Source organism: Nonomuraea sp. SYSU D8015, from assembly GCF_008065375.1.
Lineage (GTDB): Bacteria > Actinomycetota > Actinomycetes > Streptosporangiales > Streptosporangiaceae > Nonomuraea.
This window is the reverse complement of the sequence record NZ_VJYI01000004.1, coordinates 282392-339888: the sequence shown is the minus strand read 5'-3', so window position 1 is coordinate 339888 and position 57497 is coordinate 282392. Positions and strand designations below refer to the sequence as shown.

At 69.5% G+C, this 57497-nt stretch carries 51 protein-coding genes and 1 pseudogene (2 of these 52 running past the window's edge); 27 read left to right on the top strand and 25 right to left on the bottom strand.

Features of this window, described 5'->3' with window-relative positions:
• Together ID574_RS20870 and ID574_RS61650 are read left to right on the top strand one after the other, a co-directional pair.
• Positions 1-1167, top strand: the 3' portion of a protein-coding gene (locus ID574_RS20870; protein WP_188190600.1) for a glycosyltransferase. It extends 1062 nt beyond the left edge of the window; 1167 of the gene's 2229 nt are visible here — the last part of the coding sequence; its start codon lies off the left edge, out of view; the stop codon is at positions 1165-1167.
• An 8-nt stretch (positions 1168-1175) separates the two neighbouring features.
• The gene (locus tag ID574_RS61650) at positions 1176-2867 is read left to right on the top strand and encodes a glycosyltransferase family 2 protein (RefSeq protein ID WP_188190599.1); all 1692 of its coding nucleotides are present in this window, start codon (positions 1176-1178) and stop codon (positions 2865-2867) included.
• Here the strand turns inward: ID574_RS61650 and ID574_RS20860 are convergent.
• From ID574_RS20860 to ID574_RS20845, 4 genes are all read right to left on the bottom strand, one after another.
• Positions 2864-4153 carry a homoserine dehydrogenase gene (locus tag ID574_RS20860; protein ID WP_262496030.1) on the bottom strand — a complete coding sequence of 430 codons (1290 nt, stop codon included), beginning with the start codon at positions 4151-4153 and terminating at the stop codon, positions 2864-2866. The two genes, ID574_RS61650 and ID574_RS20860, sit on opposite strands and share 4 nt — an antisense overlap.
• A complete protein-coding gene (gene lysA / locus ID574_RS20855) occupies positions 4150-5532 on the bottom strand; it encodes a diaminopimelate decarboxylase (protein WP_188190598.1) in 1383 nt (460 codons plus the stop codon). Before lysA ends, ID574_RS20860 begins: the two co-directional genes overlap by 4 nt.
• A 125-nt stretch (positions 5533-5657) precedes the next feature.
• Positions 5658-6281: an anticodon-binding protein gene (locus ID574_RS20850; protein WP_188190597.1), complete on the bottom strand. Its 624-nt coding sequence runs from the start codon at positions 6279-6281 to the stop codon at positions 5658-5660.
• A 32-nt stretch (positions 6282-6313) separates the two neighbouring features.
• Positions 6314-8161 carry a hypothetical protein gene (locus tag ID574_RS20845; protein ID WP_223166913.1) on the bottom strand — a complete coding sequence of 616 codons (1848 nt, stop codon included), beginning with the start codon at positions 8159-8161 and terminating at the stop codon, positions 6314-6316.
• Between the two features lie 82 nt (positions 8162-8243).
• Between ID574_RS20845 and ID574_RS20840 the strand changes: the two genes are divergently transcribed.
• Together ID574_RS20840 and treS are read left to right on the top strand one after the other, a co-directional pair.
• A complete protein-coding gene (locus ID574_RS20840) occupies positions 8244-9866 on the top strand; it encodes an asparagine synthetase B family protein (protein ID WP_223166912.1) in 1623 nt (540 codons plus the stop codon).
• 261 nt (positions 9867-10127) lie between these two features.
• Entirely contained in the window at positions 10128-11849 is a 1722-nt protein-coding gene (gene treS, locus ID574_RS20835) for a maltose alpha-D-glucosyltransferase (RefSeq protein ID WP_188190595.1), read from the top strand.
• Here treS and ID574_RS20830 read toward each other — a convergent pair.
• The 3 genes from ID574_RS20830 to ID574_RS20820 all read right to left on the bottom strand — a co-directional run bounded on the left by ID574_RS20830 (position 11836) and on the right by ID574_RS20820 (position 15867).
• A complete protein-coding gene (locus ID574_RS20830; protein ID WP_188190594.1) occupies positions 11836-14103 on the bottom strand; it encodes an ABC transporter permease in 2268 nt (755 codons plus the stop codon). The two genes, treS and ID574_RS20830, sit on opposite strands and share 14 nt — an antisense overlap.
• Positions 14104-14635: 532 nt before the next feature.
• The gene (locus ID574_RS20825; protein ID WP_188190593.1) at positions 14636-15364 is read right to left on the bottom strand and encodes an ABC transporter ATP-binding protein; all 729 of its coding nucleotides are present in this window, start codon (positions 15362-15364) and stop codon (positions 14636-14638) included.
• Complete coding sequence (locus ID574_RS20820; protein ID WP_188190592.1) at positions 15361-15867, bottom strand: PadR family transcriptional regulator; 507 nt, start codon at positions 15865-15867, stop codon at positions 15361-15363. Before ID574_RS20820 ends, ID574_RS20825 begins: the two co-directional genes overlap by 4 nt.
• Before the next feature lie 129 nt (positions 15868-15996).
• On the opposite strand from ID574_RS20820, the gene ID574_RS20815 reads away from it, so the two are divergent.
• From ID574_RS20815 to ID574_RS20795, 5 genes are all read left to right on the top strand, one after another.
• Positions 15997-17247, top strand: coding sequence for an ABC transporter substrate-binding protein (locus tag ID574_RS20815; RefSeq protein WP_223166911.1), 1251 nt, complete (start codon positions 15997-15999; stop codon positions 17245-17247).
• Positions 17248-17254: 7 nt separating this feature from the next.
• The gene (locus tag ID574_RS20810; RefSeq protein ID WP_188190591.1) at positions 17255-18577 is read left to right on the top strand and encodes an ABC transporter substrate-binding protein; all 1323 of its coding nucleotides are present in this window, start codon (positions 17255-17257) and stop codon (positions 18575-18577) included.
• A 117-nt stretch (positions 18578-18694) separates the two neighbouring features.
• Entirely contained in the window at positions 18695-19978 is a 1284-nt protein-coding gene (locus ID574_RS20805) for a carbohydrate ABC transporter permease (RefSeq protein WP_223166910.1), read from the top strand.
• The gene (locus ID574_RS20800; RefSeq protein WP_188190589.1) at positions 19975-20874 is read left to right on the top strand and encodes a carbohydrate ABC transporter permease; all 900 of its coding nucleotides are present in this window, start codon (positions 19975-19977) and stop codon (positions 20872-20874) included. The genes ID574_RS20805 and ID574_RS20800 overlap by 4 nt, the downstream gene beginning before the upstream one ends.
• 116 nt (positions 20875-20990) lie before the next feature.
• The gene (locus ID574_RS20795) at positions 20991-21668 is read left to right on the top strand and encodes a uracil-DNA glycosylase (RefSeq protein WP_188190588.1); all 678 of its coding nucleotides are present in this window, start codon (positions 20991-20993) and stop codon (positions 21666-21668) included.
• 21 nt (positions 21669-21689) lie between these two features.
• On the opposite strand, the gene ID574_RS20790 is transcribed toward ID574_RS20795, so the two are convergent.
• The 9 genes from ID574_RS20790 to ID574_RS20750 all read right to left on the bottom strand — a co-directional run bounded on the left by ID574_RS20790 (position 21690) and on the right by ID574_RS20750 (position 27668).
• Positions 21690-23285, bottom strand: a complete 1596-nt coding sequence (locus tag ID574_RS20790; RefSeq protein WP_188190587.1) for an FAD-dependent monooxygenase — start codon at positions 23283-23285, stop codon at positions 21690-21692.
• Between the two features lie 146 nt (positions 23286-23431).
• Entirely contained in the window at positions 23432-23722 is a 291-nt protein-coding gene (locus ID574_RS20785) for an MTH1187 family thiamine-binding protein (RefSeq protein ID WP_188190586.1), read from the bottom strand.
• Positions 23723-23896: 174 nt separating this feature from the next.
• On the bottom strand, positions 23897-24217 hold the full coding sequence (locus ID574_RS20780; protein WP_188190585.1) for a hypothetical protein: 321 nt from the start codon (positions 24215-24217) through the stop codon (positions 23897-23899).
• A 55-nt stretch (positions 24218-24272) separates the two neighbouring features.
• Positions 24273-24866 carry a hypothetical protein gene (locus ID574_RS20775; RefSeq protein WP_188190584.1) on the bottom strand — a complete coding sequence of 198 codons (594 nt, stop codon included), beginning with the start codon at positions 24864-24866 and terminating at the stop codon, positions 24273-24275.
• A gap of 46 nt (positions 24867-24912) precedes the next feature.
• Complete coding sequence (locus ID574_RS20770; protein WP_223166909.1) at positions 24913-25488, bottom strand: hypothetical protein; 576 nt, start codon at positions 25486-25488, stop codon at positions 24913-24915.
• A gap of 60 nt (positions 25489-25548) precedes the next feature.
• Positions 25549-25968 carry a large conductance mechanosensitive channel protein MscL gene (mscL, locus tag ID574_RS20765; protein WP_188190583.1) on the bottom strand — a complete coding sequence of 140 codons (420 nt, stop codon included), beginning with the start codon at positions 25966-25968 and terminating at the stop codon, positions 25549-25551.
• 78 nt (positions 25969-26046) lie between these two features.
• Positions 26047-26262, bottom strand: a complete 216-nt coding sequence (locus ID574_RS20760; protein WP_188190582.1) for a DUF397 domain-containing protein — start codon at positions 26260-26262, stop codon at positions 26047-26049.
• 171 nt (positions 26263-26433) lie between these two features.
• Entirely contained in the window at positions 26434-26634 is a 201-nt protein-coding gene (locus tag ID574_RS20755) for a DUF397 domain-containing protein (protein ID WP_188190581.1), read from the bottom strand.
• Positions 26635-26816: 182 nt separating this feature from the next.
• On the bottom strand, positions 26817-27668 hold the full coding sequence (locus ID574_RS20750; protein ID WP_188190580.1) for a helix-turn-helix domain-containing protein: 852 nt from the start codon (positions 27666-27668) through the stop codon (positions 26817-26819).
• Between the two features lie 327 nt (positions 27669-27995).
• Here ID574_RS20750 and ID574_RS20745 point away from each other — a divergent pair, with 327 nt between their 5' ends.
• The 6 genes from ID574_RS20745 to pip all read left to right on the top strand — a co-directional run bounded on the left by ID574_RS20745 (position 27996) and on the right by pip (position 37006).
• Complete coding sequence (locus ID574_RS20745; protein WP_188190579.1) at positions 27996-28361, top strand: hypothetical protein; 366 nt, start codon at positions 27996-27998, stop codon at positions 28359-28361.
• A gap of 333 nt (positions 28362-28694) precedes the next feature.
• On the top strand, positions 28695-30788 hold the full coding sequence (gene glgX / locus ID574_RS20740) for a glycogen debranching protein GlgX (RefSeq protein ID WP_188190578.1): 2094 nt from the start codon (positions 28695-28697) through the stop codon (positions 30786-30788).
• Positions 30781-32916, top strand: coding sequence for a malto-oligosyltrehalose synthase (gene treY, locus ID574_RS20735; protein ID WP_188190577.1), 2136 nt, complete (start codon positions 30781-30783; stop codon positions 32914-32916). Before glgX ends, treY begins: the two co-directional genes overlap by 8 nt.
• Positions 32906-34621, top strand: a complete 1716-nt coding sequence (gene treZ, locus ID574_RS20730; protein WP_188190576.1) for a malto-oligosyltrehalose trehalohydrolase — start codon at positions 32906-32908, stop codon at positions 34619-34621. Before treY ends, treZ begins: the two co-directional genes overlap by 11 nt.
• Before the next feature lie 212 nt (positions 34622-34833).
• Entirely contained in the window at positions 34834-35811 is a 978-nt protein-coding gene (locus tag ID574_RS20725; protein WP_188190575.1) for a hypothetical protein, read from the top strand.
• Between the two features lie 229 nt (positions 35812-36040).
• Positions 36041-37006 (top strand): prolyl aminopeptidase, encoded by a 966-nt coding sequence (gene pip / locus ID574_RS20720; RefSeq protein WP_188190574.1) that lies wholly within the window; start codon positions 36041-36043, stop codon positions 37004-37006.
• Positions 37007-37079: 73 nt separating this feature from the next.
• Here pip and ID574_RS20715 read toward each other — a convergent pair whose 3' ends face one another.
• Positions 37080-37823, bottom strand: a complete 744-nt coding sequence (locus ID574_RS20715; RefSeq protein ID WP_223166908.1) for a phosphatase PAP2 family protein — start codon at positions 37821-37823, stop codon at positions 37080-37082.
• 219 nt (positions 37824-38042) lie between these two features.
• Between ID574_RS20715 and ID574_RS20710 the strand changes: the two genes are divergently transcribed.
• Entirely contained in the window at positions 38043-38837 is a 795-nt protein-coding gene (locus ID574_RS20710; RefSeq protein ID WP_223166907.1) for a universal stress protein, read from the top strand.
• 128 nt (positions 38838-38965) lie between these two features.
• On the opposite strand, the gene ID574_RS20705 is transcribed toward ID574_RS20710, so the two are convergent.
• Positions 38966-40087 carry a glycosyltransferase gene (locus ID574_RS20705; RefSeq protein ID WP_188190573.1) on the bottom strand — a complete coding sequence of 374 codons (1122 nt, stop codon included), beginning with the start codon at positions 40085-40087 and terminating at the stop codon, positions 38966-38968.
• On the bottom strand, positions 40084-41058 hold the full coding sequence (locus ID574_RS20700) for a glucosyl-3-phosphoglycerate synthase (protein ID WP_188190572.1): 975 nt from the start codon (positions 41056-41058) through the stop codon (positions 40084-40086). The genes ID574_RS20705 and ID574_RS20700 overlap by 4 nt, the downstream gene beginning before the upstream one ends.
• Positions 41059-41076: 18 nt before the next feature.
• Between ID574_RS20700 and ID574_RS20695 the strand changes: the two genes are divergently transcribed.
• Both ID574_RS20695 and ID574_RS20690 read left to right on the top strand, forming a co-directional pair.
• Positions 41077-42108, top strand: a complete 1032-nt coding sequence (locus tag ID574_RS20695) for a Gfo/Idh/MocA family protein (protein WP_188190571.1) — start codon at positions 41077-41079, stop codon at positions 42106-42108.
• A complete protein-coding gene (locus ID574_RS20690; RefSeq protein ID WP_188190570.1) occupies positions 42101-43204 on the top strand; it encodes a zinc-dependent alcohol dehydrogenase in 1104 nt (367 codons plus the stop codon). Before ID574_RS20695 ends, ID574_RS20690 begins: the two co-directional genes overlap by 8 nt.
• A 9-nt stretch (positions 43205-43213) precedes the next feature.
• On the opposite strand, the pseudogene ID574_RS62845 reads toward ID574_RS20690, so the two are convergent.
• From ID574_RS62845 to ID574_RS20675, 3 genes and pseudogenes are all read right to left on the bottom strand, one after another.
• Positions 43214-44392 (bottom strand): annotated as a pseudogene (locus ID574_RS62845) (MGH1-like glycoside hydrolase domain-containing protein); the annotation flags it as partial.
• On the bottom strand, positions 44389-45174 hold the full coding sequence (locus ID574_RS20680; RefSeq protein WP_188190569.1) for a sugar phosphate isomerase/epimerase family protein: 786 nt from the start codon (positions 45172-45174) through the stop codon (positions 44389-44391). The pseudogene ID574_RS62845 and the gene ID574_RS20680, both read right to left, overlap by 4 nt.
• A gap of 5 nt (positions 45175-45179) precedes the next feature.
• Positions 45180-46208, bottom strand: coding sequence for a zinc-dependent alcohol dehydrogenase (locus ID574_RS20675; protein ID WP_188190568.1), 1029 nt, complete (start codon positions 46206-46208; stop codon positions 45180-45182).
• A 113-nt stretch (positions 46209-46321) separates the two neighbouring features.
• On the opposite strand from ID574_RS20675, the gene ID574_RS20670 reads away from it, so the two are divergent.
• From ID574_RS20670 to ID574_RS20650, 5 genes are all read left to right on the top strand, one after another.
• Positions 46322-47209, top strand: coding sequence for a sugar phosphate isomerase/epimerase family protein (locus ID574_RS20670; RefSeq protein ID WP_188190567.1), 888 nt, complete (start codon positions 46322-46324; stop codon positions 47207-47209).
• Positions 47210-47241: 32 nt separating this feature from the next.
• Entirely contained in the window at positions 47242-48615 is a 1374-nt protein-coding gene (locus ID574_RS20665) for an ABC transporter substrate-binding protein (RefSeq protein ID WP_188190566.1), read from the top strand.
• A 364-nt stretch (positions 48616-48979) separates the two neighbouring features.
• On the top strand, positions 48980-49894 hold the full coding sequence (locus tag ID574_RS20660; protein WP_188190565.1) for a carbohydrate ABC transporter permease: 915 nt from the start codon (positions 48980-48982) through the stop codon (positions 49892-49894).
• Positions 49881-50726 (top strand): carbohydrate ABC transporter permease, encoded by an 846-nt coding sequence (locus ID574_RS20655; RefSeq protein WP_223166906.1) that lies wholly within the window; start codon positions 49881-49883, stop codon positions 50724-50726. Before ID574_RS20660 ends, ID574_RS20655 begins: the two co-directional genes overlap by 14 nt.
• A gap of 3 nt (positions 50727-50729) precedes the next feature.
• On the top strand, positions 50730-51890 hold the full coding sequence (locus ID574_RS20650; protein ID WP_188190564.1) for an ROK family transcriptional regulator: 1161 nt from the start codon (positions 50730-50732) through the stop codon (positions 51888-51890).
• 20 nt (positions 51891-51910) lie between these two features.
• Here the strand turns inward: ID574_RS20650 and ID574_RS20645 are convergent, their stop codons facing one another.
• A complete protein-coding gene (locus ID574_RS20645) occupies positions 51911-52660 on the bottom strand; it encodes a helical backbone metal receptor (RefSeq protein WP_188190563.1) in 750 nt (249 codons plus the stop codon).
• 437 nt (positions 52661-53097) lie between these two features.
• Here ID574_RS20645 and ID574_RS20640 point away from each other — a divergent pair, with 437 nt between their 5' ends.
• The 3 genes from ID574_RS20640 to ID574_RS20630 are packed head-to-tail and all read left to right on the top strand — an operon-like array spanning position 53098 to position 55241.
• Positions 53098-53469, top strand: a complete 372-nt coding sequence (locus ID574_RS20640) for a group I truncated hemoglobin (RefSeq protein WP_188190562.1) — start codon at positions 53098-53100, stop codon at positions 53467-53469.
• Complete coding sequence (locus ID574_RS20635; RefSeq protein WP_188190561.1) at positions 53470-54591, top strand: globin domain-containing protein; 1122 nt, start codon at positions 53470-53472, stop codon at positions 54589-54591. It begins immediately after the preceding gene.
• Positions 54588-55241 carry a DivIVA domain-containing protein gene (locus tag ID574_RS20630; protein WP_188190560.1) on the top strand — a complete coding sequence of 218 codons (654 nt, stop codon included), beginning with the start codon at positions 54588-54590 and terminating at the stop codon, positions 55239-55241. The genes ID574_RS20635 and ID574_RS20630 overlap by 4 nt, the downstream gene beginning before the upstream one ends.
• Before the next feature lie 43 nt (positions 55242-55284).
• Here ID574_RS20630 and tpx read toward each other — a convergent pair whose 3' ends face one another.
• The gene (gene tpx / locus ID574_RS20625) at positions 55285-55785 is read right to left on the bottom strand and encodes a thiol peroxidase (RefSeq protein WP_188190559.1); all 501 of its coding nucleotides are present in this window, start codon (positions 55783-55785) and stop codon (positions 55285-55287) included.
• A gap of 148 nt (positions 55786-55933) precedes the next feature.
• On the opposite strand from tpx, the gene ID574_RS20620 reads away from it, so the two are divergent.
• The gene (locus ID574_RS20620) at positions 55934-56239 is read left to right on the top strand and encodes a hypothetical protein (protein ID WP_188190558.1); all 306 of its coding nucleotides are present in this window, start codon (positions 55934-55936) and stop codon (positions 56237-56239) included.
• A gap of 3 nt (positions 56240-56242) precedes the next feature.
• Here the strand turns inward: ID574_RS20620 and icmF are convergent, their stop codons facing one another.
• Positions 56243-57497, bottom strand: the 3' end of a protein-coding gene (icmF, locus tag ID574_RS20615) for a fused isobutyryl-CoA mutase/GTPase IcmF (RefSeq protein WP_188190557.1). 1931 nt of this gene lie beyond the right edge of the window; the window shows 1255 of its 3186 coding nt (coding positions 1932-3186); the start codon falls outside the window, past its right edge — the gene reads right to left on this strand; its stop codon occupies positions 56243-56245.

Genomic DNA, 57497 nt, shown 5'->3' with positions numbered 1-57497 from the left:
CCCCCGGTGGACGAGCGGCTGGTCAACCCCATGGGTTTCGTGACCACCCCGTCCCGCGGCATGGCGTCGCTGGCCGAGCGGGACGGCCGCTGGTCGGTGGTGCTGGACGGGAAGGTCGTGACGACGTTCGCGGAATCGGGCGGGGTCACCGACGCCGACGTGGCCAGGCTGCGCCAGATCCGCGGCGTCGAGGTGGACTGGCGGCACGCGCACAGCGGCCCGCTCGCCGCGGTGCGGGTCCTGACCGGGCTCGCCGCCGCCGGGGTCCCGCTGGCGGCCGAGGCGGTGCCGCGCTGGGCGGGCGCCCTCGGCGAGGAGGTCATCGAGCTCATCGAAGGCTGCCCGGACCTCTCCGACGAGCTCCGACGCGAGGAGCACAGCATCCGTCTGCGGCGCGCCGCCCTGCGTACGCACGGGGTAGCTGCCAGGTGGGAGCAGCTCGGCGCGCCCGCCCCCGCGCCCCCGCTCACGTCGGTCCTGCTGGCCACCCGCCGCACCGACATGGTCTCCTTCGCGCTCGACCAGATCGCCCGCCAGCGCGACGTCCAGCTCGAGGTGATCCTCGCCCTCCACGGCGTGCCGCAGGGCCACCCGGACGTGGCTCCCGCGATCGCGGCGTTCGAGGGCCCGCTGACCGTCTACGAGGCCGACCACCAGGCCGTGTTCGGCGAGGTGCTGAACGAGGCCGCGGCCAGGGCGTCGGGCTCGTTCCTGCTGAAGATGGACGACGACGACTGGTACGGCCCCGATTTCCTGTCGGACCTGCTGCTGGCGCATTCGTACTCGGGGGCCCAGGTGGTCGGCACGGTGCCGGAGTTCGTCTACCTGTCCTCCATCGACGTGACCGTGCATCGCAAGCAGATCACCGAGCAGATCACCAGCTTCGTGGCCGGCGGGACGATCCTGGTGGAGCGGTCGGCGTTCCAGGCGATCGGCGGGTTCCGTCCGTTGCGGCGCTCTGTGGACACCCAGTTCCAGGAGGCCCTGCAGGCGGCGGGCGGCCAGATCTACCGCACGCACGGCCTGGGCTACATCCTGCGCAGAGGCCCGGCGGCCAACCACACGTGGCAGGAGCCGATCGGCACGTTCCTGCAGCGGAACCGGCGCCAGTGGCGCGGCTTCCGCCCGAACGCCCTCATGGAGCTGGACGGGAGCCCCGTCCGATGAACCCGCCCATGATCCCCCGGATCCCTCACAACGACTTCGGCGTGCTCACCCCACCCGCCTTGGGCGCGTGGGAGCCCACGCTGACCGTCACGGTCGTCATCCCGGCCCACGACCGCCAGGAGACGCTCGACCTGACCCTGGCCGCCCTCTCGGCCCAGAGCTACCCGGAGCACCTCCTCGACGTGATCGTGGTGGACGACGGCAGCAGCACCCCGCTCCACCTGCCTGAACTCGCACCGGCCAGGACCAAGCTGATCTCCAGTCCGCCGGGCGGCTGGGGTCGGGCGTGGGCGGTGCAGGCGGGCCTGGACGCCGCGACCGGCGAGGTCGTCTTCGTCCTGGACGCCGACATGGTGCCGCACCGGCGCCACGTCGAGGCCCAGCTGCGCTGGCACCACCTGGCCCCGTACGTGGTGGCGCTGGGCTGGATCGACTTCACCCCGGCCGACGCGCTGCCCTCGCCCGAGCATGTACGCGAGGCCGTGGCCTCCGGCACGGAGCACATGCTCTTCCCGCTGTCCCCGCATCGGCACGACTGGGCCGAGAAGATCATCCTCGACCACGACGGCCTGCGCGGCGCGCCCAGCTCGCTGGCGACCCGCATCCACGTGGGGGCCACGGTGTCGTACCCGGCCGCGCTGCTGCGCTCGATCGGCGGCATGGACACCTCGCTGGTGCTGGCCGAGGACACGGAGCTGGGCTACCGGCTCACTCAGGCGGGCGTGGTGTTCGTCCCCGACCCCGAATCCCGCGCGTGGCACATCGGCCTGCCCACGGCGATGCGCGACTTCGCGGCGCTGAAGCGCTACAACGACCCGTACGTCGCCGACCGCGTCCCCTACCGCCGCTACCTGCGCACGGACCCGGGCCGTCAGTGGCTGGTGCCGTACGTGGACGCGGTGGTGGCGCCGGGCTCGTACGAGGACGTCCGGGCGACGGTGGACGGCCTGCTGGCGAGTTCCATACCGGACGTCCGGGTCACCGTCCCCGGCCCGTGGGACGCGCTGCCGTCCGGCCGCCGCTCCCCGCTCGCCGACCCTGATCTCGACCTGCGGCTCATCCATGCCACGTTCGAGCACGACGCGCGGGTCCGGCTGGCGGTGGACGAGGCGGTCCCCGGCTCTCCGGCGCCGTTCCGCCTCCAGGTGCCCCCCGGCTGGGTTCCGTCGAAGGACACGCTGGAGAACCTGCTGGCCCACATGGAGGAGCACGACGCCGGCACGCTCTGCGTCGCCCTGGAGGAGACCGGGGAGGGCGTGACGACGGCCCGCCTGGACCGCACGGCCGCCCTGGCCAGGGCCGCCCTGGTCGCCACCCCCGAGGACGACCGGGACGACCTCATCGACACGCTGTTCGGCCTGGGATGGGTGGACGGCGAGAGCTTCGGCTTCAAACGCCGCCCGGCCGTCTACCCGCCACGCAAACGGCCGGCGTCGGAGCTCGCCAGGCTCGTGGCCAAGCACGAGAAGGAGATCGCCCTCTACCGCAAGCGCACAGCCGCCCTGCGTGCCGAGATCTCCCAGCTGAAGCGGGAGGCGGGGAAGAACGGCAGGGACGCGGCCCGCTGGCGCGAGAAGGCGGAGGCCTGGCGCCGCGAGGCGGTGCGCCTGGCCCGCGAGCAGAACCGGACGGTGCTGAAACGCGCCGTCCGCCGGGTCCGCAACCTCGCCTTCCCCGACGGCCGGCACACGTCGGGCTAGTCGTCGCCCTCGACGCGCATCACGCCGGCGACCGCGCGGACGATGTCGAGCTCCCGCAGCCCCTCCATCGTCGCCGACAGCGCGGCGTCGGTGGCGCGGTGGGTGACGATGACGAGCTGGGCGTCGTCGCCGTGTCCCTCCTGGCGCACGGTCTGGATCGACACGTCGTGCTTGGCGAACAGCTCCGCCACGCGGGCCAGCACGCCCGGCTTGTCGGCCACGTCGAGCGCCACGTGGCAGCGCGTGACGGTCTCGCCCATGGGGTGCACGGCCAGGTCGGCGTAGGTCGACTCGTCGGGGCCGCGCGTGCCGGCCAGGCGGTTGCGGGCGACGGCCACCAGGTCGCCGAGCACGGCCGAGGCCGTGGGCGCCCCGCCGGCTCCCTTGCCGTAGAACATCAGCTGGCCCGCCGACTCCGCCTCCACGAAGACCGCGTTGTACGCCTCCCGCACCCCCGCCAGCGGATGGCTCCGCGGGATCATGGCCGGGTGCACCCGCACCCCGACCGAGCGGCCGTCCTCGGAGCGGGCGCAGATGGCCAGCAGCTTGATGACGTAGCCCATGGCCTTGGCGGAGGCCACGTCGGTGGCGGTGATCTCGGTGATGCCCTCCCGGTGCACGTCGGCGGCGGTGACGCGGCTGTGGAAGGCGAGACCGGCGAGGATGGCGGCCTTGGCGGCGGCGTCGAAGCCCTCGACGTCGGCCGTCGGGTCGGCCTCGGCGTAACCGAGGGTCTGGGCCTCCTCCAGGGCGTCGGTGAAGGACGCGCCCGTGGTGTCCATCTTGTCGAGGATGTAGTTGGTGGTGCCGTTGACGATGCCCAGCACCCGTTTGACGTGGTCGCCGGCCAGCGACTCGCGCAGCGGCCGCAGCAGCGGGATGGCGCCGGCGACGCTGGCCTCGAAGTAGAGGTCGCCGTTGCCGGCCCTGGCGGCCTCGTAGAGAGCGGCGCCGTCCTCGGCCAGCAGCGCCTTGTTGGCGGTGACCACGGCCTTGCCCCTGGACAGGGCGGAGACGATCAGTGTGCGGGCGGGCTCGATGCCGCCGATGACCTCGACGACGATGTCGACGTCGTCGCGGGCGACCAGCGACTCGGCGTCGGTGGTGAACAGCTCCGGGTCCACGTCGATGTCGCGCTTGCGGCCGAGCCGGCGTACGGCGACCCCGGCCAGCTCCAGCGGGGCCCCGATGCGCGCGGTCAGGTCGGCGGCCTGCTCGTGCATGAGCCTGATGACCTGCGTGCCGACGACGCCGCAGCCCAGCAGCGCCACTTTCAGCGGTTTCACAGCTGCCCCCTCAACAGGTCGTCCTCGGTCTCGCCCCGCACGATCACCCGCGCGGCCCCGCCCGAGACGGCCACCACGGCGGGCTTGGGGAGGTAGTTGTAGTTGCTGGCCAGCGAGCGGCAGTAGGCGCCGGTCGCGGCCACGGCGATCAGGTCGCCCGGCGCCAGGTCGGCCGGGAGGTAGCAGTCGCGCACGATGATGTCGCCGCTCTCGCAGTGCTTGCCGACCAGGCGGCTGAGCATGGGCTCGGCGGTGCTCTCGCGGCTGGCCAGCACGGCGGTGTATTCGGCGCCGTAGAGCGCCGTGCGGACGTTGTCGCTCATGCCGCCGTCGACGCTGACGTAGGTCCGCAGCCCCTCGACGTCCTTGACCGTGCCGACCTCGTAAAGGGTGATGCCGCCCGGCCCGACGATGGTCCGGCCCGGCTCGACGGTGAGCCGCGGCACGGGCAGGCCGGCGTCCACACACACCTTGGTGACGATCTCGCGCAGCCCGTCGGCCAGCTCCTTGATGTCGGGCGCCTCGTCGTCCTCGACGTAGGCGATGCCGTAGCCGCCGCCGAGGTCGAGCTCCGGCAAAACCACGCCGTGCTCGTCCTTGATCTGCACGAGCAGCGAGGTGAGGCGGCGCGCGGCCACCTCGAACCCGGCCGTGTCGACGATCTGCGACCCGATGTGCGAGTGCAGGCCGACGAGCTCGAGCTGCGGGAGGGCGAGGATGCGGCGCACGGCCTCGGCGGCCGCCCCGGCGCCGAGCGACAGGCCGAACTTCTGGTCGTCGTGCGCCGTGGCGATGAACTCGTGCGTGTGCGCCTCGACCCCGGTGGTCACCCGGATCATCACCTTGGGCCGCTTGCCCTGCTGCTCGGCGAGGTAGCCGAGCCTGGCGATCTCTTCGAAGGAGTCGACCACGATGTGCCCGACCCCGGCCTCCACGGCCCGGGACAGCTCGGCGGCGGACTTGTTGTTGCCGTGCATCGTGATGCGCTCGGGCGGGAAGCCGACGCTGAGCGCGACCGCCAGCTCGCCGCCGCTGGCCACGTCGAGCCCGAGGCCCTCGTCCTTCAGCCAGCGGACGATCTCCTTGCACAGGAACGCCTTGCCTGCGTAATGCACGTCGGAGCCGGCGAACGCGGTGGCGTAGTCGCGCATGCGCGAGCGCACGTCGTCCTCGTCGAGGACGTAGAGCGGCGTGCCGTGGTCGCGGGCCAGATCGCGAACGTCCACACCGCCGACCGTGAGCGCGCCATCGGTCCGGGTCGACGTTCGGGGCCAGATCGCGGGGTTGATCCGGTTGAGGTCGGCGGGCGCCTGCGGTGGGCGCTCGTGGGGCAGCATCTCGGCGTGCCGGTCCCCGGCGGGATGGACGAATCGACTCACCCGATCGAGGCTATCGGAACCGCAGGTCCGCCATGACCCACTGCCCACGTATCGAGACACGATCAAGGGCAAGAAAGGGATATTTTTACGGTTTTTGGCCGTTTAGCCGGATATTTTGCAATTCATCACAGCCGTTCGGGTCCGATCAACACTCCGCCGACCGCCTCCGCCAGCCGCACCCGCGCGGTGTGCACGGGCCGTACCGGCTCGTCACCGCGGGGCACGGCGGGCGCGCGCTCGTGGGCGTCGTGATAGGCGAGCGCGAGCCGCAGCAGGTACGTCTCCCACCCCGGGTGCCTGCTGGTCACCCGTCCGGGCAGCTCGGCCAGCACCCGCAGCACCCGCCGGTCATAGGGGCCGTCGAGCAGCTCGGGCCGGAATCCGGCCTCCGGCACGCCCAGCTCCCGAGCCCACCGCTGGACGGCACGGGCCCGCGCATGCCCATATCTAACGACGAACCCAGGGTTCTCCCATGTACGGGGAAAATCCGGCCATCTCGGCTCCGGTATCGCCACGGGCTCGAAGGACTCCAGGAACTCCCCGGGGACCCGCACGCCGATCCGCAAGAACCCGTTCTCCTGGACCTCGACGTCGGCGACCCCCGGCACGGCCCGCACCCGCTCGGCGAGACCGGCCGCGGGCACCCGCTGCCGCAGGGGCGCCGCGGAGACGTACACCGCCTCCCGCTCCCACGTCCCCTCGGGCGCCGGCGGCTCCCCCAGCGCCTCGGCCAGCTCATGGAGCGTCACACCGACGACCCTATGCCAGGGAACTCCCGGGCTCAGATGAGCGCGTGGGGTTCGGCGGAGCCGTATTCGACCAGGTGGGCGGCGCCCAGCAGCCAGCGGTCCTCGTCGCGCACCCGCACGTACCCGAACCTGTCCGCCGAGAACACCTTGATCCCGTCCGTGCGGCACTGCCGCATCATGACCTCGTCCCAGCCCTCGGTGAGATCGGCGAAGCCCAGCTCGCGCAGGGCGTTCCTGCGGGCCAGGAGGGTCGCGCCGGCGATCTCCGGGAGGTAGGAGTACTCGGCCTCCGGCTGCTTGAGCAGCGTGGCCTGGGGCTTGCGCAGGTGGGCGTAGAAGGCGGCCTTGCCGACGATGTCGGCCGTGCTGAACAGGAAGGCCCGCCGCAGGTCGGACAGGTAGTGCGGGCCGTACACGTCACGCGGGTCCATGACCGCCACCAGGTCCGCCTCGCACAGGTCGAGCCCGGCGTTGAGCATCGCGCCCTCGGTCATCGCGGGATGCGGGCGGCGGTAGACGACCTCCTTGTCGGGCAGCACGTCGCGGGCGCGCAGCTCGGCCTCGGGCGGGCCGATGACGATCACCTGTGCCACGCCCGACTGCTTGGCGACCTGGGCGAGCCCGTGCTCCATGAGGTACGGGTCCATGATCGGCAGCAGCACGGAGGTGTTGAGCGTGGCGCGGGCGCTGGGCAGGCCGATCGTCTCCAGCATCTCGTCGATCCGCTCGGTCATCGTGCCCATCTGGTACGCCCGCCGCAGCGCCACGTGCGCCCGCCGCTCGTCCGGCTCCGTGCCGATGGGGGTGCCGCAGGCGGCGATCTCGGCCAGCCGCCACTGCGGGGTGCCCGGCGGGCAGTCGGCCGCGGCCGGCCAGCGGTAGGAGGTCAGCACGTCGGGGTAAGACAGGTGGCCGGGCAGGAGCTGGTCGAGCGTGAGCACCCGGTCGATGCGCCCGCCGGCGAGCGGCAGCGGGTTGTGGATCCTGGGCTGCACCCCGAACTGCAGCCGCGGCCACGGCACCGCCAGGTCGGTCGTGAACCGGTGCTCGAACAGCTGGGCCGTGGCGGCGTAATCGGCCACGTCGCCCTGCGTGTGCCAGAACACGGTGCGGATGCCGCGCTCGGCGCACCACGCCAGCAGCGCCCTGATGCCCTCGCCGGGCTCGCCGGTGATCTCCTCGGCCCAGGCCCCCTGGGTGACCGACTCGACGACGAGCAGGTGTGGCACCTCGAGCGGGAGCACCCGCGCGAAGTCGCGCGGCGTGAAACCAGTCGTCTGCCGCCACTCGTAGCGCAGCAGCGCCTCGGCGTGCGGGTCGGCGATCACGGCGGCCGTCAGGTGCGGCCGGGTGTTGGGGCCGGTCGGCACCCGGAACGGCTTGAGCTTGAACGAGGCGCCGCCGAGCGTCCTGGTCGAGGTCGTGGCCTGGAACGCGGCCCCCGGCCGCTCGTCCTTGGCGGCCTTGACCGGGGCCACGGGCTTGCGCTTGGGCGCGGTGGGCCGTTTGACCGGCTTGGCCGCGCCCCTCAGGCCCTTGGCAAGCCGCACCGGGTTGCTCTTGCCGCTCTTGATGGCGTCACCGAGGCGGTTCCAGCGGGCGACCTTGATGGAGGACAGCTTCCAGTTGGCCACCTCGGCCTGGAAGCGCTGCTCGGCGAGCTCCTTGCGCAGCTTGTCGGCGGCGGCCTGCTCGGCCGCGAGTCGTTCCTCGGTCTCGCTCAGCCGCCCGGCCAGGGCCTTGGCCTCCTCGACGCTCCGCTCGGCCTCGGCCAGCCGAGCCTGGGCGGCGTCCAGCAGCCTGGCCAGCTCGGCCGCGCGCTCTGCCTGCGCAATGGCATCCCGCAGGGCTCTTCGCGTGCTCTCAAGCTCCGTAGACAACTGCTCCTCCGCTCCCTCAGCCCGGCAAAGGATACTCTTTTGCCGAAGCGTCTCGAAGGGATGAGATCCGGTGCAGTTCAACGTGAGACCCTACGTATGCGGCGCTCTCGGCCGGATCGACACAGCCATACTCGGCAAGCTGACCGCCGCGGGCCCGCGTGTGCGGCCTGCGCTCCAGACGGCCGAAGCCGCGCTGTTCAGCTCCACGCCCCTGCCCCCTTACCACCGGGCCGGGGAGTCGTACGCGTTCGCCTGGGGCGAGCGCAGGCCCAAAGCCGCCGACGACTGGATCACGGTCGCGGAGACGTACGAGACCCCGGGCCTCATCGGCGACTCGAGCAAAGTCACGCTCCACACGGGCGCGCTGGGGCTGGTGGACGTCTACTACGTGCGCCAGGGCGACGCGGTCTACTTCTCCTCGCTGATCCAGCCGCTGCTCAGCCTGGTCCCGATCACGATCGACTGGTCGGCGTGGGCCTCGATCATCCAGGTGACGTTCCCGCTGGGCGAGGCGACGCCGTACACCGAGGTCAAGCGGCTGACCGGGGCGAGCGCGCTGGTGTGGCAGCACGGGCGGCTGGCCACCGAGCGGCGGCTGCCGCGCTGGCTGCGCACCGAGCCCTACGAGGCGTGGGTCAGCCCGCAGGAGATCGTGGAGCTGCTGCACACGGTCTACGAGGAGTACGACGGCCGCAAGCTGCTGGTGCCGGTCAGCGGCGGCTACGACTCGCGGCTGCTGGCGAGCGTGGCCAAGGCCCGCGGCGCGGACGTCGAGTCGTGGACGACCAGCCCCGACGACGGCACCGACACCGACATCGCCTTCGCCAGGGCGATCACCAAGGAGCTGGGCATCCCGCACCGGGTGATCACCCAGGACGCCGCCGGCTACCCGGCGGACGCCGCCGAGGTGGCCCGCAGGCTCGAGTACCTGACCCCGCACCACGCCTGGTACGCCCCCTTCGCCAAGGAGGTGCACGGCGCGGGCCGGATCCTCGTCGACGGGCTGGCCGGCGGGCCGCTGCTGAAGAACTTCATGGTCAGCGGGGCCGCGCTGGAGGCCAGGACCCAGGCGGAGCGGTCGGCGGCCGTGCTTGGCTCCCTGTCGCTGGGCGCGCCCTCGCAGCCGTTCCTGTCCGAGGCCGCCGCGCAGTGGATGGAGGAGAGCGTGCGGGAGCAGTTCGCCGCCGCCACCTCCATGCTCCACGGCCACCGGGCCGAGCTGCCGCTGTCGGTGCTGCACACGAGGACCGTGCGCGGCATCGCGCGCTCGGCGGTCAACCTGGTGGGGCCCGAGGCGTCGTTCGCGGCGCCGTTCATCCACCCGGAGTTCTTCGACGCCGCGCTGTCGGTCGGCGTGGCCAGAAAGGACAAGGGCCGCTTCTACCGCGAGGTGCTGTACGCCGCCAATCCCAGGGTGGCCGCCCTGCCGTCCACGAACGTCGTCAAGCAGCCGCTCCAGCGGGTGCCGCTGCGCTCGACCGCCGCGCCGGCCCGAAATTATGCGCACAGCATGCTGGAGACGGTTGTGAACCGTGTGCCCGGATTGCTCTCGGAGGAACTGCACGAGGTGATCGCCGGCGGGCCCGACGCGCTGACCAGGTTCAACGGCTGGAATGACCGCTTCTGGGTGCGCGGATTGGTACTCTTCGGACTCTGGTTGAGCGACTTCGAGAACGACGTCGCGGACCTTGCGACACCTTTTTGATGAACTCTCGGTAACAGTGCGATTACATACGGATCTCGTGGGTATTAAACCTTGCACAGCAGAAGCGGGTTCCGGAAAGCCGACGGGCTGGTAGTGTTCGGCCCGTAAGCGCCGCACAAACGGGCACCGGATCACAAATCCGATCCCGTTGTAGGGCAGTGGAGTTCGCAGGGATGACGACTCCACGCGGCGCGGTCACCAGCAGAACGCCGGGGCAACCGGTGACTTCGTCCTGCCCACATCTCTTCCTGTGAGCGACATATGATCAACGCATCCCCATCGCCGGAGCCGATCTCCGAGGCGTTCGTCTCGGAAGACCCAGCCTGGTACAAGCGGGCGGTGTTCTACGAGGTTCTCGTCCGGGGGTTCAAGGACTCCAACGGCGACGGCACCGGCGACCTGCGCGGCCTCATCGAGAAGCTCGGCTATCTCGAGTGGCTCGGCGTGGACTGCCTGTGGTTGCTGCCGCTGTACGAGTCGCCGCTGCGCGACGGCGGCTACGATATTTCGGACTACATGAAGATCCTTCCGGATTTTGGGGATCTGGGGGATTTCGTCCGGCTGATCGAGTCCGCCCACGAGCGCGGCATCCGGGTCATCACCGACCTCGTGATGAACCACACCAGTGACAAGCATCCCTGGTTCCAGGCCTCCCGCCACGACCCGGAAGGGCCGTACGGCGACTTCTACGTGTGGTCGGACGACCCCGGCGGCTACCCCGACGCGCCGATCATCTTCATCGGCGCCGAGGAGTCCAACTGGACCTACGACCCCGTGCGCAAGCAGTACTACTGGCACCGCTTCTTCCACCACCAGCCGGACCTCAACTACGACAACCCGGCGGTCCAGGAGGCCATGCTGGAGGTGCTGCGGTTCTGGCTCGACCTGGGCATCGACGGGTTCCGGCTCGACGCGGTCCCCTACCTGTTCGAGCGGGAGGGCACCGCGTGCTCCGGCCTTCCGGAGACGCACGCCTACCTGAAGAAGATCCGCGCCGAGGTCGACCGTCTCTACCCCGACCGGGTGCTGCTCGCCGAGGCCAACGGCTGGCCGGAGGACGTCGTCGAATACTTCGGCGACCCCACGACGGGCGGTGACGAATGCCACATGGCCTTCCACTTCCCGCTCATGCCGCGCATCTACATGGCGGTGAAGAAGGAGACCCGCGAGCCGATCTCCGAGATCATGTCGCGTACGCCGAAGCTGCCGGAGAACGCCCAGTGGGGCATCTTCCTGCGGAACCACGACGAGCTCACGCTCGAGACGGTGACCGAGGAAGAGCGCGACTACATGCACAAGGAGTACGCCAAGGACCCGCGCATGCGCGCCTACCTGGGCATCCGCCGACGTCTGGCCCCGCTGCTCGACAACGACAGAGACCGGATCGAGCTGTTCACCGCGCTGCTGCTGTCGCTGCCCGGCTCGCCGATCATCTACTACGGCGACGAGATCGGCATGGGCGACAACATCTGGCTGGAAGACCGCGACGCGGTGCGCACGCCGATGCAGTGGAGCCCCGACCGCAACGCAGGCTTCTCCACGGCCGACCCCGGGCGGCTCTACCTGCCGGCCGTCATGGACCCCATCTACGGCTACCAGGCGGTCAACGTGGAGGCCCAGCAGCGCCACGAGGGCTCGCTGCTCCACTTCACCCGCAAGATGCTGGAGATCCGGCGCAGGCACCCGGTGTTCGGCATCGGGGCGTACACCGAAATGTGGTCCTCCAACCCGGCCGTGCTCACGTTCGTGCGCGAGGACGGCGACGACGTGATGCTCTGCGTGAACAACCTGTCGAAGTTCCCGCAGCCGGTCGAGCTGGACCTGCGCAGGTTCGAAGGACTGATCCCGGTCGAGGCGCGCGGCGGCGTGAAATTCCCGCCGGTCGGCGAGCTGCCGTACCTGCTGACGCTGCCCGCCCACGGCTTCTACTGGTTCGCGCTCAAGCACCCCGAGGCCGTCGCGGAGGACGTCAGCGGGACGTGACCGGCACCTGGGCACGGGCCGCCCGGCGCGCGGGGATGAGCGCGACCGCGAGGGCCGTGCCCACGGCCGCCACCACGGCGAGCGCCAGCGTCAGGGCCGAGGGCGGGCGGCCGATGCCCGCCCCGACGCCGCTCGTGTGGCCCTGCAGGTCGATCAGCCCCGTCACCACGGACATGCCCGCCGCGGCGCCCGCGCCGACGCCGAGCACGACCAGCAGGCCCGTGCCCGTCACGAGCGTGGCCATGACCTGGCGCGGCGTCAGCCCCATGGCCTTCAGCACGGCCAGGTCGAAGGCGTGGTCGCGCAGGCCGAGCGCGCTCGCGGTGAGCAGGTTGGCCAGACCGATCAGCGTCAGCACGGCGATCAGCGCCACGATCACCACCCTGATGACCGCCAGCCGGTCGGCCGGGTTGACCGCGGCCTGCACGTCCAGGCCCTCGGCCGAGTCGGCCAGCAGCCGGCCGCGCACCTCTGCCTGGTCGGCGCCCGGCTTCAGGGCGAGCGCATAGAACTCCGGCGGCACCGCGTCCTTGGCCGCCAGGCTGTCGAGCCCCACTGACAGCACCTCGCCGTCCAGGTCGGGCTCGACGGTGCGGCCGACGACGCGGACGATCAGCGGCGTGCCGCCCACGGTCAGCCGCACCCGGTCACCGATCTTGATTCCGAGCAGGTCGAGCAGGCCCTGCCCGGCCACGGCCTCGCCGGTCCTGTCGTACATCCGGCCCTCGACCACGGGGAACGGGTACGGCTGCGTCGAGGTGCCGATGGCCCGCACCCGGACCGAGCGGGCCATGCCCGGCGCCAGCGCGTTGACGTCGGTGCCCGGGTAGACCGCGGCGACGCGCTCGTCCTGCTCGGCGATGCGCTTGGCCTCGGCCGACTCCAGCTTGCCCGGCCTGACGTACAGGGAGGCGTACTGGCCCACCTGCTCGGGGTGGTCGGCGAAGTCGTCCAGCGTGGCCCACACGCCCAGCCCGATGGTGATCATCATCATCGGCACGGCCAGCCCGAACGCCGTCAGGAACGCCGGCACGCGCCTGGTGAACGCGTCCCTGGTGCCGAGGACGAGGGCGGGCGGGAGGCGTACGAGGAGGGCGAGCCTGGCCAGCCTGGACAGGCGGCCGCGCGGCGGCGAGGACGGCACGTCGGGGATCGGCGGGGTGCGCCCGCCGCGCCAGGACGGCAGCCCCACGGCGGCCAGCACCACCAGCGCCGTGCCGCCCACGATGGCCAGCACCGGCGCCGGCGCCACGGACGTCGCGCCGAGCATGAGGGCCATGACGCCCCAGCCTGCGACCGCGCCGATCGCGACGCCGAGCAGGCCGAGCGCGCCGTGCTCGACCAGGAGCAGCAGCGCGACCTGACCCTTGGTGAAGCCCATGGACTTGAGCGTGGCCAGGTCACGCAGCTGGCCGAGCACCCGGCCGCCGGCCGCGTTGGCCAGCGCGAGCGCGGCCGCCACCAGCCCCACCACCCCGAACAGCGCCAGCAGCGTGCCGAGCAGCCGGTTGTCGAGCTCCATGGCGGCCCTGACCTCGCGCCAGGTGTAGACCCGCTGCAGCGCGTCCTCCAGCATGACGACCACGCGCTGCGAGACGACCTGCGTGGCGTCGGGGTCGGAGAGGCGCAGCCCGGTCACCCATTCGCTGCGGCCCAGCATGGGCTCGATCCGGTCCAGCATGGCCGGCAGGACGTAGGCCAGGCCGGGCGTCCACTGCGGGTAGAAGCCCTGCTCGGCGGAGTCGGCGATGCCGCGTACGTACAGGGTGTGCCGCTCGCCGCTGAGGGCGATGACCGTCAAGGGCGCGCCGACCCCGAGCCGCAGCGCGGTCGCGAACGACCGCTCCACGACCACCCCGTCGGGCTGGGCGGCGTCGAGCCACCTGCCCTCGGTCACCAGAGGGTGCGCCACCTGCGGCGGCGTGGCCGGCATCGCGCGCAGCGCCGCGGGCTCCTTCCCGCCGTCCTGGGCCACGGTCACGGGCGCCGACCGGTACGGGCCCGCGATCTGCGTCACGCCGTCGATGCCGCCCACAGCCGCCCGCGGGCTCTCGTCGGTGTAGAACCAGACGTGGGCCCCGTCGGTCTGGGCGAACAGGCTCCGCCACGGGTTCGTGCCGTCCTCCAGCAGGGTCGCGGCGGTGATCAGCGCGGCGACGATCCCTGCCACGGCCAGCACGGTCAGCGCCGCCTGGCCCTTCCTGGCCCGCAGGTCGGCCTTGATCCAGCGGCTGCCCGCCAGCGCGGCGCTCACGACTCTCCCACCGCCCTTCCCCGCTTCGCGACGCCCCCGGTCCCCGCATGATCAGCGTCGGCCCGGCACCCTCCACCACACGCCTCATCGGAACGCGGCGGGATCGCCGCAGGCGCAGACGGCGGCCGCCTACGACTGCGGCGCGCCGCCGGGCGGCGGGGAGGGGTGGCGCTCGCCGGAGGCCCATGTCCGCATGCGCCGTGCCACTGCCCCGCGCGAGCGACGCGGCGCGTCCGCGACGCCGCCCGGCCGGGCGGAGCGGCACTCGTCAGATCGACCCGCGCACCGTGCCACCGCCCCACGCGACCGGTGACCCCGACGTCGCCGGAAGCGCGACGTGGAGGCGCCGACCGCACAACCCGGCGCCCGCCCAGCACGCGACGTGAGCGGGCACGGTCGTCGGGTCGGTGGCGTGGCGCTCTTACGAACCGCTCGGTCGCGCACCCGCGCTCACCTGGCGATCCTGCCGCCGTCCCAGGCCCGGGTGCCGGCGTCAGAGGACGGGTGCGAAGGCGGTGGGGCGGGACGGCGGTCATCGGAGATCGATCACCTCGCCGGCCGTGCCGGTGCGGCGGCGCGCGATGCGGCCGTCGTCGACGATCTCCCCGTCGAACAGCGACACCAGCCGGTCGGCCAGGCTCGCCACCCGGGCGTCGTGGGTGACCATGACGATGGTCTGGCCTTCTTTGTGCACCTCGCCGAGCAGGCGCAGCACGTCACGGGTGTTGCGGCTGTCGAGGTTGCCCGTCGGCTCGTCGGCCAGCAGCAGGCTGGGCTGGTTGGCCAGCGCCCTGGCCAGCGCCACCCGCTGCTGCTCGCCGCCGGACAGCTGGGCGGGCGCGGCGTCGGCGCGGTCGGTGAGGTTGAGCGCGGCCAGCAGGCTCTCCCTGCGCTCGCGGGCCACCTTGGGCGAGGCCCCGGCCAGCAGCGCCGGCAACTCGACGTTGTCGCCGACCGTCATGTTGGCGACCAGGTTGAAGAACTGGAAGACGAACCCGATCTTCTTGCGCCGCAGCACCGCCCAGGCGCTCTCCGAGAGCGTGTCGACCCGCTTGCCGTCGAGCCAGATCTCGCCGCTGGTCCTGGTGTCGAGCCCGCCCAGCATGTGGACCAGCGTGGACTTCCCCGACCCGGACGGTCCCATGATCGCCACGAACTCGCCCGCTTCGACCTGCAGGTCCACGCCCCGAACGGCGGGCACGGGGACCGCACCGTCCTGGTAGATTTTGACCAGATTGACCGTTTTCACAACCGAGGTCATGCCAGATCCTCCTGGCACCGCTCCAGCCAGTCAAGATCGGCCTGCAGGTGGAGCATGGCCCCCTCGATGAGCAGCACGGCCACCCGGTCGGTCGGCGCCGTGCGCGACAGGAGGTCGTTGAGGTCGCTCATGAGCCCAAGGTAGTGGCGGCGCTGCCGGTTGATCAGCGCCATCCGGTCGGCGATGCCGGTGAGCGGCGCGAGCACGAGCTTCATGAAGAACTCGTCGCGCACCCTGGGCCCTTCGGTGGGCTCGTCCACCCAGGTCGTGAGCACCTCGCGGCCCTTGGCCGTCAGATAGTAGACCTTCTTGTTGGGCCGGTTGGACTGCTCGACGTCGACGGCCCTGACGAGGCCGTCCTTCTCCAGCCTGCCCAGGGTCACGTAGATCTGCCCGATGTTCGGGGAGGGATAGGCGCTGCCGAAGGTCTGCTCGAGCGCCTGCTTGAGCTCGTAGCCGTGAGCCGGCTCTTTCGCCAGGAGCGCCAGCAGGTGAAGCCGCACCGCCCCACCTCCCCACCATGTTACGAATGCGTTACGCAGTTATCCGTTGACCATCAGATTACAGGTGTGCATAACATGAATGCATCTACCTAACACGTATGTAACCCCTCTGAACTCGGAGGAAACAGAGTGTTTCGCTCGCTCCCGCTCATGCTGGCCGTCCTCCTGGCGACGGCCGGCTGCGCGGCGGCGGGCGACACGGGCGGCGGCGACACGGGGACGGGCGGCACCGGGCCCATCACGTTCGCCACCGGCCGCGACACCACGGCATACCTGCAACCCCTGCTGGATCGCTGGAACCAGGCCCACCCGGCCGAGAAGGTGACGCTGCTGGAGCTGCCCGAGGCCGCCGACGAGCAGCGCGCTCAGATGGTGGCCAACCTCCAGGCCCAGAGCAGCCGCTACGACGTGCTGGGGCTCGACGTCTACTGGACCGCCGAGTTCGCGGAGAACGGCTGGATCATCCCCCTGGAGCGCGGGTTGTTCCCGCTCGACAGGTTCCTGCCGCCCGTCGTGGAGACGGCGGTCTACAAAGGCAAGCTCTGGGCCGTCCCCTACACGAGCAACGCGGGACTGCTCTACTACCGGACCGACCTGGTCAAGAAGCCGCCGCGGACGTGGGCGGAGCTACGCGACCAGGCACGAGAAATCACGAAAAAACACAATATTGAAGGCTACGCGGGGCAGTTCCTTGCCTACGAGGGATTGACCGTGAACTTCTCCGAGGCCGTGCAGTCGGCCGGTGGGCAGATCCTCAGCCACGACGGCACGGAGGTGACGCTCGACCTGGCCAAAGGTGCGATCGCGCTCGACTTCCTGCTCCAGGGCCTGCGCGAGGGCTGGATACCCAAGGAGTCGCTGAGCTTCAAGGAGGAGGAGTCACGCCTGGCCTTCCAGGAGGGCAGGCTGGCCTTCGCCCGCAACTGGCCGCACGCCTACGGGCCCGCCAAGGCGAAGCTCGGCGACAAGCTCGGGGTGACCCGGCTGCCCGGGCTCGACGGGCCGGGCTCCAGCACGCTCGGCGGCGCCAATCTCGCCATCAGCGCCTTCTCCAAGCACCAGCACACGGCGCAGGAGTTCATCCGCTACTTCACGAGCCTGGAGAACGAGCGCCGCGTCCTCACCGAAGGGTCGTTCCCTCCGGTGTGGACCGAGCTCTACGACGATCCCGACCTGATCAAGCGCTTCCCGTACCTGCCGGTGCTCAAGGAGAGCATCCTGGCCGCCAAGGCCCGGCCGGTGAGCGCCAACTACAACCAGCTGAGCCTGGTGATCGCGAGCTCGGTCGCCAAGGCCCTGAGCACCCCCACCGCCGAGACCGCCGACGACGTCGCGGCCTCCATGAAATCCGAACTCGAAGAGATCATCAGAACCCAGTGAGGCAGCCATGCGAAAAGTCAGAGCAGCCGCGATCCTTGCGGGGCTCGCGGTAGCCGTCGCCGCCTGCGGCAACGCGCCGACGACGACGCCGCCCACCGCATCGGAGTCCGCGCCGGCCACCGGCGGCGCCAAGACTCTCCAGGGCGTGAAACTCGAAGTCGCCGCCAAGTGGACCGGCGCCGAGCAGAAGAACTTCGAGCAAGTGCTCAAGGCCTTCTCCGACAAGACGGGCGCCCAGGTGACGTACGCCTCCACCGGTGAGGACACCGGCGCCTACCTCGGCCCGCGCATCCAGGGCAACAACCCGCCCGACGTGGCGATCCTGCCGCAGCCCGGCCTGGTACAGCAGTACGCCGACCAGAACGCGCTCAAGCCGCTGAACGACGCCGTCATCAAGGAGATCGACGCCAACTACACCCCCTACTGGAAGGAGCTCGGCTCCGCCGACGGCAAGGTGTTCGGCGTGCTCATCAAGGCCGCGCACAAGTCGCTGATCTGGTATAGGTCGCAGGCATTCGAGGACGCGGGCGTGCAGCCGCCGACGAACTGGGACGAGCTGATCAAGGCCTCGCAGACCATCGCCGACTCCGGCACGCCGCCCCTGTCGCTGTGCGGCGCCTCCGGCTGGACGCTGACCGACCTGTTCGAGAACGTCTACCTCTCCACCGCCGGCCCGGAGAACTACGACAAGCTCTCCAAGCACGAGATCCCGTGGACGGACCCGACCGTGACGACCGCGCTGGAGAAGATCCAGCAGCTCGTCGGCAAGCAGGAGTTCATCCTCGACGGCACCTCCGGCGCCATGCAGACCGACTTCCCGGCCTGCGTGACCAAGGTCTACGGCCAGGACAAGGCCGCCATGGTCATCGAGGCCGACTTCGTGGCCACCGAGGCCAACCAGGCGGGCGCCAAGGTCGGCGAGGAGGCCAAGTACGTGCCGTTCCCGAAGGTCGGCGACACCGCGCCGGTCATTCTGGGCGGTGACGTGGCGGTCGCGATGAAGGACAACCCCGGCGCGATGGCGCTGCTGCAGTTCCTCGCCTCCGCCGAGGGCGGCGCGGTCTGGGCCAAGCTGCCCGGCTACCTGTCGCCCAACAAGAACGTCTCCCCCGACAACTACCCCGACGAGCTGACCAAGCAGCTCGGACAGACGATCATCTCGGCCGGCGACACCGTCCGGTACGACATGTCGGACCTGGCGCCCAGCGCCTTCGGCGCCACCGACGGCAAGGGTGAGTGGAAGGTGCTGCAGGACTTCGTACGCAACCCCAACGACATCAAGGGCGCCCAGGCGGCGCTCGAAGCCGAGGCCAAGAAGGCCTGGAAGTAAAGAGGCAAGGCCGTGACCGAACGGTTGGACGGCCCGCGGGTCCCCTCGGAAGAGGGGACCGCTTCCACACGGGCTGATACCCCCCACGTGCAAAGACGCCTAGGTCCGTCGCCCAAGGTGGCCATCCTGTTCATACTCCCGGCGGCCGTGCTGCTGGCCGTCTGGGTGGTCTACCCGATCTTCTACTCGATCTACCGCAGCCTGTTCGACGCCTCGGGCACGGGGTTCGTGGGTCTGGGCAACTACACGACGATCTTCTCCGACCAGAGCACCTTCTACACGATCATCCACAACCTGTGGTGGGTGGTGCTGGCGCCCATCGTGGTGACCGTCCTGGGCCTGATCTTCGCGGTGCTCACCGAGCGCATCAAGTGGGCGACCGCGTTCAAGTTGATCGTCTTCATGCCGATGGCCGTCTCGCTCATGGCGGCCGGCGTGATCTTCCGCTTCGTCTACGAACAGGACCCCGACAAGGGCATGGCGAACGCCGTCCTCACGGTGATCGCCAGCCCCTTCGCCAGCGAGGGTTATCCGGACGCCAGGCCGTGGGGCAACGCCAAGTCCCCGATCCAGGCGCAGGACGGCGCGATCGTCACCAAGCAGCAGGTGCAGGCGGGCACCCCGGCGCTGATCCCGATCGTCGGCATCAAGCAGCCCGACGTCCCCGCCGACGCCCCGGTCGCCAAGCCGGCCGCGGGCCCCGGACTGACCGGCACCGTCTGGTTCGACTTCACCAGGGGCAGCGGCTCCAACGGCGCCATCGACGGCTCGGAGAAGGCCCTGCCCGGCATGACCGTGGAGGCCGTGCAGAACGGCAGGGTGGTGGCGACCACCACGACGGCCGACGACGGGACTTTCCGCTTCGAGGAGATCCAGCAGGGCTCCTACACGCTGCGGTTGCCAAAGGAGAACTTCCAGGCCTCGTTCTCCGGGGTGTCGTGGCTGGGTCCGGCGCCCGTCTTCGCCCCTGAGCTCGGGCTGCACATCGTCACGATCTCGATCATCCTTGCGTTCGTCTGGGTGTGGGCCGGGTTCGCCATGGTCCTCATCGCTGCGGGGCTGTCGGCGATCCCACGTGACGCGCTGGAGGCGGCACGCATCGACGGAGCCACGGAGTGGCAGGTGTTCCGCAGGATCACCGTGCCACTGCTGTCGCCCGTCCTCCTGGTGGTCTTCGTCACGATGATCATCAACACGCTCAAGGTGTTCGACCTGGTGTACATCATCGCCCCGGCCTCGGTGCAGCCACAGGCCAACGTGATCGCGTTGGAGATGTGGCGGGTGGCGTTCGGCGGAGGGAACAACCAGGGGCTGGGCAGCGCGCTGGCGATCGTCCTGCTGATCCTGGTGATCCCCTTCATGATCATGAACATCCGCCGGTTCAGGAGGGAAGGCACATGACCGCGGCCACTGTCACGGCTCCCGCGGAAGCCCACGCGGGTGCCCCGCGCAGGAGCGTGGCCACCCGGATCGTCGATCGCATCGGCGGCGGCGCCGTACAGGTGATCATGATCTTGCTCGGCCTGTTCTGGCTGGTGCCGACCCTGGGGCTGCTGGTCATCTCGCTGCGGACCAACGCGGTGAACGGCGCCGAGGGCTGGTGGACCGTCTTCACCAAGCCCGCCGAGCTCACGGTCCAGAACTACCAGAACCTGCTGTCGAGCGGATTCACCACCTCGTTCTGGAACACCGTGCTCATCACGGTCCCGACCACGGTCCTGGTCATCGGGATCGCCGCCATGGCCGCCTACGCCTTCGCGTGGGTCGAGTTCCCCGGGCGCGACCTCGCGTTCCTGGTCGTCGTCGGGCTGCTGATCGTGCCCATACAGATCGCGCTGATCCCCGTGGCCTCCATCTACGGCGGCACCGGGATCTTCGGCTCGATACCCGGGGTGGTGCTGTTCCACGTGGCGTTCGGCCTGCCCTTCGCGATCTTCCTGCTGCGGAACTTCTTCATCGGCATTCCCGCCTCGCTGCTGGAGGCCGCCAGAATGGACGGCGCCTCGGAGTGGAAGATCTTCGCCTCGGTGGTGTTCCCGCTGGGCAAGCCGGCCATCGCGTCGCTGGGCATCTTCCAGTTCCTGTGGGTGTGGAACGACATGCTCATCGCGCTGGTCTTCGCCGACACCGGCAACCAGCCGATGACCAAATACCTGCAGTCTCAGATGCGGCAGTTCGGCTCCAACACGGACATCCTGTCCTCCGGGGCGTTCCTGTCGCTGATCATCCCGCTGATCCTGTTCTTCGCGTTCCAGCGGTACTTCGTGCAGGGCATGATGGCCGGCTCCGTGAAGTAGGCCTCGGCCAGGCGCCCGCCTCGCGAGGGCGGAGGCGGGCGCCGTGATCATTCTGGTACGGCGAGAGGCGACGTTTCGGCCTCAAGCCGTACCAGACCTAGATAAGCTCAACGGCCATGGCCGGTCGTCCACTGAACGAAGTCGTCGAAGCCGGATGGGCCACAGCGCTTGCGCCCGTCGCCGAGCAGATCGCACAGATGGGCGAGTTCCTGCGCAAGGAAATCGCCGAAGGCAGGCAATACCTCCCCGCGGGCCAGCACGTGCTGCGTGCGTTCAACCAGCCCTTCGACGAGGTCAAGGTGCTGATCGTGGGCCAGGACCCCTACCCCACGCCGGGCCACCCGGTCGGACTGTCGTTCTCGGTGGCCCCCGACGTGCGGCCGCTGCCCGGCAGCCTGGTCAACATCTACAAGGAGATGGAGACCGACCTCGGCCTGCCGCGGCCCTCCAACGGCGACCTCACCCCGTGGGCCGAGCAGGGGGTGCTCCTGCTCAACAGGGTCCTCACCGTGATGCCCGGCAAGCCGGCCTCACACCGCGGCAAGGGCTGGGAGCAGGTCACGGAGCAGGCCATCCACGCCCTGGTGGCGCGGGACAAGCCGATGGTGGCCATCCTGTGGGGCCGTGATGCCCGCAACCTGGCGCCGATGCTCGGCCGGGTGCCGCGCATCGAGTCGGCCCACCCCTCGCCGCTGTCGGCACGCAGCGGCTTCTTCGGCTCGCGGCCCTTCAGCCGCGCCAATGAGCTGCTCGTCCAGCAAGGCGCGACGCCTGTGGAGTGGAAGCTGCCGTGACGGCCGTCGCGCGTGGCGCGGTCAGCGGTTGAGGATCTGGCGCATGACGCGCTCCAGCGTGGTCACCGGGTCCGGGTCGGCGTCCACAGAGCGCCAGGCCACATATCCGTCCGGGCGGACGAGCACGGCCCCGCCCCCGCTGACGCCGTACCTCTCCAGCCATCGCCCCTCCACGTCGACCAGCTCCTCACCCACCAGCAGCCGCGTGAGCTGCACCCCAAGCCGCTCCTTGATCACGCGGCCGGCGTCCGCCCACGCCTGCCCGCCCCGCTTGTCCGCCATCAGGACGAAGCCCGAGCCGAACAGGTCGATGGTGGAGATCCGCTGCCCCTCCCAGTCGAGCACCACATGGGGGGCGCGGCTGCCGGGGCGGCCGTTCGGCACGCGCGGGTCCTCCAGGATCGAGCCGTCGTCGCCGGGTTCGTCCAGGATCGCCGTGGAGTGGTAGCGATAGCCGATGAGGATGCCCGCCGGGTCCTCCAGGGGCTCGGGGTAGCCGACGCGGTCCGCGGGAGGCATGCGCACGCCGAGGTTGGCGAGCTGTGAGTCGGCCGTCAGTGTGCCGATCGGGCGGCGTTCGGCGTCGTACGTGTCCAGGAAGTCAGGCCCCGCCTGACCCGTGAGCACCAGCCAGAGCCGCCAGGCGATGTCGCAACCGTCCTGGAGCGCCGTGCTGCCGCCCTGCCCGCCCGTGGGCGGCATGGTGTGGGCCGAGTCCCCGGCGAAGAACACCCGCCCGGCGCGGTAGGTGTCGGCCAGCAGGTGCGCCATGGCGAACGTCGTCTTGTCCAAGACCCGCACGTCGAGCTCGGGCCGGTCGACGGCGATGCGCACCAGCTCGACGCAGCGCTCCACGGGGAAGTCGGCGGCGCTCTCGCCCTCCGCCAGGTTGACGGCGAGCACGTGCGCCCCCACGCCGGTGCCGGTGATGATGACGCCGCTGAAGACCTCGTTCTGCAGGTACCAGAGCGTGACCTCGCGCTCGCGCACCAGCCCGGTCAGGTCGGCGTCGAACATGATCCCGCACATCTGGCCAAGCTCGCCCTTGCCCGAGGTCGGCACGCCCAGGAGCCTCCGCAGCGGGCTGTGGTACCCGTCGGCGGCCACGACGTAGTCGGCCCGCACGAGGTGCTCCTCGCCGGCGGCGCGGATTCGTGCCGTCACACCGTCCTCGTCCTGCTCCAGGGCCACCAGCTCGGTGGAGAAGCGCAGGTCGGCACCGAGCTCCTCGGCCCTGCGCCGTAGCACGCGCTCGATCTCGGCCTGGGGCGCGCCGACGATCGCGGTGGGGGTGATGTCGGCGAGGAAGGCCAGCTCCTCCTGCTCGTCACTCATGATCATGTGGGGGTTCGGGTCGGCCAGGTTCTTGCCGATCGCGATGCGCATGTTGTCGCCGATGCCGGCCCAGATCTCGCCGAGGGCCTCCTCGACGCCGGGGACGGGGCGCAGCAGCTCGACCGCCCGCGGGCCGACGCCGAACGCCTTGGGCTGGATCGAGGTGCCAGGGTGCCGCTCGACCAGCATGACGGGGACTTCTCGCCAGGCCAGGAGCAGCGCTGCGCTCAGACCCGCGTACCCACCGCCGACCACCAGGACCGGCACTCGCTCTTGCTCCATTGCTCGCCACCTCCAGGACGCGTACTATCGCGTTCGTCGACGAGCGACACGATATGTCGCGTCCATGAAGACGGTCAAGATATATCGCGAATTACGCGACAGGGCCGCCCGGGCGATCGGTGCTCGGGCGGCCCTTCGGACGGAAGCTACGAGAGGTGGCGTTCCAGGGATTCGAGCTTGGAGGTCATGCCGTCGGTGACACCCGGCCGGACGTCGGCCTTGAGCACCAGGCTGACCCGCGGGGCGACCTCCGCCACCGCTTCCACGGCGCGTTTGACCACGTCCATGACCTCGTCCCACTCACCCTCGACCGTGGTGAACATCGCGTCCGTGCGGTTGGGCAGTCCGCTGGAGCGGACCACCTTGACGGCGCGCGCGACGGGCTCGGCGACACCCTCGCCGACGCCCAGCGGGGTGATGGAGAATGCGACGATCACTTCGTGCCCCCTTGCGGCGACGGGCACGGGCCCTCCGCGCCCACGAAACTCCTCCACGCAGACTGGAGGCTTCGATCTTAGCGAGCGCCCGCGGGTGGGCACTCGGGCCCTGGCATGCGAAAAGCCACGACGCCTCCAACGCCGTGGCCACCGCCGAGCACGCTCACATGATCGTCACACGTGGTCGTGCTCTTCTTCCTCCTCCTCGCTGGGACCCTCGGACGGCTCCACCCCCAGCACGGCCTCGCGCGGCTCGATCTCGGCGATGTGGTCGACCAGCCCGAGCACGTGGTCGGGCTCGATCAGCCACTGCAGCGCCGAGGCACCGGTGTCGTCGGCGTTGACCAGCTCGGCCTGCTCCGTCCGCTCCTCCTCGGTGAGGTCGGCGTCGGGATGCCTGATCTCGGCCAGCGCCGCCGCCTGCAGCGCGTCCATGTCGAGCACCTCGACGGTCAGCTCGACCGTGAGGCGCAGGAACTTCGGTTCATCACTCATGGCGACGATGTTAGGGGAGATCTCGCACGCGCATCGCGCGTGTCGGCTCCTGCGCTCAGCCCAGCAGCAGTTCCTCGCGCCGGTTCCGGAGCCCGTCGCGCAGGCGTTCCAGCTCGCGGCAGCGCTCCCCCAACGTCTCCACCAGCCGCCGCCCCTCGATCAGGCCCTGCGCCCCGTTGAGCACCCCGGGCTCCACCGTCATCCCGAGCGCCTGGAGTTGCCGGACGAACTCGGCCATGACCTGCCGGTCGCCGGGCCGGCCCAGGGCCGCGAGGCCCGCCGCCCTGGCACGTTCCCTGGCGGGCAGCTCCACGTCCAGCTCCGCCAGCAACCGCCCGATCTCCATCAGCTCGGCGCCCCGCGGATCCGCCGACTCGGACAGCCGCCTCTCCTCGCGTAGCAGCAGCTCCTCATAGAGCTCCTGCGCCGGCCCCACCTCGGCCAGCTCCCGCTCCACCGACGCGAGCTCGCGCTCGTACGCGCTCAACCGGGCCTCCTCCACGGCCACGGTCTCCTGATCCCACACCCCGACCACGTCGAGCGCCTGCCGCACCTGCTGGATCCGGTCGGCGACAGCCCTCCGGCGCTCGTCCAGTTCGTTCCGGCGACGCGCCCGCCGGCGCGCCGTTCGCAGATCTTCATCGATCATTTCGAACCGAATCACGTCACTTTGACGTCTCTACGCCCCGGATGGTTCAGGACGACCATTCGTATCGGGACAGGAACGAACGGTCACCGGTGGCGTACTCGTGGAACGCCTGTCGCACGTCCTCCAGCTCCGCCACCATCGTCCGGATGAGGGAGCCTTCCTTGTACTCCAGCTCGTATCCGGGCGACACCTGCAGGAAGTGCCGCCCGAAGTTCACGAGCGTCACGAACGGATTCTGCGGGGACAGCGTGCCCAGCACGTCGCGCACCAGGCCGAGGTCGGGATCGTGCACGATCATCCCGTCGCCGGTGTGCAGCTGCATGCCCTCGTAGACGCCCAGCGGCGCCACGTTGTGGACGAGATCGCGCTGAGGGTCGTAGCAGACCAGCCCGTGCGCCCGGGCGATGGTGAACACCTGCGCGGACGTCTCGTCCATGGTGTCCAGATCCATCGTCACCAGCACGTGCCCCGGATAGCGCGTGACCTCCCCTGGCAGCTCCTTGGCCACCTCGGGCCCGTCCCCCGCCACCGGCTCGGCGCGCTTGACCGCCAGGTAGGTGGCGCGTGCCTGGTCCCTGGTGATCGGCACCGGCTCGTCCCAGACCATCAACTCAACGCTCATCGGTCCATCTTCTCCAACCCGGACCGCGTCCGCGCGTCACTGGGCCCTATGAGCGGGTCGCTACCTGGGTTTTTCCGATTCGGGCACCAGCTCGGAGGTGCAGTGCGCGCAGCGCCGGGCCTCTGCCGGGATGTCGCTGAGGCATTCGGGGCACTGCTTGGTCGCGGCGGCCTTGTCCCGGTCGAACAGGGCGACCAGCCGGGTCATCGGGGCCACGATCAGCCAGTAGACGATCGCGGAGATGAGCATGAAGCTGATCAGGTGGTTGAGGAAGTCGCCGTACTTGAACCGGCTGCCGTTGACGGTGAAGGAGTATTGCGCGAAGTCGGGCTGCCTGCCCCCGGTCACGGCGCCGATCAGTGGGGTGATGAGGTCGGTGACCAGCGCCTGTACGAGCCCGCTGAAGGTGGCGCCGACGATCACCGCCACCGCCAGCTCGACGATGTTGCCACGAAGTAAGAACTGCTTGAAACCGCCCATGGGGTCGGCATATTGCCGGAGGCCGCGGTCTGAAACCCGGTCGCCCCGGTTTGGGCCCGTTGAGAACGTCGAGGCCGGTCAGGCCCCGGGTGCGAGCCGCTCCAGGTCGAAGAGCCCGCGCTTCGTGCCGGCGACGAAGGCTTCCCACTCCTCGAACGTGAACGGCAGGACGGCACCGCTGGCGTCCTGGCTTCCCCGCACCCAGACCTTTCCCTCCAGCACCGCGACTTCGACGCAGTCTCCGTTGTTGCAGCGATGCCAGTCGGCATGGTCAAGGGCAGGCGGGCGATTCATGCATTACCTCCTGTTAGGTCGGCTGTAGAGGTATTGCGCCGTCGCGATTTTACCCCGAACGAAGTAGAATAATTCGTTGCATTTGCGACCAAAGTGTCTCATGGGGCCGATGACACACAAAAGGCGGCCATCCCCATGGAATGACCGCCTCAAGAAGGGATGACCTCGGCCTCAGCCCGTTTCCCTGATCTGCTTGACGAACATCTTCCATTCATCGGTGCTGAATTTGAGAATGGGGCCATCGGGGTCCTTGTTGTCGCGTACGCCTATCGTATCGGAGGAGAGAAGGGCGACCTCAACACAGTCGCCGTTACTACAGCGCGACGCGGCGCGCCATATCGGAAGGGCGTCGAGCTCCGACCGAGTTGACATGGGTCTCTCCTCTTACAGGACGAAGAAACGCCCGGTGACGACGCGACCGGGCGCCTACGGGCACATTTGTACGATTTGCCGGAAAGATGATCTTGCCCAAGTGTTAGGGCACCCCAGCGTGAGAAGAGTAACACTTGCAATTGGCGATTGCCCATTGAACTCGCCGCTTCAGCGTCTGACTGTCATGCGAACGTCGCCGCCATATCGGCTATGCGCTTCCTGGACTCCTGAGAACCCAGGGCCTCCGCGCGGAGATGATCGATGATCTCCCTGAAGAGCCGGAGCACTTTGTCGTCTTCGAGGTAGAAAAGGCCCATTTGGTGTTCGACGAACACTGTGTCCGCAATGTGGGCGTCCGGGTCGAATTCCAGAAGCCTGAACGGGCTGTCGAATCCCATGTGCGCACCTGCCGTGAAGGGGATCACCTGGATGGTGACGTGCGGCAGTTCGGACATCTCAATCAGATGGTTCAACTGCGCGTGCATGGTCTCCCGGCTGCTGACGTGCCGGTAGAGCACCGACTCGTCGAGCAACACCCAGTAGCGCGGCGGGTCGGCGCGGTACAGCACCTCTTCCTTGCGCTTGCCGCGAGCCTTGACCCGCTCCTCCAGGATGTCGGGGGCGATGCGGGGCAGCCACCCGCGGATGACGGCGCGCGCGTAGTCCTCGATCTGGAGCGGGCCGGGCACCGTGGTGATCTCGTATTCGGTGATCGAGATCGCGCCGGCCTCCAGCCCGAGAAAGGGCTGCATGTTCACGTTGTCGTAGGCCTGCCACCACTCCTTCTGCCGGGCGTCCTTGGCCAGCGTCATCAACTCCGTGGCCTTGGGCTCGGGGATGTCGTACAACCTGCACAGATCGCGTACGTCACGCAGGCTCGCGCGTCGCTGGCCGGTCTCGATACGGCTGATCTTGGTCGTGGAGCAGAGCAGGTGTTCGGCGACCTCCGCGATGCTGAGCCCCTGCTCGTGGCGGAGCTCGCGCAGGCGGATGGCCAGCTGGCGCTGCCGGAGGGTGGGGTTCGGGAGGGTCATCGCATCCCTTTCGGCCGCGGTGGGTCGCTTGCCGTGATCGTACCCAGGGGCCCGGATTCCCAACGTTAGGTAATCGTCACCGGCACGTTCCTATGGCAAGTGCCAAATTTTAGGTGGCTTCCCGGTGTAGCCGGGTAAAACCCCGGTAGGTCACAGGAGAGGGTGATGCCCAAGGGAGATCCTGCCGAATCCATTCCCAGAAATGCCGCGTTCATCAATTGTCACAGGCGGCTGTGATCAAGCCGCCTGTGACACGGGCTGGACGATTACTGCCGCGTTGCCAGCCGACGATCATCCGCTCCTGCCAGAGCACAAGGACGATCTCTTATGGATGTTAGCAACATCACCGCGAAACCGGCGCAATACCGCCCGGTTCGCCATTCCCCGCGCCGCTTATGGCGGGTCCTGATCGAATGGCTCGACGCGTGGGCCTTCGCAGATCTGGACGCCCGCGCCAGGGCGCAGGGCTGGCAGATCCGCCGACCGGCGCCGCTGATCCGCGTCTACCGCAGTACCGCCTTCGACCTCTACGTCCGCTGTCCCTCCTGCGGCGGAGAGGGCGCCACGAACCGAGGCCACTGCAGGGGCTGTCTCGGCTCGGGCCGGGTGACGCGGGATCCCTTCGACGGGGCGGCCGACGGCGTCCGTCCAGTACCTCACAGTCCGCACCGGGTGCTGCTCGACGAGCTGTGACGCAGCCGTAGGCCGCGTCGCGGCGACCGAGCGGGGGCCCGCCCAGGGCGCACTGTGAGCGTGAGCCGCCTCCGATGCCGCGCCGTCGGAGGCGGCTCACCCCCCAAAAAGGACCCACCCACCCGCGGGGCAGGTGTCCCGCGGGTGACGTCCCGCAGAGGACCGTCAAGCAAGGGCACTCCCCAGTTGCGGGGAAGCGAGCTTTCCGGCCGCGGTGTTCGGCTGGAGTAATGACGCAGCGAGCGTGGGAAGGAAGAAGGAGGTCAACGGCGCCCGGGCTTGTCCGGCTGAGCGGGGGAACGGAACATGGGGAGAGACCGCAAGGGAGCCTCGATGATCGAGATCTGGCCGGGAGACCCCTATCCGCTCGGGGCGACCTATGACGGCGCCGGCACCAATTTCTCGCTCTACACCGAGGTCGCGGACAAGGTCGAGCTCTGTCTGTTCGACGAGGACGACGTCGAGTCCAGGGTGCCGCTCACCGAGGTGGACGGGTTCATCTGGCACGGCTACCTGCCGGGAATCGGCCCTGGCCAGCGGTACGGCTACCGCGTCCACGGGCCGTACGACCCGGCGCGCGGTCTGCGGTGCAACCCGCACAAGCTGCTGCTCGACCCGTACGCCATGGCCATCGAGGGCGGCGTCACGTGGGACGAGGCGGTGTACGGCTACCGCTTCGGCCACCCCGACACCCGCAACGACGTGGACTCGGCCCCGTACGTGCCGCGCTCCATCGTGATCAACCCGTTCTTCGGCTGGGGCCACGACCGGCCGCCGGCGACGCCGTACCACGACACCGTGATCTACGAGGCCCACGTCCGGGGGCTGACGATCAGCCACCCGAAGATCCCCAAGCGACTGCGCGGCACGTATGCGGCGCTCGGGCACCCGGAGATCCTCGACCACCTCACCAGGCTCGGCGTGACGGCGCTGGAGCTGATGCCGGTGCACCAGTTCGTCACCGACCACATCCTTGAGCAGCGCGGGCTGTCGAACTACTGGGGCTACAACTCGATCGGGTTCTTCGCCCCGCACAACCGCTACTCCAGTCAGGGCCAGCGCGGCGGGCAGGTACTGGAGTTCAAGGCCATGGTGCGGGCGCTGCACGAGGCGGGCATCGAGGTCATCCTGGACGTCGTCTACAACCACACCGCCGAGGGCAACCACCTCGGGCCCACGCTGGGGTTCCGCGGGATCGACAATGTCCACTACTACCGGCTCGTCGACGGCGACAAGCGGTACTACGTGGACACCACGGGCACCGGCAACGCCCTGCGCATGCGCTCGCCGCACGTGCTTCAGATGATCATGGACTCGCTCCGGTACTGGGTCATCGAGATGCACGTCGACGGGTTCCGGTTCGACCTGGCCTCGACGCTGGCGCGGGAGCTGCACGAGGTCGACCGGCTGAGCGCCTTCTTCGACCTGGTACAGCAGGACCCCGTGCTGTCGCAGGTCAAGCTCATCGCCGAGCCCTGGGACGTCGGGCCCGGCGGCTACCAGGTCGGAAATTTCCCGCCGTTGTGGACGGAGTGGAATGGGCGCTACCGCGACACGATCAGGGACCTGTGGCGGGGCCAGGCTGCCACGCTGCCCGAGTTCGGGTCGAGGTTCACCGGGTCGAGCGATCTCTACGAGTCCTCGGGCCGCCGCCCGGCCGCCTCGATCAACTTCGTCACCTGCCACGACGGCTTCACCCTGCAGGACCTGGTCTCGTACAACCACAAGCACAACGAAGCCAACAAAGAGGGCAACCGCGACGGCACCGACGACAACCGGTCGTGGAACTGCGGCGAGGAGGGCCCGGCGGGCATCACCGTCGAGACGCTGCGCGAGCAGCAGAAACGCAACTTCCTCACCACGCTGTTCCTCTCCCAGGGCGTGCCGATGCTCTCCCACGGCGACGAGCTGGGCCGCACGCAGCGGGGCAACAACAACGGCTACTGCCAGGACAACGAGCTGACCTGGGTCGACTGGTCCGACGTGCGGGAGAACTGGCTGCTGCTGGAGTTCACCCAGAGCCTGGCGGAGCTGCGCAAGAAGCACCCGGTGTTCCGGCGCAGGAGGTTCTTCTACGGCAAGCCGGTACGCGGACTCAACGACATCGCCTGGCTCACCCCCTCCGGGGAGGAGATGACCGACAGCGACTGGACCGTCGGATACGCCAAGTCGCTGGCCGTCTTCCTCAACGGCGACGCCATCACCGAGCCGGACCGGCGCGGCCGGCCGATCCGGGACGACTCCTTCCTCGTCCTGTTCAACGCCCACTACGACACCATCAAGTTCACGATCCCCAAGGACTACGGCGAGATGTGGCACACGGAGATCGACACCGCTATGCCGATCATGCTCGACCCGCGGATGTGCCGCGGCGGCGAGGCGATCGCGGTACCCGGACGCAGCGTGCGGGTGCTGCGCCGTGTCTAGGCCCGCTTCCACGTATCGGGTGCAGCTGACCCCGGACTTCGGCTTCGCGCAGGTCGCCGAGATCGCCGGCTACCTGCGCGACCTCGGCGTGAGCCACGTCTACCTGTCGCCGATCCTGCAGTCGACGCCCGCATCCCGGCACGGCTACGACGTCATCGACCACTCCCGGATCAGGGAGGAGTTCGGCGGTGCCACCGGGTTCAGGGAGATGGCCCAGCAGCTGGCCGCCCACGACCTGGGCGTGGTCGTGGACATCGTGCCGAATCACATGAACACGGTGAACGCGCAGTTCTGGTCGGTGCTGAAGGACGGGCCCGGCTCGCCGTACGCGAGCTGGTTCGACATCGACTGGGTGGACGGGAAGGTGGCGCTGCCCGTGCTGGGCGACGACACCGAGCCGGTGGTCGACGGCGACGTGCTGCGCTACCACGAGCACGCCTTCCCCCATCCGGGGCACTACCGGCTGGTCGACTGGTGGGAAGGGCCCGGCTACCGGCGCTTCTTCGACGTGTCCTCGCTGATCGGGCTGCGCGTCGAGGACCCCGCCGTGCTGTTCGCCACGCACGAGGTCATCTTCTGGCTGCTCGACGAGGGCCTGGTGGACGGACTGCGGGTGGACCACCCCGACGGGCTGGCCGATCCGCGCGGCTACCTGGAGCGGCTGCGGGCCCGTACCGGGGAGACCTGGACGGTCGTCGAGAAGATCCTCATCGGCCCCGAACGCCTGCCGGACGACTGGGCCTGCGACGGCACCACCGGCTACGACGTGCTCAACCGGGTCAACGGCCTGTTCGTCGACCCCGCGGGCAAGGAGCCGCTCGTCTCGCTCTTCACCGAGATGACCGGTCAGCCCGCCGAGTACCGGCCGGTGATGGCGCAGGCCAAGCGGGAGGTCCTGGAGCTGTTCTTCGGCGCCGAGGTCGACCGGCTGGCCAGGGCGACCTCGTGCGACCCGGCGGCGATCCGCGAGCTGCTGGCCGCGATGCCGGTCTACCGCGCGTACGTGGTGCCCGGCGAGCCGCCGCCGCCCGAGTCGGTCGAGATCGTCGAGCTGGCCGCCGAGGCCTGCTCCCCCGCCGTTCAGCCGCTCGTGCGCGAGGTCCTGTACGGCTCCCCCGAGTCGATCGTCCGTTTCCAGCAGTCGTGCGGCCCGGTCATGGCCAAGGGCGTGGAGGACACGGCGCTCTACCGGTGGTTCCCGCTGGCCTGCCTCAACGAGGTGGGCGGCGAGCCGGACGCGTTCGGGCTGCCGGTTGAGGATTTCCACGACTTCTGCGCCGAGATGCGGCCGTACACGATGACCACGCTGTCCACGCACGACACCAAGCGGTCGGAGGACGTGCGGGCCCGGCTGTCGGTGCTGTCGGAGATGCCGGACGAGTGGGCCGCGGCGGTGAAGCAATGGTCGTCCGAGGTGAGCTTCGACCCCAAGCTCGACTATCTGGCCTGGCAGAACCTCATGGCCGCGTGGCCGATCTCCGTCGAGCGGTTCACGGACTACCTGCTCAAGGCCGCCCGCGAGGCGAAGACCGCCATTTCCTGGGTCAATCCGGATCCGGCCTATGAGCAGGGTCTCCGGGAGTTCGCCGAAGCCGCCGCCGGGCTGCCGATCGGGGAGTTCACCGAGCGGATCGAGCCCTTCGCGATGTCCAACTCGCTGGGCGCCAAGCTCGTGCAGCTCATGATGCCCGGGGTGCCGGACGTGTACCAGGGCAACGAGACGACCGACTTCTCGCTGGTCGATCCGGACAACCGGCGGCCTCTGACGTACCCGCGCAAACCCCACAACGCATGGGACACGGCCAAGCTGCTGGTCACCACGCAGGCGCTGCGGCTGCGGCGGCGGCTCGGGGGCGCGGCCGCGTACCTGCCCCTGTGGGCGGAAGGGCAGGCGGCGGAGCACGTGATCGCCTTCGCCCGCGGGGACGACGCCCGGCCGCGGGCCGTCGCCGTGGCCACCCGGCTCCCGGTGCGCCTGGCCCGGACGGGCTGGGGCGGCACCACGCTGACATTGCCTCCGGGCACGTGGCGGGACCTGCTCACCCACACGCTCCACAGCGGTCGGATCCCGCTCGCGCACCTGCTCGGTCACTATCCGGCCGCACTCCTGGAGAGACATGATCTTTGAGGTCTGGGCACCGAACGCCACGGCAGTCGAGGTCGACGTCCTGGGCGGGCGCCGGCCGATGTCCCGCGGGGCCGAGGGGTGGTGGTCGGCCGAGGTCGACGGGGCCGAGCACGGCACGACGTACGCCTTCCTGGTCGACGGCGGCGGCCCCTACCCCGACCCGCGCTCGCGGCGGCAGCCGGAGGGGGTCTTCGGGCCCAGCGCCGTGTACGAGCACGCCCGCTTCACCTGGTCCGACCACGACTGGAGGGGCCGCGACCTGCGCGGGGCCGTCATCTACGAGTTGCACATCGGGACGTTCACGACAGAGGGGACGTTCACGGCGGCCATCGAGAAGCTCCAGCACCTCGTCGAGCTCTGCGTCGACTTCGTGGAGATCATGCCGGTCGCCCCCGTGCCCGGGGGGCGGAACTGGGGGTACGACGGAGTCGACCTGTACGCCGTCAACGAGACGTACGGCGGGCCCGACGGGCTCAAGTCCTTCGTGGACGCCTGCCATCGGGCCGGGATCGGCGTGATCCTGGACGTGGTCTACAACCACCTCGGCCCGTCCGGGAACTTCCTGCACCCGTTCGGGCCGTACTTCGCCGGATTCAAGGGGAGCTACTGGGGCGACGCGGTCAACCTGGACGGGCCCGGCTCCGACGAGGTGCGGCGCTACTTCATCGGCAACGCGCTGCAGTGGCTGCGCGACTACCACATCGACGGCCTGCGGCTGGACGCCGTGCACGCGTTGCACGACAGCCGCGCCACGCACCTGCTGGCCGAGCTCGCCGCCGAGGTCGACGCCCTCGCCTGCGCCGTCGGCCGGCCGCTGTCACTGATCGCCGAGTCCGACCTCAACGACCCGCGCATGGTGCGGCCGCTGGAGGCGGGCGGGCTGGGCATGACCGCGCAGTGGAACGACGACGTGCACCACGCGCTGCACTGCGCGGTGAGCGGCGAGAGCCACGGCTACTACGCGGACTTCGCCGGGCTGCCCGCACTGGCGAAGGTGCTCGCGGGCGGTGTGCTGCACGACGGCTCGTACTCGAGTTTCCGTGGCCGCTCGCACGGTCGTTCCTTCGCGGGCGTGCCGGGGCACCGGCTGGTGGCCTGCCTGCAGAACCACGACCAGATCGGCAACCGGCCGGCCGGCGACCGGCTGCCGATCCCGGCGCTCAAGCTCGGCGCCGGGCTGCTGCTGACCTCGCCGTTTACCCCCATGCTCTTCATGGGCGAGGAGTGGGGGGCGCGCACGCCGTTCCTGTTCTTCTCCGATCACGTGGAGCCTCAGCTGCGGGAGAGCGAAGGAGAGCGGCGGGAGCGGGAATTCGTCGGGTTCGGGTACGTGTGGGAGGCGCCGGATCCGTCGGCGGAGGAGACGTTCCTGAGCTCGAAGCTGGACTGGAGCGAGGTGAAGGAGGAGGCGCACTGGTCGCTCCTGTGCTGGTACCGCGACCTGATCGCGCTGCGCAAGGCGCTGCCGGAGCTGTCGGATCCGCGGCTGGAGCGGGTGCGGGTGGAGGTGGATCCGCTCGGGAAGTGGCTGGTCATGTGGCGGGGGACGCTGGCCGTCTCGGTGAACTTCGCGCAGGAGTCGGTGACGGTGCCTGTCGCCCCGGGGACGGTGCTGCTGGCTTCCGACGAGCCCGTTGCGGCGGCTGAGGGCGGGCTGCGGCTGCCCGGGCAGTCAATGGTGATCACCCGCCCGGCGGACGGCTGACGGAGCCGACGCCTGGGACGGGGCGACTTCTCCACCGGCTCCCGTCCGGAACAAGACGGCGCCCGTGCGGCGGGGTTGTCCACAGGGCGGGGCGGTCCTGTGAACGTTGTCCCCAGAATCCGGTTCGACGCCACCCGACCCGCACCCCATCTTCGATCCTGAGTTGCCTCACCACCCCGACGGGGTCCGAATCACGATCACGGAGGACACTCATGAAGATCACCCTCCCGTTGCCTCGCACGCTGACATCCCTGTTCGTCATCGCCATGGAGCACCTGCCGTTCGACCTCGGATCATTCGTGCCGTGGCGGGTCGCAGGCCCCTACAAGAAGGCCGCGATCAGCGCGATCGGCAGCCGGTCCCTCACCGTGACCCACCACGCGACCCCGTGGAAGCCGGTCGGAGCCGTGCTCACGGACGACGACAGGCGCCGCCTCCGCCGCACGAAGCAGCACATCGTGGTCTGTGCCACGGCGCCCCCGCACACGCTTCCCGTCAATGTGCAGGCGGCGCGGGCGGTCGCCCGGGCGCTGGCCCGGGAATGCGACGGAGTCCTGATCGATCCCCTGACCGGCTCCACCATCCTGACCTGCGGCAGATGCGCGGGCGAGCCGCCGGACTTCAGCCTGGCGGACGACTGGCTGGGCTGGGACGTCCAGGTCCACGACGACGCCACCTGCCCGCCGTGGGATCCTGCCGACACGGCCGTGTGCGACTGCCTGCGCGTCACCTCGCGCGGCCTGCGCCGCTTCGCCCTGCCGGAGATCACCCTCGACGGCGCCGCCTGCGCCCACAACCTGTGCGCGACCAACCTCCTGCGCACGGTGGCCCACCGCCTGCTCACGGATCACCTGGCCTACGTCGCCACCCACCCCGACGCCGGCAAACGGCAGATAGACGACTTCCTCCACATCCAGCCGACAGAGGGCGGAGGCCACCCGTTCGGCGTCCAGCTGACCCCGTACGACGCGGAGGCGGGCGAGCTGGGCCGCACCGGCAGCATCCGCCGCTTGAAGGCCGGCCCCGCCCCGGGCACAGGCCAGGTGACCTGCCTGAAGGTCGGCCCACCCTCCGGCTTCACCGGCTCACTGAACGACTGGCTCTGCGCCACCCACGCGACCACCCACCACGCCGCCCTGACCTCGATCGACGGCCTCACCCCCGATCCGGCCCGGCTCCTCGCGGCCTAGCCAGATCAACCCCGCCGACCTGATGGAAGGTCTTGATCCACTTGCTGGAGGAGATCCATGGTGCGCAGATTCGTGCCAGGCATCGACGGAAACGCCGCGCAGGGTCGGGTGGCCGGCGAGGGCCGCAAGGTCGGTGCCTGGTGCGATGCCGAGCACTGCGCTGTGATCATCGGCGCGTCACCGATGCTCGGGATCCGATCGCCGGTGCGCATGCGGCAGGATCGGAGCCATGAGAAGCCTGTACCCGCCCATCGAGCCCTACGACTCCGGCCTCCTCGACGTCGGTGACGGCAACCGGATCTACTGGGAGGTCTGCGGCAACCCCGACGGGAAGCCGGCCGTCATGTTGCACGGCGGGCCGGGCGGCGGGTGCACCGCCAAGCACCGCCGTCAGTGGAACCCCGATCTCTACCGGATCGTCCTGTTCGACCAGCGCAACTGCGGGCGGAGCCTGCCGCATGCCAGCGACCCGGCCACCGACCTGAGTGCCAACACCACCTGGCACCTGGTGGCGGACATGGAGCGGCTGCGGGAGCACCTCGGCATCGACAGGTGGCAGGTGTTCGGCGGGTCGTGGGGCAGCGCGCTGGCCCTGGCGTACGCGCAGACGCACCCCGACCGGACGACCGAGCTGGTGCTGCGCGGGATCTTCACGTTGCGGCCCCAGGAGCTGCGCTGGTTCTACCAGGAGGGCGCCTGCTACCTGTTCCCGGACCTGTGGGAGCGGTACGTGGCTCCGATCCCGGAGGAGGAGCGGGGCGATCTGATGGCAGCCTTCCGGCGGCGGCTCGAAGGGGACGATGACGACGCGAGGCTGGCGGCGGCCAAGGCCTGGTCGCAGTGGGAGGGAGGCACGGTCACGTTGCTGCCCGATCCCGAACTGGTCGCCGAGTTCGGCGAGGACAAGATGGCCGTCTGCTTCGCCCGCATCGAGAACCACTACTTCCATCACGGCGGCTGGTTCGAGCCCGATCAGCTCATCAGGGGCGTCGGCAAAATCCGGCACATCCCGGCGCTGATCGTGCAGGGGCGGTACGACACCTGCACGCCGATGGCCACCGCGTGGGACCTGCACAAGGCGTGGCCGGAGGCCGAGTTCCACGTGGTGCCGGACGCCGGGCACGCCTACTCCGAGCCCGGCATCCTCGACCGGCTGATCGAAGCGACGGACCGCTGGGGTGGATCCGCAGCGTAGCGAGGACATCCGCCCCAGCACGCCAGCCCCGCCCGGCCAAACAAACGCTGAGTGGGGCTGAGGTGTAGGGACCTCAGCGTGCTGCGCGTTTCCGTGCCTCGCCACGGGTGCCCTCCGCATCCGCCCCCGTCGACGGAGGCTCTCCTTGGGGGAGCCGTACACCGGTGGAGATCTTCTTGGAGAGGGCGAGGGGCGGTGAGAGGCGGTGCCGGTCGGCCAGCGTGTCGGCGGCTCCATGACGGCCGGCACGCGACGAGGCGGTACGTGCGGAAAACCGGGCCAGGCGAGCGCGCGCGAGGCGTACGACAGGGGTGACGGCGCCCACGACCAGCAGGGCGAACAGCGGCGCCAGCGTCAGCCCGAGCAGGAGGCCCGCGGCCACGTCGTGCGGATAGTGCACGCCCACGAACACCCGCGAGAACGCCATGACCGCCGCCAGCGGGAACACCACCCAAGCCACGGCCCGCCAGGCCAGCACCAGCGTGGCCGCCGCGCCGGCCGCGACCACGGAGTGGTTGCTGGGGAAGGACCAGTCGGCCGGCGGCGGGCACTCGGCGATCGTCGCGATCCCGCCGCGGCACGGCCGGTCCTCCCTGACGAAAATCTTGACGACCTCGCTCACGATGTATGCGAACACCACGCCGGCCGACCCGGCCATCACCAGCGCCAGGTCGCGTGCCGGCGCTCGCCACGCCCGCAGCGCCGCGACCGCGAACAGCGCCACGAACACGAACATCCCGGCGTCCGTGCCCACTTCGGCGAGCGTGTGGAGCCAGCCGGGCGTGGTGAGGGCGAGGTCGACGATGTCGCGGTACACACATGTCCAATCCGTGAACGGGCAATGGACATGATCTTACGAACCATGGTCATCAGATTCCTCGACCATGTGGTGGAAAGTTCGATCAGAGCTCAGTCGTATGGCCGGTATGATCCCCAGGACGTCAAGGGTGATCTTCGCTGCTTTACCGGGCCTGAGGTTTACAACGTTCGGATCAACACGGCGTATTCGCAGCTCAGACCGGGTAGGAGGGCAGTCGTGATCGGAGAGCACGTGATCGTCGGCTACACCAGCGACCCGGGCGGGCAGGACGCTCTGGCCCTCGCCTCCACGATCACGCAGGTCACCGGCGGCGAGTTGACGGTGGCGACGATCTACCCGCCGGGCAGTCCGGGGCTGGCGGTGGAGGCGCAGGCCAACCTGGCGCACGCGGCCGAGAAGCTGGAGCCGATGCCGGCCGAGTACATCTCGTACGAGAGCCGGGGCACCGGTCGCGGCCTCTCGGTGCTGGCCAGCAGGATCAGGGCCGATTTGATCGTGGTCGGGTCGGCGGACGGCGGGCGGCACGGCCGCATCGCGATCGGCGCCACCTCCAACCACCTGCTCCACCTCTCGTCGGAGGCGGTCATGGTGACGCCCGCCGGCTACACCCCGGTCGGCGGCCCCGCCCGCCTCACGCTCGCCTACGTGCACCGGCCGCAGTGCGACGCGGCGGTCGAGCGGGTGGCGCAGGCGGCGCTGCGGTTCGGCGTGCCGCTCCGGCTGATCACGTTCGATCTGCGTACCGAGGACCCCGGCAAGCTCAGGGACGATCTCGCGCTGGCGGTGCGACTGGCCTGGGAGGGCACGGGGATCGAGGCGGAGGCGGAGGTGGCCGGTGGCCACGACGTGGCCGCCGCGATGGCGGACGTCGAGTGGCTGCCCGGCGAGCTGCTGGTCTGCGCGGCCAGCGAGGACGCCCAGCCCCACCGGGTGTTCCTGGGCGAGCTGTCCATGAAGATGTTGCGGGCCTCCCCCTGCCCCGTCACCGTGCTGCCCCGAGGCTTCTCCTGAGCCGTCCCTCTGCGGCCTCCGGGCTTCTTCCTTCCTGAGACTCCTGACGCTGTTCAGCGCCCGAGGCGGCTCGTGAGGCTGCTGGCTGCTCAGCGGCCCGAGCGGCCCCGGGTCCCTTAAGGCCGCGCTCAGCGCCCGCGAGCGGCCACCGTTTCGTACAGCTCCAGGTAGCGGTCGGCCATCACCGGCGGTGAGAAGCGGCGGCGGGCCTCCGCGCGGCACTCCTCGGGGTCGATCTCGTCCACCCGCAGCACCCACTCGGCCAGCTCCTCCTCACTGTCGGCCAGGAAGCCCGTGCGGCCGTGCTCGATGATCTCCGGTAGGCAGCCGCGCCGCAGCCCCACCGGCGGCACCCCGAGTGCCAGCGCCTCGACGACGGCCGTGCCGCCGGGCTCGTCCCACTGGATGGGGAAGAGCGCGGCGCGGGCGGAGGCGTACAGCCGGTCCCTGGCCGAGCCGCCCACCGCGCCGACCCACCGGACCAGCTCGCCGTCCAGATAGCGGGAGACCTGGTCGAGGTGGTAGCGGACGTCGGGGTGGCCGTGCAGGGGGTGGTACGGGTTCTGGGCCACGACGTCCAGCTCGCCAGGGGTGTCGCGCCCGCTGACGGGCCCGGCGAGCACCAGCGGCAGGCCGAGCTTCTGGCACAGCCTGGCCGCCACGTGCTGGCCCTTGAGCTGGCAGATCCGCCCCATGACCACGAAATGCTCGCCCCGCTCGACCCGTACGTCGCGGCCGGCGAGCGGGGTGGCCAGGTGGATCGCGCCGAGCGAGGCCGCGCGCAGGGCCTCGGGGGCGCGGGCGAGCTGCGACTCCGAGACGCCGTTGACGGCGATCGACGACGGGAACGCGCCGTAGAAGTCCGGATGTTTGTGCAGGTCCCAGTGGAGGGTGTGGAGGACGGGCGGCCCGCCGAGCGCGGACAGCACCGCGGGCCCGACCACCTCCAGGTGGTCGTGGACGAGGTCGATGTCGTCACGGGCGCGCAACTCGGCGACCACTCGCGCCTGGTGCGCGTGCGCGATGCCCATGACCTGGTTGTACGGCTTCTGCAGCTCCGTGAACTGGCCCTCGGCGTACACGCTGATCAGCTCGTCCACCTCGAGCGTGCTCGCCCCGACGGAGGCCAGGACCACATGGACGCCGCGTTCGCGCAGGGCGGGCACCAGCGTGGCCACCACGTTCTCGATACCGCCGTAGCCGGGAGGCGGAACCGTGAGCCACGGCCCCGCGTTCACCAGGACTTTCATGCCACATCCTCCTCCAGCAAAAGAGAGGCGAGCGGAGGTCGCTCGGCCACAGCCACGTCGACCAGGTCCGCCTGGCCGTCGAGGCCGAACTGGAGCAACGTGTGCGCGGGGGAAACCGACGCCATCACGCGGCCCTGGCGTTCCAGACGGGACCAGGCGGTGAGCATGATCTGGCCGGCCATCCGGCCGAGCGCGCTCATCGACTGGTGGGTGTGCGTACGGTGGCCGAGATCGACCTGCGCCATCGCGTCCAGCCCGATGTGCTGGAGGAGGTCGACCAGGAGGCCGAATTCCACGCCGTATTCGGTGACGAACGGAACCTGTTCGAGCACCGAGCGCCGGGCGGCGTATTCGCCGCCGAGCGGCTGGGCGAATCCGGCGAGTTCCGGCCAGAACATATTGATCAACGGCCTGGCCACCAGCTCGGTGACACGCCCGCCGCCGCCCCGCTGGACGGCGCCGTCCGCGCCGACGTACGGCCGCTCGTACGTGGCCTTGACGAAGTGGGTGCCGGAGTCCGCCAGGAGGGGTCCCAGCAGGCCGGACACGTAATGGGCGCCGAAACTACGCAGGTCGGCGTCCACGAACACGACGATGTCGCCGCCGGAGGCGGCCAATCCTTTCCACAGTGCCTCCCCCTTGCCCGTGAGGGCGGGCAGGTGGGAGAGAACCTCGTCCTGTGCCACCACGCGGGCACCGGCCTCCCGGGCCCGTTCGGCGGTGTTGTCGGTGGAGTTGGAGTCCACGACGAGGATCTCGTCGACGAGCGGTGTGCGCTCGACGAGGTCGCGGCGGATGATGGTAACGATGTCGCCCACCGTGCTTTCCTCGTCGCGCGCGGGCAGGACAACGCTCACCGTGGTGGGTCCCTTGGCCAGCATTAAAGCCTCGACCGGCCACTCGGCAGCTGTGCTCGAGTGCTGGCCGTACCACTCCCGGACTCTGGCCAAGGCTCGCAGATCTGTCTCCATGCAGTCAGCCCCGATCTCATGCGGTCACGACTTCTGCCCGAGATATATGCGTTTGAACCTATTTGTTTGCCCACGCCCAGACGTGGCATATGCCGTGTTGTGTCCCCAACGACCCGTATCGGCATCGTAGGTGCCGGAAATGTCGCCGCTCGCCACGCAGACGTCCTGTCCGGCTTTCCCGATGTCACGATCGCTGGAATCGCCGACACAGACCGCCACAGGGCCGAGTCTCTGGCCTCGAAGCACGGCTGCCCCGCCTATGGCAGCCATGCCGACCTGCTCAGTGCCGGCAACCTGGATGCAGTCTACGTTTGCGTGCCGCCTTTCGCGCACGGCAGCCCGGAACATGACGCCCTATCATGCGATCTCCCTATATTTGTGGAAAAGCCGCTGTCACTGGACCTCCAAACAGCGGAAAAGATCGCTGCCGAGGTCGAGCGGAGGTCCCTGCCGTCCGCGGTCGGCCACCACTGGCGCTACCTCGGCATCGTCGAGCGCGCCCAGAGCCTGCTGGACGGCCGCCCGGTACGCCTCGCGCTCGGCCACTGGCTCGACAAGGTCCCCCCGGTCGGCTGGTGGCTCAACCGCAGCATGTCCGGCGGCCAGATCCTCGAACAGGCCGTCCACGTGCTGGACCTGGCCCGGGTCCTGGTGGGCGAGGTGGCCATGGTGCACGCCGTGCCCGAGGAGAACACGGTGGACGGCGAGGTGGACCGGGCCACGGCGGCGGTGATGCGCTTCGCCGGCGGCGCGGCCGGGCTCCTGGCCACCTCGTGCCTGCTCACCCACAAGCACCGGGTGGGGCTGGAGGTCTGCGCCGACGGCATCGCGCTGGAGCTGAGCGAGACGCGGCTGCTGGTCGACGGCGCGCACGTGATCGAGGACGACGGTCTCGCCAAGACGAGGGTGGACAGGGAGTTCATCGACGCCGTCCAGGGGAAGGACGCGGACGTGCGCGTGCCGTACCGCGAGGCCCTGCGGACCCACCGCCTGGCGCTGGCGCTCGCACACTCCGCCGCGGAACGGAGGCCGGTGATGCTCGATGATTAAGACTCTCAGCATCGAGGCGCCCGGGCGGGTGGCGCTGGTCGAGGAGAAGCTGCCGGACGTGCCGGAGGGCGGTTTCCTGGTGGCGACCACGTACAGCGGGGTCTCGGCCGGGACGGAGCTGACCTACGTCAAGGGCACCAACCCCTACCTGACCTCGACGTGGGACCAGGCGCTCGGGCTGTTCACCGAGGGCACTCCGGCCGTCGAGTATCCCGTGCGCGGCATCGGATACATGCAGGTCGGCCAGGTGGTGGAGACGCGTACGCGGGCCGTGCGCGAGGGCGCGCCGGTCGCGATGTGCTACGGGCACCGCACGGCGTACGTGGCCGACCCGATGAAGGACCGGTTCGTCGAGCTGCCCGACGACCTCGACCCGCTGCTCGGCATCTACGTCGCCCACATGGGGCCGATCTGCGCCAACGGCCTGCTGCACGCCGCCCACGACCTGCACGGCTCCGCCGTGCGGCAGCTGGGCGACGGCGTGCGCGGCCGCCGCGTCGTGGTCGTGGGCGCGGGCGTGGTCGGGCTGCTGACCGCCTGCTTCGCCCGGTCAGGCGGCGCGGCAGAGGTCGTCGTGGTGGACGAGACCCCGGCCAGGCTCACCGTCGCCGAGGCGCTCGGCATGGAGGTCATGGCCGCCGGCGACGATCCCGCGGTGGAGCTGAAGCGCCGCTGGCGGCACGCGCCCAACGATCGCGGTGCCGACGTGGTGTTCCAGTGCCGCGGGCAGCCCAGGGCGCTGGCGCTCGGGCTGCGGCTGCTGCGGCCGCAGGGCACGCTGATCGACCTGGCCTTCTACACGGACGGCGCCCAGGAGGTGCGGCTCGGCGAGGAGTTCCACCACAACGGGCTGACCGTGCGCTGTGCCCAGATCGGCAGGGTGCCGCGCGGCCTGTCCCACGCCTGGGACAGGGAGCGGCTGTCGTACGAGACGATCACCCTGCTCAGGGAGCACGGCGAGACCCTACGCGACCACCTGGTCACCGACGTCGTCGCGTTCACCGACGCCCCCGGGTTCCTCGCCGATCTCGCCGCCCGGCGCCGACACACCATTCAGGCCGTGTTCAGCAACCACGTCGAGGAGGAGGGCGGCTGACCAGCTGAAGTCCCAGCAGCCGTGCCCCCGGAACGTCAACGGGTCGAAGTACTCGCGGAAGCCGGAGTGCATCAGCACGTTGAGCATCCCGTCGGCGAGCGGCGCCGCCAGGTCGGGACGGCGGTCCCTGAGCCCCTGCCAGACCAGCCAGCTGAGGTTGACCCAGCTCGGGCCCCGCCAGTAGCGGACAGGGTCGAACTCGGGCGCGGACGGCGAGAAGCTCGGCAGGACGCCGTCCTTCAGGGCGAACCGGTCCAGCGCGGTCCCGATCAACGCGTCGGCGATCTCGTCCGGCAGCCCGGGCAGCATGAGCGGCGTGAGCCCGGCGGCGCTCGCCGAGTGGATCAGCCGCCCGGTGTTCAGGTCGCGCGGCTGGAAGAGGCCGCCGTCGAAGAGGTGCTCGACCATGGCCGCGGTGACGGCGGCGGCCTCCCGCTCGTGGGGCTCGGGGTCGAGGCCGCACACCTCCGCGATCTTGGCGAGGGTGGACTCGGCCACGCCGTACGCGGCGTTGAACAGGGGATCCTCGACATGGAACGCGCCAGGCCGGCGGTAGCCGGAGTCGCGGTAGTCCCGGGCGAGCGCCACGTAACGCTCGTAGTCGCGGTCGGTCGGCCGTTCGTCGGCGGCGACGGCGTCGAGGTCCCTGCGGACGAAGCCGACCGGCCGGTCCTGTACGGCCTGGAGCGGCAGGTCCCAGGCCGGGCTGTTGTCCATGCCCGACTCCCAGGGGTGCACGATCGAGATCAGGCCCTCGGGCGAGCGCCGGGCCGCGCGCAGGAACTCCTGCTGCGCCACCAGCCGAGGGTAGATCCGGCGCAGGAAGGCCGGGTCGGGCTCGGCCAGGTGCGTCTTCCACGCGGCCAGCGCGTGGACCGGCGGCTGGATGATGCCGGAGGTGGCCGTCCCGGACGGCGCGCGGGTCTGCCAGAAGTCCGGGCCGGGGAAGTAGGCGCCGTCCGGCACCTTCGGGTTGAACACGATGTGCGGCACCCGGCCGTCGGCCCACTGCGCCCCGAACAGGCTGAGCAGCTCCGACCTGGCCCTTCTCGGCGCCCAGCGGGCATGGCCGATTGCGATGAAGGCAGAGTCCCAGCTCCACTGATGGGGATAGAGACGGCGGGAGGGAACCGTGTAACTGCCGTCCCAGTTCGCCACGAGGACGCGGACGGCGTCGCGGAGGATCATAGGAACTTCCTGATGAAGGCCGCTGTCTGGGGAAGGACGATCTCGGGCTCGCCGCGCAGGCGGCATTCGAGCGCGAGGTAGCCGTCGTAGCCGTGGGCGTCGAGTGTGGCGAGCTCCGCGCCCCAGTCGATGTGGCCGGTGCCCGGCTGGTTCCTGTTGGACTCGCTGATCTGCATGTGCGCGAGGTAGGGGGCGGCCTCGGCCAGCGAGCGGCAGGGGTCGTCCTCCTCGATGTTCATGTGGTACGTGTCGCCGACGACCCTGATCGAGTCCATGGCGCAGTAGGAGATTGCCTCGGCCAGCGTGTTGACCATGTGGTTCTCGTACCGGTTGAGCGGCTCCAGCATGATCAGCACGCCGTTGCGCTGCGCGTGCTCGCCCAGGACGCCCAGCGCCTCGGCCAGCACCTCGCGGTCCTCCTCGGGGCTGCGGGGCGGCTCGAACGGGGGCAGCCGCCGGGAGAACTGCCCCCACGAGGCCGGGGTCATGACGCCGATGCCGCCCAGCTCGCCGATCACCGTGAGCTGGGACCTGAGCTGCTGGATGGCGTCCTTGCGCTTGGCGGGGTCGAAGTCGCCGATGAAGTGCGGCATGTCCACGCAGACCGTCGGCATGACGACGCCGTCGGCCAGGGCCCGCTTGAGCTCGGTCAGGCGCCCCGCGAAGTGGAAGTCCCCCTTTCCGCGCAGCTCGATGGCGTCGAACCCGGCGTCGACCGCGAACGCGAACTTCTCCTGCAGCGTGCGGCCAGGCAGAAGCTGCTCCTGTACGGCGAGCTTCACAGTTGCTACTCCTCGAATCGGAAGACGAGCTGGAGCACTTCGGAGGGATTTTTGTCGAGCAGATCGAAGGCCTCCGCGGCCCGCTCGACGGGGACCACGTGGGTGATGAGCTCGTCGACCTCGACCTCGCCGCGGTGCACGAGCTCCATGAACGTGCGCTGCAGGCGCTCGACGTCCCACCGGTGCGCCAGCCACGAGGCCACGCCGCCGATCTGGGAGGAGACGAGCTGGACCTGGTTGTGGTGGAACTCCTCGCCCAGCCGCAGCCCGATGCCGTCGCCCTGGTAGAAGCCGGCGGCCACGACCCGGCCGCCCTTGCGGACGGTCCTGATGGCCTCGTGCAGTCCGAGGTGGCTGCCGCTGAGCTCGATGACGGTGTCGGCGCCGTCGACGCGCTTGCGCATGAACTCGGCCACCGAGCCGTCTTCCACGTCGAACGTCTCGGCGGCGCCGTACTTCCTGGCGAGCTCGAGCCGGTCGGGGATGGCGTCGGCGGCGACCACGCGGGCGCCGCTGAGCACCGCCAGGCGGGTGGCGAGCAGCCCGATGACGCCCTGGCCGAAGACCGCGATCTGGTCGCCCAGGTGCACGTCGGCGGCGTGGACGGCATTGAGCGCGATGGCGCCCACGCGGGCGAAGACGCCGGTCAGCGGGTCGGCGCCGGTCGGCAGCACGTGGCCGACCAGCTTCTCCGCCGGGACGACGGCCTCGGCGCGGTGGCCCCAGATGCCCCACACGAGGCTTCCGATGGGGGGATCGGCGACGTCGGGCGCCGCCTCCACCACCTCGCCGACCTCCTGGTATCCCCAGCCGGACAGTGGGTAGGCATGGGTGTGACCGTCGACGAAGAGCCGGCGCTCGGTGTCCCACCTGCGATTGAGGTACGGGTTGGTTCCGCGGTAGGCCGTGAGCTCGGTGCCTGCTGAGACGCCGGAATAGATCGTTCTAACCCGGACGGAGCCTGGCACGAGCTCGGCGGGAGATTCCAGGCCCACGCGGACATGGCCCGGCTCCTCGAAGGTGATGACGCGCATTCCCCACACTTACGCTTAATGATCAAACAAAAGGCAAAGATTTATTGCTTGTTTGCACACGATAGATGCGCACGTAACACTCTTAAGTCTACGACTTCTGCAGGAGGCTGCTGATGAAATTGGGCTTTCTGACCGCGTGTCTTGTGGAAAGCGACCTTACCGACATCGCGGACTGGGCTGTACACCAGGGCTTCGAGGCTCTGGAGGTGGCCGGCTGGCCGTCCTCGGATGGCCGAAGTCACATTAAGGTAGATCGTTTTGGAGACTCCGAATATGATCGAATTCGGGGCATCTTCACCAAAACCGGACTAACCCTTTCCTCGATCGCGTACTACGAGAACAACCTGCATCCGGAGCACGGACCGCAGGTCAACGCCCATGTCCGGCGCTGCGTCGACGCCGCCGCCGCACTCGGCTGCCCCACGGTCGGCACGTTCGTGGGCCGTGACCCCGGCCGGTCGGTACGCGACAACCTGGAACGCGCCATCGACGTCTTCGGGCCGCTGGTGGAGTACGCCAGGCAGCGCGACGTCGAGATCGTCATCGAGAACTGCGTGATGAAGAGCTGGCATCCCGACGGATATCCGGGCAATCTCGCCTACTCCCCCGAGCTGTGGGAGTGGATGTTCGGCCTCGGGCTCAAGCTCAACTACGACCCCTCGCACCTGGTCGCGCTCGGGATCGACCCGGTCGCGGCGATGCGTCCCTACATCGGCGACATCGCCCACGTCCAGGCCAAGGACACCGAGTTCCTGCCCGGGCAGCTCGACCGCTACGGCTTCTACGGCCCGGTCACCGGCGAGAAGGGCTGGTACCGCTTCCGCGTGCCCGGCCTCGGCCGGATCGACTGGACGCGGGTGATCGACGCGCTGTACGAGGGCGGCTACGACGGGGTGGTCTCCGTCGAGCACGAGGACCCCGTGTGGAGTGGAAACACGGACAGGGTACAGACCGGTCTCGGTATCGCTTATCGCACGTTGCGCCATCTGATCCCGGGGTAAGGGCGGCATATCCCCAATCAGAGGAGCGTGCTATGCCGAAGAAGGTAACCGCCGTCCTCTCCGTCGCGCTGCTGGCGGCCGCCACACTGACGGCCTGCGGCGACGACGGTGGCGAGCAGCAGGGCTCGGCCAACAAGATCACGGTCTGGACCGAGGAGAACCTCGCGGACCGGATGAGCGTGCAGAAGCAGATCGTCGCCGAGTTCACCCAGAAGACCGGGATCCAGGTCGAGTTGGTCGGCGTGGCCGAGGACCAGTTCAGCCAGACCATGACGGCCGCCGCCGCGGCCGATGACCTCCCCGACGTCATCGGCGCGCTGCCGCTGGCGCAGGTCCGCGAGATGGAGGCCAATGAGCTGCTCGACACCGAGACCCCCGGCAAGGTCGTGGACCAGCTGGGCAGGAGCTCCTTCTCCCCCCGCGCCCTGGAGCTCGACACCTCGGAGGGCAAACTGCTCGCGGTGCCCAGCGACGGCTGGGCGCAGCTGATCCTCTACCGCAAGGATCTGTTCGACAAGGCCGGGCTGCAGCCGCCGGACACGTACGAGGCCCTGCAGGCGGCCGCCGAGAAGCTCAACACGAGCGGGGTCGCGGGCATCACGCTGGCGATCGCGCCGAAAGACTCGTTCACCGCGCAGAGCTTCGAGCACGTGGCGCAGGCGAACGGGTGCCAGCTGGTCGACAATTCCGGAAATGTCACCCTTGACTCGCCGCAGTGCGCGCGGGCCTTCGAGTTCTACGCGAACCTCGCCAAGAACCACTCCGTCAAGGGCAAGCAGGACGTCGACACCACCAGGGCCACCTACTTCTCCGGCAAGGCGGCCATGATGATCTGGTCGTCGTTCATCCTGGACGAGATGGCGGGGCTGCGGAAGGACGCGCTGCCGAGCTGCCCGCAGTGCCGCGAGGACCCCGAGTGGCTGGCCAAGAACACCGGCGTGGTCACGGCGCTGAAGGGGCCCGACGGGAGCGCTCCCGCCCAGTACGGCGAGATCGTCTCGTGGGTGATCACCCGTGACGCGGCCAAGGACCCGGCCGCCAAGTTCGTGGCGTTCATGATGAACGAGGGCTACGAGCGCTGGATCGGGATGGCGCCCGAGGGCAAGTTCCCCACCCGCGCGAACTTCGCCGAGCAGTGGAACAAGCTGCCCGCCGGCGTGGACACCAAGAAGCCGCTGTCCGAGGTCTACCCGGCCGACGTGCTGGAGGCGCTGCGCAAGAGCCCCGACACGTTCGCCCGCTGGGGGATCCCGCAGGGGCAGGGCAAGCTGGTCGGCGCCACGATGGGCGAGCTTCCCGTGCCCAAGGCGCTGAGCGCGATCGTGGACGGATCGCTCACCCCGCAGGCCGCCGCCGCCCAGGCCAAGGCCGACGTGGAGACGATCAAACGCGGGATCCGGCAGTGATCGGCCGCACCGGAAACCTTCGCCGCACCACTGGACCCGCGCCTTCCCTCACCGATCCGGAGCCCACGCCCTCCCCAGAGCGCGGCTCCCACCGGCCGCGAGGGCGTGACCTCCTCTCGGGGAGAAGCGGCGGGAGCGACGGCGAGCGGCGACGCACTCCGGCGGGGCGCCTTTCGGGGCAGGGACCGGGAGGTGGCGACGGCGGCGATCACTCGCGGGACGGGAACGCCCATAGCGGCCGCCCCCGGGACGAAGCGGCACGCACGGGGGCAGCCGCACCCACCGGTTCAGCCGCACGTACGGGTGCAGCCGCACCCACCGGTGCGGCGGCACGCGTGGGTGACGCGTCTTGCGGAGTGGGGCCATGAGCGGCGGGCGGACCCTGCGCGAGCAGGAGGGGCGGGCCGGGCTCGTCCTGATCTCGCCCACGCTGATCATCACGCTGGTCGTGGTGGTGGTGCCGCTGCTGTGGGCGATCATGCTGGCGTTCCAGGACGCGCGGCTGATCAACATCAGGCGGACGGGCGTCTTCGGCAACTACACGCTGGAGAACTTCTCGTACGTGATCTCCGAGCCGGGCTTCTGGACGTCGCTGATCAACACGCTCGTCTACACCGTGGCGGGGACGGCGCTGTCGATCGCGATCGGGCTGGTGGCGGCGCTGGCGCTGCGTGACAGGTTTCCCGGACGGACGGTGATCAGGGCCTCGATCCTGATCCCGTACGTGGCGCCGGTCGTGGCCGTGGCGTTCTTGTGGGAGACGATGCTCAACCCCCAGTACGGCATCGTCAACACCTGGCTGGACGAGCCCATCGCGTTCCTGACCCAGGCCAGGGGCGAGTTCCTGGGCATCCAGGTGCCGGTGGCGCTGCTCACGGTGATCGCGTTCGAGGCGTGGCGGTATTTCCCGTTCGCGTTCCTGTTCATCCTCGCCAGGCTGCAGGCGCTGCCCGCGGAGCTGGACGAGGCCGCGGTGGTGGACGGGGCCACGCCCACCCAGCGCTTCCGGTACGTGATCATGCCGCAGCTGTGGCGGATCATCGCGTTGCTGTCGGTGCTGCGGTTCGTGTTCACGTTCACCAAGTTCGACGACGTCTACCTGCTGACCGGCGGCGGGGCCGGGACCGAGGTGGTCAGCGTGCGGGTCTACAACTTCCTGACCGCCCGCGACGACATCGGGGCCTCGGCCGCCCAGGCGATCGTCCTGGCGGTCGTGCTCGTCGTGTTCCTGGCCGTCTACCTGCGCTTCTTCAGTGGGGGTGAACGTGAGCAGAGATAGGATCGAGCGCCGGCTGCTCCTGGTGCTGAAGCCGATGGTGATCGCGCTCCTCTTCCTGGTCACCGCGTTCCCGTTCTTCTACATGGTGATGTTGTCGGTGCGCGACATCCAGGAGCTCATCCTGGAGCCCGGCTCTCTGTGGCCGAGCGCCTTCACCTTCGACACCTACGTCGACGTCCTGACCCGGCAGGGCTTCCTGACGTTCATCAGGAACAGCGCGATCATCGCGGTCGCGTCGGTGGCGGTCACGCTGCTGATCTCGATCCCGGGCGCGTACGCGGTGGCGCGGCTGCGCTTCTTCGGGCGGCGGCAGGTCCACTTCCTGTTCCTCGCGGTGTACCTGTTCCCGGCGATCGTGCTGGCCATCCCGCTGTTCGTGCTCTTCACGATGCTCGGGCTGCGGGGGTCGCTGATCGGATTGATCCTCGTGTATATCGCGCAAACCGTGCCTGTCACGGTATACATGCTCCGCAACTACTTCGAGACCGTGCCGCAGAGCGTGGAGGAAGCGGCCGCGATCGACGGGTGCACGAGACTGTCGACCATCTGGCGGGTGGTGCTGCCGCTCTCCAAGCCCGCCCTGATGGCCACCGGCCTCTACGCCTTCATGATCGCGTGGAACGAGTTCCTGTTCGCCCTGCTCTTCCTCGTCGAGAGGCGGGAGAGCTGGACCGTTTCCCTCGGGCTGTCACAGCTCGCGGGAAGCATCGAGATCCCGACCACGGTCCTGATGGCAGGATCGGTTGTGCTCACGCTGCCGATCGTGATCATCTTCTTCGCCGGCGAGCGACTGCTGACGGAGGGGCTGACGGCAGGGGCAGAGAAGGGATAGACCATGCTGACGGCAGGGCAGATCCTCCAGCTCATCCGCCATGGCACCTGCCGGACGCGCAAAGAACTCATCGAGTACACCGGCCTGTCCCGGTCGACGATCACCGACCGGGTCGACCGGCTCATCGACGCCGGATACATCCACGAGTCCGGCGTCGGAGCCTCCGGGGGCGGGCGACCGCCCTCGGTGCTCGACGTGGACGCGACCAAGCGCCTGATGCTGGTCGCCGATCTGGGCGCCACCCACGTCCGGGCGGCGCTGACCGACCTGGCCGCCCGGCCGCTGGCCGAGGAGCGCACCGAGATGCGCATCGACCGCGGGCCCGAGGCCGTGCTGTCGTGGGTGCGACAGGCGTTCCAGCGGATGCTGGACCGGCTCGGGCGGCCTCCGAGCGAGGTGTGCGGCATCGGGCTGGACCTGCCGGGCTCGGTCGACCACACCAGCGGGCGGGTGATCAGGTCGTTCCTCATGCCGGGCTGGGACGACCATCCGGTGGGCGAGGCCATCGGGGCGTGGTACGACGTGCCGATCCTCGTGGAGAACGACGCCAACGCGATGGCGCTGGGCGAGTGGTGGTCGTCGTGGCGGGAGACCGACTCGCTGATCCTCATCAAGGTGTCCACCGGGATCGGGACCGGCATCATCCTCGATGGGCAGATTTATCGTGGCGTCGAGGAGGCCGCCGGAAATATCGGGCATGTGCGGATCCGCGAGACCGACGACCGCGTCTGCACCTGCGGCTCCCGCGGCTGCGTGGCCTCGCTGGCCAGCGGCCACGCCCTCGCCACCGACCTGGGCCAGGAGTCCAGCCGCGACGTGGTCCGGCTCGTCCAGGCCGGCGACCCCACCGCCATCGCCCGCGTCCAGGAGGCCGGACGCACGCTGGGCATCGTGCTGGCCACCGCGGTCAGCCTGCTCAACCCGGGCGTGCTGGTCCTGGCCGGAGACATGGCGGAGACGAGGGAGCACTACCTGACCGGGATCAGGGAGCTCGTCTACCGGCGCAGCCTGCCGTACACGACCAGGAACCTGGAGATCGTCACCTCGTCGCTGGGCGACCGGGCGGGGATCACGGGCATGGCGGTCATCGTCATGGAGCACGTGCTCTCCCCCGCCGCCGTGGACGCGGCATTGGCGCAGGCCCAGGAGAACGCGGTGAACTGAACCGGATGGACGCGGGCCGCTCAGCCGCCGAGGTCCCGCCGCAGGACGGCGGGGGCCTCGACCAGCGAGGGGCCGTACCAGGTGAGCAGCCGGCCGCTGACCAGCGCGCACGTGAGCCCGGGGAAGCACTCGGGCCCGTCCGTCTCGCTGAAGGCGTAGGGCTCGTCGGGCAGGACCACGAGGTCGGGGCGCCGTTCCAGCAGCTCGGGGAGCGGGATCTTGGGGTAGCGCTCGGCGTGGCCGGCGTACAGGTTGTCGACGCCGAGATGCCTGAGCACGTCACCGGTGAAGGTGTCACGCCCGACGACCATCCACGGCCGCCGCCAGATCGGGATGATCGCGGTGCGCCGCACAGGCGGTGAGGGCGCCCTCCAGGCCGCCTCGGCCGCCTCCAGCCAGGCCGGTCGATCGGTGCGGCAGGCGTACCGGAACATCCGGTCCAGGGACGTGAACGCCTCCTCCAGTGTCTGGATCTTCGTGACCCAGACCGCGAGACCGGCCTCGCGCAGGGCTTCGAGGTCGGCGGGGCGGTTCTCCTCGAAGTTGGCCAGGACGACGTCGGGTCTGAGCTTCTTGATCGCCTCCAGGTCGGGGTTCTTGGTGCCCCTGACCCTGACCACGTCGAGGCCGGCCGGATGCGAGCACCAGTCGGTCGCTCCCACCAGCGCCTCCGGCAGGGTCACCGCCACCGACTCGGTCAGCGACGGCACCAGGGACACGATCCGCCGTACGGTCTCCGGAACCGCCACGGGTGTGCCGATGTCGTCCATCAGTTTCGCGCGGAAACCTCTCGGCTCCCGTCCGCGCTTCCTCCCTTCGGGCGTCTCGCCGCATCATGCCACGCCCGCTCCAGGAGGTATCGGGTGCTCCGCGTGGAATAGCCCCGAAAGGCGGAATGACTGTCCGAAAAAGGCGGCATTGTCGGTGCGAAACGGTTGCGAGTGAGTTGATCTCCCCCTAGTGTTCCTGAGGCATGTTCACGTACTCGGAAAACCTGAAGGGTTAAGGGCCAGCACGGATATGGCCTGCACAGGATCCGCTCCATGAGCATGAATGAGGCGTCAGCGCAGGTAGACGAGACGCCCGAGGCCACCGACTCCCTGCCGCCGGCCTCCACCGCGTCCTGAGGATCACGCAGAGGACCAGGAAGTTTGCTTGCTGTAAACACTGATGAAAATGTGTTCGATTAGGAGGTTTCGCAGTCCCTATGGCTTCGTACTACGAGAAAGTCGGCGCCTCAACGGTCCGCGAAGTGGTCGACGACTTCTACGCGGTCGCACTGGACGATCCCGACCTCAAGCCGTATTTCGAGGGCGTCGACCTGCCGAGGCTGAAGCGGCACATGGTCATGCTGCTGTGCTCCGTCCTCGGCGGCCCGGAAGTGTACGAAGGGCAGGACCTCGCCGATGCGCACCGGGGCATGGGCATCACCGGGGAGCACTATGAGCTGGTCGGCGACATGGTCGTCACGGCGCTCCGGAAGCACGGCGCCGACGAGGAGGTCGTGCGGCACGTCGCCACCGTCCTGAGCCAGGTGCGAGGTGCCGTCGTGGAGCAGTCCGCAGAGGCAGCCCGGTAAGTGGACACGGACGCCTTGAAGGGCAGTTGGCACCTGGTCGCCCAGTCGGGTGATCAGGTGCCGCTGTTCTTCTACTCAGCCTTATTCCTGATGTATCCGGAGACCCGCGGCCTGTTCCCGGTGTCCATGGCCGCGCAGCGGGACCGGCTCGTCAGCGCGCTGGGGCACGTCGTCAGCAACGTCGACCGGGTGGACGACCTGGTTCCGTTCCTCCAGCAGCTCGGCCGCGACCACCGCAAGTTCTCCGTGGTCGCGCAGCATTATCCCGCCGTCGGGCAGGCGCTGCTCGCCACCCTGGAGCACTTCCTCGGCGATCGCTGGACACCCGCCCTGGCACGCGACTGGACGCAGGCGTACGGCCTGGTCGCGAAGGTGATGAGCGAGGCGGCCGACGAGGCGTCGGCCACGTCGCCGCCCTGGTGGGAGGGCGAGATCATCCTTCACGAGGTGCGCGCCCCCGGCATCGCCGTGATCCGGGCCCGCCTGAACTACCCCTACCCCTTCCGGGCGGGGCAGTCCGCGTCGGTCTCGGTGGCGCTGCGACCGAAAGTGTGGCGTTTCTACTCGTTCGCCAACGCGCCGCGTCGCGACAACACCATCGACCTGCACGTGCGCGTGATCGACGGAGGCATCGTCAGCACAGCTCTGGCGCACGGCGCGCAACGCGGCGACATCCTGAAGCTGGGCGCGCCGGTGGGCGACCGGCTGACGCTCGACGCGAACCAGCCCAGAGATCTCCTCCTGATCGCCGGCGGCACGGGCCTCGCTCCCCTCAAGGCACTCGTGGAGCAGGTGGCCTACGAAGGGCCGCGCCGCAACGTCCACCTGTTCGTGGGCGCCCGGACGTCCCGGGAACTGTACGACATCGAGGCGCTGTCCAAGCTGGACGCGGAGAACCCATGGCTGAACGTGGTGCCGGTCGTGTCCAACGACGCCTTCTACAGCGGTGAGCACGGCTATGCGGTGGACGTCGCGTTGAAGGCATGGCGCGGCCAGGACGTCTTCGTCTGCGGCTCCGAAGAGATGGTCCAGGGCTCGGTCGCCCGGCTCCTGGACGCCGGCGTGCCGCCCGGTCAGGTCCGCTTCGACGAGTTCACCAGTGCTGGAGGCAGGGAGCAGTGACGGGAGAGACGCCGTGGGCACATCGCCCATCGAACGACCGCCAGCGACTTACGCCGGAGCGGGTACGGAACAAGGAGTTCTCACGTACCAAGTTCGGTCACCGCGGCTACAGCGAGGATGAGGTGCGGGCCTTCCTGTACCGCATGGCCGACGACATGGCGGCCGGCGACATGGAGAAGGCCGACCTGCGCGCGGAGGTCGAGCGGCTGAGGAACTGGTACAAGAACCACGGCGCCGAGGTCACCACCTCGGGTGTCACACAGGCCAGGCTCAACGTCGACGCCGTCAACCTGCTCTCCCGCGCCCAGCAGACGGCGGACGCCCAGATAGCCCAGGCGGAGGACTACGCCCGCCGGCTGGTGGCACAAGCGCGTCAGCAGTACGAGCAGATCCTTCAGGAGGCACAGCAGCAGGCGGAGGAGGCCTCCAGCCGGGCGGTCACCGTCTATCGCTCGAGTGGTGCGGTCCAGTCGGCCGAAGCCGAGGAACTGGAGCGCCGTATCGCCTACCTGCGCACCTTCGCGGAGGTCACGCAGGTCCAGTTGCGTGCGGTCCTGGAAGGGCTGGCGAACGAGGTCAACAAGCTGGGCAGCCTGCCGGACGCGAGCCCGGCGCACACCGTCGCCCACTCCTCGGCGGGCGAGGACTAGACGGGGTCACCGCCCGTGCCACGAACGGTGACCCGTCGAGGGGTTACTTGAGGGCGTTGAGCGCGCCCTCGTAGTCGGGCTCCTGCGTGATCTCGGGCACCAGCTCGGAGTAGATCACCTTGTTGTCGCCGTCGAGCACGACCACCGCCCGCGCGGCCAGCCCGGCCAGCGGCCCCGACTCCTGGGCCACGCCGTAGTCGGTCAGGAACTCGCGGCCGCGCATGAGCGACAGCATGGTCACGTTGTCGAGCCCCTCGGCGCCGCAGAACCGCTTCTGCGCGAACGGCAGGTCCGCGGAGACGCAGAGGACCTCGACGCCGGGGTGCTCGGCGGCCACCTGGTTGAAGCGGCGCACGGAGGCCGCGCAGACGCCGGTGTCGACGCTCGGGAAGATGTTGAGCACCTTGGTGGCCTGCCCGAAGTCGTCCAGCGTGCGCTCGGACAGATCGCCGCCCACCAGGCGGAAGGCGGGTGCGCTGTCGCCGGGCTTCGGGAAGGTGCCGCTCACGGTGACAGGGTTGCCCTTGAAGGTGACATCGGACATGAAAGCCTCCTGATAGCGATGGTCCCCGGCTGGGGATCCTATCGGCGCGGTCGCGAGCGGCCTCAACGCGGTCTCAACAAATACTCAACCCGGCCGGTCCTACCGTCCTCTTGTCCCCACCGATCGAGGGAGAGAGAGGGAGAACGATATGTCCATCCGCAGGTCACTGGCGGTGCTGACGATCGCGGGAGCGGCGGGGGCCGCCTCGTTCGGCCTGGCCGCCCCGGCGCAGGCGTCCACGCTCGGCAAGATCCCCGGCTGCGTCAGCGTCTGGCAGACCACGGGGAAGATCACCAAGACTGGCTACGCGTACAACGGCTGCAAGTACCGGGTGAGGATGAAGATCGTCTGGGGCTGGGGCGGCGACGGTCCCTGCACGACCGTCAGCCCCGGGGGGACGATCTACAGCAAGGTCGCCCGAGGCAAGCGCTTCGACGGCGCGAAGACCTGCTGATCCTCACACGTTGCGACGGTACTGACCGCCCGCCTCGAACAGGGCGTCGGTGATCTGACCGAGCGAGCAGACGCGGGATGCCTCCATCAGCACCTCGAACGCGTTGCCGTCCGACATGGCGACCTCGCGCAGCCGGGCCAGTTGTACGGGAGCCTCGGCCCGGTGGCGCTCGTGGAAGGCACGCAGCCGGTCGAGCTGCGACCGCTTCTCCTCCTCGGTGCCCCTGGCGAGCTCCAGCTTGTGCGGCTGGGGCTCGTCGGCATGCTCGTTCCTGAACGTGTTGACGCCGATGATCGGCAGCGAGCCGTCGTGCTTGCGCATCTCGTACAGCATGGACTCGTCCTGGATCTTGCCGCGCTGGTAGCCGGTCTCCATCGCCCCCAGCACGCCGCCCCGGTCCGACAGGCGCTCGAACTCGGCCAGCACCGCCTCCTCCACCAGGTCCGTCAGCTCCTCGATGATGAACGACCCCTGTAGCGGGTTCTCGTTCCTGGCCAGGCCCCATTCGCGGTTGATGATGAGCTGGATCGCCATGGCGCGGCGGACGGAGTCGGCCGACGGGGTGGTGACGGCCTCGTCGAAGGCGTTGGTGTGCAGGCTGTTGCAGTTGTCGTAGATCGCGATCAGGGCCTGCAGGGTGGTGCGGATGTCGTTGAAGTTCATCTCCTGGGCGTGCAGGGACCTGCCCGAGGTCTGGATGTGGTACTTGAGCTTCTGGGAGCGCTCGGCGGCGCCGTACCGCTCCCGCATCGCCACCGCCCATATGCGGCGCGCCACGCGCCCGAGCACGCTGTACTCGGGGTCCATGCCGTTGGAGAAGAAGAACGACAGGTTGGGCGCGAAGTCGTCGATCTTCATGCCCCTGGCCAGGTACGCCTCCACGTACGTGAACCCGTTGGCCAGCGTGAACGCGAGCTGGCTGATCGGGTTGGCCCCGGCCTCGGCGATGTGGTAGCCGGAGATCGAGACCGAGTAGAAGTTGCGCACGCCGTTCTTGATGAACCACTCCTGGATGTCGGCCATCATCCGCAGACTGAACTCGGTGGAGAAGATGCAGGTGTTCTGGCCCTGGTCCTCCTTCAGGATGTCGGCCTGGACCGTGCCCCTGACGGTGGCCAGCGTGCGGGCGCGCACCTCCGCCGCCTCCTCGGGTGACGGCTCGCGGCCCTGCTCGGCGCGGAAGCGGTCGAGGGACTGGTCGACGGCCGTGTTGAGGAAGAAGGCCAGGATTGTCGGGGCGGGGCCGTTGATCGTCATG

Coding starts and splice junctions, on each gene's coding strand:
- ID574_RS20690 (WP_188190570.1), top strand. CDS start 42,101: ATGATTAAGACTCTCAGCATCGAGGCGCCCGGGCGGGTGGCGCTGGTC.
- tpx (WP_188190559.1), bottom strand. CDS start 55,785: ATGTCCGATGTCACCTTCAAGGGCAACCCTGTCACCGTGAGCGGCACC.
- ID574_RS20800 (WP_188190589.1), top strand. CDS start 19,975: ATGACCGCGGCCACTGTCACGGCTCCCGCGGAAGCCCACGCGGGTGCC.
- ID574_RS20660 (WP_188190565.1), top strand. CDS start 48,980: ATGAGCGGCGGGCGGACCCTGCGCGAGCAGGAGGGGCGGGCCGGGCTC.
- ID574_RS20810 (WP_188190591.1), top strand. CDS start 17,255: ATGCGAAAAGTCAGAGCAGCCGCGATCCTTGCGGGGCTCGCGGTAGCC.
- ID574_RS20700 (WP_188190572.1), bottom strand. CDS start 41,058: ATGGAGACAGATCTGCGAGCCTTGGCCAGAGTCCGGGAGTGGTACGGC.
- ID574_RS20760 (WP_188190582.1), bottom strand. CDS start 26,262: ATGAATCGCCCGCCTGCCCTTGACCATGCCGACTGGCATCGCTGCAAC.
- ID574_RS20665 (WP_188190566.1), top strand. CDS start 47,242: ATGCCGAAGAAGGTAACCGCCGTCCTCTCCGTCGCGCTGCTGGCGGCC.
- ID574_RS20725 (WP_188190575.1), top strand. CDS start 34,834: ATGAAGATCACCCTCCCGTTGCCTCGCACGCTGACATCCCTGTTCGTC.
- mscL (WP_188190583.1), bottom strand. CDS start 25,968: ATGGGCGGTTTCAAGCAGTTCTTACTTCGTGGCAACATCGTCGAGCTG.
- ID574_RS20825 (WP_188190593.1), bottom strand. CDS start 15,364: ATGACCTCGGTTGTGAAAACGGTCAATCTGGTCAAAATCTACCAGGAC.
- ID574_RS20795 (WP_188190588.1), top strand. CDS start 20,991: ATGGCCGGTCGTCCACTGAACGAAGTCGTCGAAGCCGGATGGGCCACA.
- ID574_RS20645 (WP_188190563.1), bottom strand. CDS start 52,660: ATGGACGACATCGGCACACCCGTGGCGGTTCCGGAGACCGTACGGCGG.
- ID574_RS61650 (WP_188190599.1), top strand. CDS start 1,176: ATGATCCCCCGGATCCCTCACAACGACTTCGGCGTGCTCACCCCACCC.
- ID574_RS20705 (WP_188190573.1), bottom strand. CDS start 40,087: ATGAAAGTCCTGGTGAACGCGGGGCCGTGGCTCACGGTTCCGCCTCCC.
- pip (WP_188190574.1), top strand. CDS start 36,041: ATGAGAAGCCTGTACCCGCCCATCGAGCCCTACGACTCCGGCCTCCTC.
- treS (WP_188190595.1), top strand. CDS start 10,128: ATGATCAACGCATCCCCATCGCCGGAGCCGATCTCCGAGGCGTTCGTC.
- ID574_RS20620 (WP_188190558.1), top strand. CDS start 55,934: ATGTCCATCCGCAGGTCACTGGCGGTGCTGACGATCGCGGGAGCGGCG.
- glgX (WP_188190578.1), top strand. CDS start 28,695: ATGATCGAGATCTGGCCGGGAGACCCCTATCCGCTCGGGGCGACCTAT.
- ID574_RS20650 (WP_188190564.1), top strand. CDS start 50,730: ATGCTGACGGCAGGGCAGATCCTCCAGCTCATCCGCCATGGCACCTGC.
- ID574_RS20675 (WP_188190568.1), bottom strand. CDS start 46,208: ATGCGCGTCATCACCTTCGAGGAGCCGGGCCATGTCCGCGTGGGCCTG.
- ID574_RS20790 (WP_188190587.1), bottom strand. CDS start 23,285: ATGGAGCAAGAGCGAGTGCCGGTCCTGGTGGTCGGCGGTGGGTACGCG.
- ID574_RS20640 (WP_188190562.1), top strand. CDS start 53,098: ATGGCTTCGTACTACGAGAAAGTCGGCGCCTCAACGGTCCGCGAAGTG.
- ID574_RS20780 (WP_188190585.1), bottom strand. CDS start 24,217: ATGAGTGATGAACCGAAGTTCCTGCGCCTCACGGTCGAGCTGACCGTC.
- ID574_RS20770 (WP_223166909.1), bottom strand. CDS start 25,488: ATGAGCGTTGAGTTGATGGTCTGGGACGAGCCGGTGCCGATCACCAGG.
- treZ (WP_188190576.1), top strand. CDS start 32,906: ATGATCTTTGAGGTCTGGGCACCGAACGCCACGGCAGTCGAGGTCGAC.
- ID574_RS20670 (WP_188190567.1), top strand. CDS start 46,322: ATGAAATTGGGCTTTCTGACCGCGTGTCTTGTGGAAAGCGACCTTACC.
- ID574_RS20745 (WP_188190579.1), top strand. CDS start 27,996: ATGGATGTTAGCAACATCACCGCGAAACCGGCGCAATACCGCCCGGTT.
- ID574_RS20750 (WP_188190580.1), bottom strand. CDS start 27,668: ATGACCCTCCCGAACCCCACCCTCCGGCAGCGCCAGCTGGCCATCCGC.
- ID574_RS20775 (WP_188190584.1), bottom strand. CDS start 24,866: ATGATCGATGAAGATCTGCGAACGGCGCGCCGGCGGGCGCGTCGCCGG.
- ID574_RS20755 (WP_188190581.1), bottom strand. CDS start 26,634: ATGTCAACTCGGTCGGAGCTCGACGCCCTTCCGATATGGCGCGCCGCG.
- ID574_RS20695 (WP_188190571.1), top strand. CDS start 41,077: ATGCGGTCACGACTTCTGCCCGAGATATATGCGTTTGAACCTATTTGT.